At 34.5% G+C, this 57,671-nt stretch carries 52 protein-coding genes and 2 tRNA genes (1 of these 54 running past the window's edge); 25 read left to right on the forward strand and 29 right to left on the reverse strand.

The window, feature by feature from the left end:
- Positions 1-362 precede the first annotated feature (362 nt).
- Positions 363-1,247 (forward strand): succinate--CoA ligase subunit alpha, encoded by an 885-nt coding sequence (sucD, locus tag A8B35_RS11460; RefSeq protein WP_075602910.1) that lies wholly within the window; start codon positions 363-365, stop codon positions 1,245-1,247.
- Between the two features lie 88 nt (positions 1,248-1,335).
- Here the strand turns inward: sucD and A8B35_RS11465 are convergent, their stop codons facing one another.
- The 4 genes from A8B35_RS11465 to A8B35_RS11480 all read right to left on the reverse strand — a co-directional run bounded on the left by A8B35_RS11465 (position 1,336) and on the right by A8B35_RS11480 (position 4,683).
- Positions 1,336-2,277: a TRM11 family SAM-dependent methyltransferase gene (locus tag A8B35_RS11465; protein WP_075602911.1), complete on the reverse strand. Its 942-nt coding sequence runs from the start codon at positions 2,275-2,277 to the stop codon at positions 1,336-1,338.
- A 63-nt stretch (positions 2,278-2,340) separates the two neighbouring features.
- The gene (locus A8B35_RS11470) at positions 2,341-2,796 is read right to left on the reverse strand and encodes an FKBP-type peptidyl-prolyl cis-trans isomerase (RefSeq protein WP_075602912.1); all 456 of its coding nucleotides are present in this window, start codon (positions 2,794-2,796) and stop codon (positions 2,341-2,343) included.
- Between the two features lie 115 nt (positions 2,797-2,911).
- Complete coding sequence (locus tag A8B35_RS11475; RefSeq protein WP_075602913.1) at positions 2,912-3,436, reverse strand: GNAT family N-acetyltransferase; 525 nt, start codon at positions 3,434-3,436, stop codon at positions 2,912-2,914.
- A 53-nt stretch (positions 3,437-3,489) separates the two neighbouring features.
- Entirely contained in the window at positions 3,490-4,683 is a 1,194-nt protein-coding gene (locus A8B35_RS11480) for an MFS transporter (protein WP_075602914.1), read from the reverse strand.
- 192 nt (positions 4,684-4,875) lie between these two features.
- On the opposite strand from A8B35_RS11480, the gene A8B35_RS11485 reads away from it, so the two are divergent.
- Positions 4,876-5,727: an AraC family transcriptional regulator gene (locus A8B35_RS11485; protein WP_075602915.1), complete on the forward strand. Its 852-nt coding sequence runs from the start codon at positions 4,876-4,878 to the stop codon at positions 5,725-5,727.
- A gap of 152 nt (positions 5,728-5,879) precedes the next feature.
- Here A8B35_RS11485 and A8B35_RS11490 read toward each other — a convergent pair whose 3' ends face one another.
- Entirely contained in the window at positions 5,880-7,220 is a 1,341-nt protein-coding gene (locus A8B35_RS11490; RefSeq protein ID WP_139314873.1) for a hypothetical protein, read from the reverse strand.
- A 455-nt stretch (positions 7,221-7,675) separates the two neighbouring features.
- Here A8B35_RS11490 and A8B35_RS11495 point away from each other — a divergent pair, with 455 nt between their 5' ends.
- The 10 genes from A8B35_RS11495 (at position 7,676) to A8B35_RS11540 (ending at position 16,173) form a co-directional block, all read left to right on the forward strand.
- Positions 7,676-8,242, forward strand: a complete 567-nt coding sequence (locus A8B35_RS11495) for a YdeI/OmpD-associated family protein (protein ID WP_075602917.1) — start codon at positions 7,676-7,678, stop codon at positions 8,240-8,242.
- 82 nt (positions 8,243-8,324) lie between these two features.
- On the forward strand, positions 8,325-8,786 hold the full coding sequence (locus tag A8B35_RS11500) for a cupin domain-containing protein (protein ID WP_075602918.1): 462 nt from the start codon (positions 8,325-8,327) through the stop codon (positions 8,784-8,786).
- 243 nt (positions 8,787-9,029) lie between these two features.
- Positions 9,030-9,482 (forward strand): hypothetical protein, encoded by a 453-nt coding sequence (locus A8B35_RS11505; RefSeq protein ID WP_075602919.1) that lies wholly within the window; start codon positions 9,030-9,032, stop codon positions 9,480-9,482.
- A 229-nt stretch (positions 9,483-9,711) separates the two neighbouring features.
- Positions 9,712-10,302, forward strand: coding sequence for a hypothetical protein (locus tag A8B35_RS11510; RefSeq protein WP_075602920.1), 591 nt, complete (start codon positions 9,712-9,714; stop codon positions 10,300-10,302).
- Positions 10,303-10,826: 524 nt separating this feature from the next.
- A complete protein-coding gene (locus tag A8B35_RS11515) occupies positions 10,827-12,389 on the forward strand; it encodes a pyridoxal phosphate-dependent decarboxylase family protein (RefSeq protein ID WP_083634422.1) in 1,563 nt (520 codons plus the stop codon).
- A gap of 22 nt (positions 12,390-12,411) precedes the next feature.
- The gene (locus A8B35_RS11520) at positions 12,412-13,953 is read left to right on the forward strand and encodes a phenylacetate--CoA ligase family protein (protein WP_075602921.1); all 1,542 of its coding nucleotides are present in this window, start codon (positions 12,412-12,414) and stop codon (positions 13,951-13,953) included.
- 17 nt (positions 13,954-13,970) lie between these two features.
- Complete coding sequence (locus tag A8B35_RS11525) at positions 13,971-14,384, forward strand: hypothetical protein (RefSeq protein WP_075602922.1); 414 nt, start codon at positions 13,971-13,973, stop codon at positions 14,382-14,384.
- Between the two features lie 20 nt (positions 14,385-14,404).
- A complete protein-coding gene (locus tag A8B35_RS11530; RefSeq protein ID WP_075602923.1) occupies positions 14,405-15,190 on the forward strand; it encodes a hypothetical protein in 786 nt (261 codons plus the stop codon).
- 17 nt (positions 15,191-15,207) lie between these two features.
- Positions 15,208-15,612, forward strand: a complete 405-nt coding sequence (locus tag A8B35_RS11535) for a hypothetical protein (RefSeq protein ID WP_075602924.1) — start codon at positions 15,208-15,210, stop codon at positions 15,610-15,612.
- A 30-nt stretch (positions 15,613-15,642) separates the two neighbouring features.
- On the forward strand, positions 15,643-16,173 hold the full coding sequence (locus tag A8B35_RS11540; protein ID WP_075602925.1) for a hypothetical protein: 531 nt from the start codon (positions 15,643-15,645) through the stop codon (positions 16,171-16,173).
- 206 nt (positions 16,174-16,379) lie between these two features.
- Here the strand turns inward: A8B35_RS11540 and hcp are convergent, their stop codons facing one another.
- Positions 16,380-18,026, reverse strand: coding sequence for a hydroxylamine reductase (hcp, locus tag A8B35_RS11545; RefSeq protein ID WP_075602926.1), 1,647 nt, complete (start codon positions 18,024-18,026; stop codon positions 16,380-16,382).
- 323 nt (positions 18,027-18,349) lie between these two features.
- Entirely contained in the window at positions 18,350-19,228 is an 879-nt protein-coding gene (locus A8B35_RS11550; RefSeq protein WP_075602927.1) for an ATP-binding protein, read from the reverse strand.
- 119 nt (positions 19,229-19,347) lie between these two features.
- Here A8B35_RS11550 and A8B35_RS11555 point away from each other — a divergent pair, with 119 nt between their 5' ends.
- The 4 genes from A8B35_RS11555 (at position 19,348) to A8B35_RS11570 (ending at position 21,254) form a co-directional block, all read left to right on the forward strand.
- Positions 19,348-20,025, forward strand: coding sequence for a Crp/Fnr family transcriptional regulator (locus tag A8B35_RS11555; protein WP_083634423.1), 678 nt, complete (start codon positions 19,348-19,350; stop codon positions 20,023-20,025).
- Between the two features lie 75 nt (positions 20,026-20,100).
- Positions 20,101-20,865 (forward strand): NigD1/NigD2 family lipoprotein, encoded by a 765-nt coding sequence (locus A8B35_RS11560; protein WP_075602928.1) that lies wholly within the window; start codon positions 20,101-20,103, stop codon positions 20,863-20,865.
- A 200-nt stretch (positions 20,866-21,065) separates the two neighbouring features.
- Positions 21,066-21,139 (forward strand) — tRNA-Arg (locus A8B35_RS11565).
- Between the two features lie 41 nt (positions 21,140-21,180).
- Positions 21,181-21,254 (forward strand) — tRNA-Arg (locus A8B35_RS11570).
- 352 nt (positions 21,255-21,606) lie between these two features.
- Here A8B35_RS11570 and A8B35_RS11575 read toward each other — a convergent pair.
- Both A8B35_RS11575 and A8B35_RS11580 read right to left on the reverse strand, forming a co-directional pair.
- Positions 21,607-22,620: a LacI family DNA-binding transcriptional regulator gene (locus A8B35_RS11575; RefSeq protein WP_075602929.1), complete on the reverse strand. Its 1,014-nt coding sequence runs from the start codon at positions 22,618-22,620 to the stop codon at positions 21,607-21,609.
- Between the two features lie 51 nt (positions 22,621-22,671).
- Positions 22,672-23,361 carry a 2-keto-4-pentenoate hydratase gene (locus A8B35_RS11580; RefSeq protein WP_075602930.1) on the reverse strand — a complete coding sequence of 230 codons (690 nt, stop codon included), beginning with the start codon at positions 23,359-23,361 and terminating at the stop codon, positions 22,672-22,674.
- A gap of 278 nt (positions 23,362-23,639) precedes the next feature.
- Here A8B35_RS11580 and A8B35_RS11585 point away from each other — a divergent pair, with 278 nt between their 5' ends.
- The 6 genes from A8B35_RS11585 to A8B35_RS11610 all read left to right on the forward strand — a co-directional run bounded on the left by A8B35_RS11585 (position 23,640) and on the right by A8B35_RS11610 (position 31,457).
- Complete coding sequence (locus A8B35_RS11585; RefSeq protein ID WP_075602931.1) at positions 23,640-23,849, forward strand: hypothetical protein; 210 nt, start codon at positions 23,640-23,642, stop codon at positions 23,847-23,849.
- A gap of 80 nt (positions 23,850-23,929) precedes the next feature.
- Positions 23,930-24,691, forward strand: coding sequence for an MBL fold metallo-hydrolase (locus A8B35_RS11590; RefSeq protein WP_075602932.1), 762 nt, complete (start codon positions 23,930-23,932; stop codon positions 24,689-24,691).
- Between the two features lie 104 nt (positions 24,692-24,795).
- Complete coding sequence (locus tag A8B35_RS11595) at positions 24,796-26,574, forward strand: SLC13 family permease (protein ID WP_075602933.1); 1,779 nt, start codon at positions 24,796-24,798, stop codon at positions 26,572-26,574.
- A 129-nt stretch (positions 26,575-26,703) separates the two neighbouring features.
- The gene (gene uvrA / locus A8B35_RS11600; RefSeq protein ID WP_075602934.1) at positions 26,704-29,496 is read left to right on the forward strand and encodes an excinuclease ABC subunit UvrA; all 2,793 of its coding nucleotides are present in this window, start codon (positions 26,704-26,706) and stop codon (positions 29,494-29,496) included.
- Positions 29,497-29,721: 225 nt separating this feature from the next.
- Positions 29,722-30,027: a hypothetical protein gene (locus A8B35_RS11605; RefSeq protein WP_075602935.1), complete on the forward strand. Its 306-nt coding sequence runs from the start codon at positions 29,722-29,724 to the stop codon at positions 30,025-30,027.
- Between the two features lie 137 nt (positions 30,028-30,164).
- Positions 30,165-31,457, forward strand: coding sequence for a hypothetical protein (locus A8B35_RS11610; RefSeq protein ID WP_075602936.1), 1,293 nt, complete (start codon positions 30,165-30,167; stop codon positions 31,455-31,457).
- A gap of 459 nt (positions 31,458-31,916) precedes the next feature.
- On the opposite strand, the gene A8B35_RS11615 is transcribed toward A8B35_RS11610, so the two are convergent.
- The 17 genes from A8B35_RS11615 to gcvT all read right to left on the reverse strand — a co-directional run bounded on the left by A8B35_RS11615 (position 31,917) and on the right by gcvT (position 51,610).
- On the reverse strand, positions 31,917-32,603 hold the full coding sequence (locus tag A8B35_RS11615; protein WP_075602937.1) for a DUF4377 domain-containing protein: 687 nt from the start codon (positions 32,601-32,603) through the stop codon (positions 31,917-31,919).
- A 52-nt stretch (positions 32,604-32,655) separates the two neighbouring features.
- Positions 32,656-33,972 (reverse strand): BatD family protein, encoded by a 1,317-nt coding sequence (locus A8B35_RS11620; RefSeq protein WP_075602938.1) that lies wholly within the window; start codon positions 33,970-33,972, stop codon positions 32,656-32,658.
- On the reverse strand, positions 33,966-35,717 hold the full coding sequence (locus tag A8B35_RS11625; RefSeq protein WP_075602939.1) for a VWA domain-containing protein: 1,752 nt from the start codon (positions 35,715-35,717) through the stop codon (positions 33,966-33,968). The genes A8B35_RS11620 and A8B35_RS11625 overlap by 7 nt, the downstream gene beginning before the upstream one ends.
- Positions 35,714-36,691: a VWA domain-containing protein gene (locus tag A8B35_RS11630; RefSeq protein ID WP_075602940.1), complete on the reverse strand. Its 978-nt coding sequence runs from the start codon at positions 36,689-36,691 to the stop codon at positions 35,714-35,716. The genes A8B35_RS11625 and A8B35_RS11630 overlap by 4 nt, the downstream gene beginning before the upstream one ends.
- Before the next feature lies 1 nt (position 36,692).
- Positions 36,693-37,169, reverse strand: a complete 477-nt coding sequence (locus A8B35_RS11635) for a DUF4381 domain-containing protein (RefSeq protein ID WP_075602941.1) — start codon at positions 37,167-37,169, stop codon at positions 36,693-36,695.
- Complete coding sequence (locus A8B35_RS11640) at positions 37,166-38,110, reverse strand: DUF58 domain-containing protein (RefSeq protein ID WP_171973196.1); 945 nt, start codon at positions 38,108-38,110, stop codon at positions 37,166-37,168. The genes A8B35_RS11635 and A8B35_RS11640 overlap by 4 nt, the downstream gene beginning before the upstream one ends.
- 93 nt (positions 38,111-38,203) lie before the next feature.
- Positions 38,204-39,169, reverse strand: a complete 966-nt coding sequence (locus tag A8B35_RS11645) for an AAA family ATPase (protein ID WP_075602943.1) — start codon at positions 39,167-39,169, stop codon at positions 38,204-38,206.
- Between the two features lie 12 nt (positions 39,170-39,181).
- Entirely contained in the window at positions 39,182-40,159 is a 978-nt protein-coding gene (locus tag A8B35_RS11650; RefSeq protein WP_075602944.1) for an HAD family hydrolase, read from the reverse strand.
- Between the two features lie 78 nt (positions 40,160-40,237).
- Complete coding sequence (locus tag A8B35_RS11655; protein WP_083634425.1) at positions 40,238-41,779, reverse strand: arylsulfatase; 1,542 nt, start codon at positions 41,777-41,779, stop codon at positions 40,238-40,240.
- Between the two features lie 18 nt (positions 41,780-41,797).
- Positions 41,798-43,375, reverse strand: coding sequence for an arylsulfatase (locus A8B35_RS11660; RefSeq protein ID WP_075602945.1), 1,578 nt, complete (start codon positions 43,373-43,375; stop codon positions 41,798-41,800).
- Between the two features lie 289 nt (positions 43,376-43,664).
- Positions 43,665-44,594, reverse strand: a complete 930-nt coding sequence (locus tag A8B35_RS11665) for a hypothetical protein (RefSeq protein WP_075602946.1) — start codon at positions 44,592-44,594, stop codon at positions 43,665-43,667.
- A gap of 117 nt (positions 44,595-44,711) precedes the next feature.
- Complete coding sequence (locus tag A8B35_RS11670; protein WP_075602947.1) at positions 44,712-45,698, reverse strand: dihydroorotate dehydrogenase-like protein; 987 nt, start codon at positions 45,696-45,698, stop codon at positions 44,712-44,714.
- Between the two features lie 179 nt (positions 45,699-45,877).
- On the reverse strand, positions 45,878-46,579 hold the full coding sequence (locus A8B35_RS11675; RefSeq protein ID WP_075602948.1) for a YggS family pyridoxal phosphate-dependent enzyme: 702 nt from the start codon (positions 46,577-46,579) through the stop codon (positions 45,878-45,880).
- A 56-nt stretch (positions 46,580-46,635) separates the two neighbouring features.
- Positions 46,636-47,886 (reverse strand): DUF1015 domain-containing protein, encoded by a 1,251-nt coding sequence (locus A8B35_RS11680; RefSeq protein WP_075602949.1) that lies wholly within the window; start codon positions 47,884-47,886, stop codon positions 46,636-46,638.
- A 163-nt stretch (positions 47,887-48,049) separates the two neighbouring features.
- Positions 48,050-48,970, reverse strand: coding sequence for an NAD(P)-dependent oxidoreductase (locus tag A8B35_RS11685; RefSeq protein ID WP_075602950.1), 921 nt, complete (start codon positions 48,968-48,970; stop codon positions 48,050-48,052).
- Positions 48,971-49,037: 67 nt separating this feature from the next.
- A complete protein-coding gene (gene serC / locus A8B35_RS11690; protein ID WP_075602951.1) occupies positions 49,038-50,108 on the reverse strand; it encodes a 3-phosphoserine/phosphohydroxythreonine transaminase in 1,071 nt (356 codons plus the stop codon).
- 419 nt (positions 50,109-50,527) lie between these two features.
- The gene (gene gcvT / locus A8B35_RS11695; protein WP_075602952.1) at positions 50,528-51,610 is read right to left on the reverse strand and encodes a glycine cleavage system aminomethyltransferase GcvT; all 1,083 of its coding nucleotides are present in this window, start codon (positions 51,608-51,610) and stop codon (positions 50,528-50,530) included.
- A gap of 241 nt (positions 51,611-51,851) precedes the next feature.
- On the opposite strand from gcvT, the gene A8B35_RS11700 reads away from it, so the two are divergent.
- Positions 51,852-52,325 (forward strand): Hpt domain-containing protein, encoded by a 474-nt coding sequence (locus A8B35_RS11700; RefSeq protein WP_075602953.1) that lies wholly within the window; start codon positions 51,852-51,854, stop codon positions 52,323-52,325.
- Between the two features lie 7 nt (positions 52,326-52,332).
- Positions 52,333-52,641, forward strand: coding sequence for an STAS domain-containing protein (locus A8B35_RS11705; RefSeq protein WP_075602954.1), 309 nt, complete (start codon positions 52,333-52,335; stop codon positions 52,639-52,641).
- 63 nt (positions 52,642-52,704) lie between these two features.
- Here the strand turns inward: A8B35_RS11705 and larE are convergent, their stop codons facing one another.
- The 3 genes from larE to A8B35_RS11720 all read right to left on the reverse strand — a co-directional run bounded on the left by larE (position 52,705) and on the right by A8B35_RS11720 (position 56,719).
- Positions 52,705-53,520: an ATP-dependent sacrificial sulfur transferase LarE gene (larE, locus tag A8B35_RS11710; protein ID WP_075602955.1), complete on the reverse strand. Its 816-nt coding sequence runs from the start codon at positions 53,518-53,520 to the stop codon at positions 52,705-52,707.
- 313 nt (positions 53,521-53,833) lie between these two features.
- Entirely contained in the window at positions 53,834-56,095 is a 2,262-nt protein-coding gene (locus A8B35_RS11715; RefSeq protein WP_075602956.1) for an aconitate hydratase, read from the reverse strand.
- A gap of 243 nt (positions 56,096-56,338) precedes the next feature.
- The gene (locus A8B35_RS11720; RefSeq protein WP_075602957.1) at positions 56,339-56,719 is read right to left on the reverse strand and encodes a hypothetical protein; all 381 of its coding nucleotides are present in this window, start codon (positions 56,717-56,719) and stop codon (positions 56,339-56,341) included.
- Between the two features lie 597 nt (positions 56,720-57,316).
- Between A8B35_RS11720 and A8B35_RS11725 the strand changes: the two genes are divergently transcribed.
- On the forward strand, positions 57,317-57,671 hold the beginning of the coding sequence (locus tag A8B35_RS11725; RefSeq protein WP_075602958.1) for a T9SS type B sorting domain-containing protein. Its footprint extends 4,187 nt past the window's final position; 355 of the gene's 4,542 nt are visible here — the first part of the coding sequence; its start codon is at positions 57,317-57,319; its stop codon lies beyond the right edge, outside the window.

Consider the following 57,671-nt stretch of genomic DNA (forward strand, 5'->3'; position numbering starts at 1 on the left):
GATAATACATCAATAATGGTAAAGCCTTGCAGATACTCTGTGAGGCTTTTTTTTGTGCCTTAAAATTGACTTTTAAATCTTTATTATATCACTGCTTGAATAGTTCTTGTGTGAGGGATTGAAGTGACATCCTTTGTGAGCCCATTATGGCGAAGCAAAGATATAACGCAAAGCCCGACCCGCAGGGGCACACCCAAAATAGAATTTTATTAGTTAGGAATGGTTACATTTTAGGTGATTACGTTATGCCAATATTGAAAATTGTAATTAGTGATTAAACAATTTGGTAGTTTCTGCCTTTATATATTTGATTGTTTTTTTATATCTTAAAACAGCAAAATAATCTTATAAAATCTATATGTATGAGTGTATTGGTATCAAATAAATCAAAAGTAATAGTACAGGGATTTACAGGCAGTGAAGGTTCTTTTCATGCTTCTCAGATGATAGAATATGGAACTAATGTTGTTGGTGGTGTAACGCCTGGAAAAGGCGGATCAACCCACCTAGATAGACCTGTTTATAATACAGTAAAGGAAGCTGTAGGTGCTCAGGGGGCTGATGTTTCAGTCATTTTTGTTCCACCTGCATTTGCAGCGGATGCTATTATGGAGGCTGCTGATGCTGGTATAAAAGTAGCTATTGCAATTACCGAAGGTATACCTACCAACGATATGGTAAAAGCTAAAGATTACATTAAGGATAAGGATATTACTTTGATTGGACCTAACTGTCCTGGGGTAATTACAGCAGATGAATGTAAGGTGGGTATTATGCCTGGTTTTATATTTAAGAAAGGGAGAATAGGAATTGTATCAAAATCTGGTACGTTAACATATGAGGCAGCCGATCAGGTTGTTAAAGTTGGTTTAGGAATTTCTACAGCTATTGGTATAGGTGGTGATCCGGTAATTGGAACCAATACAAGGGAGGCCGTTGAATTGTTCATGAATGATGATGAGACAGATGCTATTGTCATGATTGGTGAGATTGGTGGCACGATGGAAGCTGATGCAGCACGCTGGATTAAAGAAAATGGTACCAAACCTGTTGTTGGCTTTATCGCTGGTCAAACGGCTCCAAAAGGGCGTAGAATGGGACATGCTGGTGCTATTGTTGGCGGAGCAGAAGATACTGCTGCAGCTAAAATGGAAGTAATGCGTGAGTGTGGTATCCATGTGGTTGACTCACCTGCTGATTTAGGTGAAACAATGAAAAGAGCATTAGAAACCGTATCAAGTTTATAATATTTATTTAGTAATTGGGTTAAAAAGGTGTTTCATACTAGATGGAACACCTTTTTTATGTTTTAAAAGCTTACCACGCAAATGGTGATTATTTTTCACATACCCATACTTTTCTAGCAAAACTTCCTTTTCCGGGTTTACCAACGTTACATTGATCGATTATCTTAAATTTGGTTTCGGCTATAAAGTCAGTGATGTCAGAAGTGGATACAATAACGAGTCGATCTGATATTTCAGCTGATGATTTAATTATATGTAAAACCTCTTCATCAGTAGCCTTGCTGTATAAATTGTAAGGTAAATCGAGAATAGCAGCATCGTATCTTTTTTCAAGATCTTTTATGTCTGACCGGAATACTTCGGTTGTATAATTGAAGTGCGCCAGGTTTATGCGAGCATCTCTGGTGGCTTTCCAATTAATATCGCAGCCTTCAATATGGTATCCCGAGAAGCAGGCTTCAAGCATAATTGTGCCAACACCACAGCATGCGTCAATTAAGCTTGTATTTTTATTGTTTTCGGCAGCAATACTTACCAATGCTTTTGCTATGCTTACATTTATTGAGTTACTGAATGAGCGTGGTTTTTTGTTGTGTTTATGCCACGCAAAATCATCTTTGTTAATAATGCCAAAATACCAAATCCCTTTGTACGTGCATAAACCATAGGTTATCTTCGGTTTATAGTAATCAGGATCACCTTCGATACTGAATCCAATATCCTTTAGCTTTTTTAATCTATCAGAATATTCTGTTGTATCTCCATCCAGAACAATATATTCTACTTTAAAGTCATCAACATGTATGTTCTGTTTTTTGACAAGAGTAACGAGCGTTGAATAATCATCTGATGATGTTATTATATCAAAACGCTTTTTTATATAGGCACTTTCTGATGGCTCTGCTTTAATATCAGAGAAAAGTTGTCGGTTTTCCTCTTCTTTTTTAAAGATGTATTTTGATTCGAGCTTGCATAATTCAGCTTCAGTGTTATCGTAACTAAAGGTGTATATATATTGCTTTATTGACATATTGTATTTTGTTTATTTATAAGATTTTGATGCTTATCTAGTTAACTATAATTGTGTTATTAGTTACAATATATCTTTCAAAGTCATATCAAATATTAGCGTAGTATAGGGTTTGATATCTTTACCAGAACCATTTTTACCATAGGCAGCAGCAGAGGGAATAAAAATAGTAGCTTCTTCGCCCTGTTGTAGGGCTTGGGCTCCGATACTAAAACCTGCTATCATATCTTTTTGCCCAATACTAAATACCATATTTCCTGAGTCGATTTTTCGGCCATTTGGTAAATAGCCTTGGTAGCTTACCTTCACAGTTTGTCCGTTAGGAAGTTTTGTTCCATAATTATTAGACTCTTTATAAATACGAACGCCCATTTCTAACTCTTCACTTTCTTCAAATGCTTCGAGTTTATCTTGAGCAAAATGTTTGAGGGCTTTCATCTTAGCTTTTAAAGCAGTTTGCATGGCAACCATGGTTTGTTCGGCTTCCTCGTTGGTAGATATTTTTCGTGTTTTTGACATGCGTAATAAGTTGTAAGCATTAAGTTAATTGCATCTCGTTTATCGTATCTTATAAACGTGTCACTTTAATGTTTTTGATGACTTTTTTATCATTTAAAGCCTAAAATTCAGGATGCTATTTAGTAATGGTTTTCTTTTCTTCAATTATGGTTTTGTAATGCTTAAAACCCATTTTTTTATAGGTTGGTAATGCATTTGGATGATCGAGGTCGCAAGTGTTTAATTCTACATAATTGGGCGTTAAATCCCAAGCCAAATCAATGGCCTTTTGCAGAAAGTAATTGCCATAGCCTTTGCCTACAAAAGCAGGGCTCAATCCAAAATATAATATTTCAACGGCTTTGTTGCTTCTAACTAATTCGCAATAACCAGCTAGAGTCTCCTTTATGTAAAAGCCATGAATAAAGGTATCTTCACTATTAATTTTAGCAGCAAGTTCTGCATCATCCATTAAAACTCTATCTAACCAATTTAAACTACCGCCCACACTATTGTATAGTTTTAAATAATTACTGGTAGAAATGGGCTTTTTTAATTGTTGAATGTTGGTATCCTCTTTTGATAAAGCATTTTCCCATACAGGGCGCTGCTCCATTTTAAGGTAATAGATATTTGACTTTACTGTGCTATATTGCTGCATTCTGTATTGTTTTATTCAATGGCAAAAGTAGCAATTATCTTATGAAATAGAGGTTAAATAGGTTTTGTATTAATGTCAGATATTGAGCTTTTAGTTTGTTTATTATTGGCTCTTTCATTTATTAGTGTGCTTATCAAGCCAAAGCTTGAAAGGCCAAGAACTACAAAGAAACTATAATATAAGCCAACCATTTCTGCAATTACTCCTAACAAAACAGGACCTACTAAGTATCCGACATAACCAGCTCCGGCAATAAAAGCGATGTTTTCGCTTCTGCGATTCTCATCGTAATTTGAAACAATACGATATACCTCTGGTACCACAACTGAAAATCCTATACCGGTAAAAGCAAAGCCTAGAATACTAAGAACGGTATTGGCACTTAGCACTAATAAAAAACCTACTATGCTAATTGAGAAAGCCATTATTAGAACTTTGAATGAACCGTACTTTACCGATAGATTATCACCTATTAAGCGAACTAATGTCATTGATAATGAAAATGCTGCATAGCCAAGTCCAACTATGTTTTCGTTTGAATGAGTTACATCCCTCAAAAAAAGTCCGCTCCAATCTGCAATAGCACCTTCACTCACCATAGATGCTACTCCTATTAAAGAAAGTAATAAAATAGGTTTTTCGATGGCGATGTGTCTCTTCTTTTTAGTGGGATTATTTGCGTCTTTCTTTTTATCACGCAAGTGCGAAAAATCTTTTCTAAACCACATTTGTATTCCTATTACCAAAGCGGCCATCATACTAATATGAACAAGGGGTTGACCTATATTTGCCATAAGTATAGTTCCGCCACCAGCAGAAATTAAGCCTCCTACGCTCCAAAAGCCGTGGCATGTTGACATTATTGAAACGTTATTCTGGCGTTCAACAACTCCAATTAACGAATTGGATGCTACTTGTAATGATCCAGATACGGCGCCATATATTATAAAAGCTGCTCCTAAAAGATAAAGGTTGGGAGCAATAAAAAATAAGATACTGGATAGCGCTACAAATAGGATGCTGTAAAATGATATTTCACCCTCGCCATATTTACGTATTAAGGGTTTACCTAAGTTTACACCTATTAGAGACCCAACGGCTCCTAAGGCCAATACCGCACCTAATTGTCCTTCTGACATATTTAATTTGCTGGTTATATAGGGAATGTATATAATCCATGTGCCAAAAATTAGGGATATAGACAGTAATAACTGTGCTGAGGGCAGTAGTAATTTAAAATTCTTCACGGTATGCAATATTCTTATAAATGTAATTTTCAGTATTCTATGTGATCCTAAAACCTTGCAAATTTAGAATTGTGTAAATAGTTATTATTGTCTTATAATATCAAATACTTGGTCTATATTTGCATTAATCTAATGATTTAGTCTCCATTGAATGTATTTTTCATAGAGTACTCAACACATCATTCTACAAAAATGAAGCCTATTTACGAGCAAATTAGTCCTAATATTGATAGTAGTTTTAAGTTGCAAGCTGGTGATCCTTGTTGTGAGCCGTTATGGCATATTCATCCGGAATACGAATTGGTTTATGTGCGCAATGGCGAAGCTGAAATACAAGTAGGCGCATCTATATATAAATATACCGATGGTTTACTTTTGTTGGTGGGTTCTAATGTGCCGCATTCTAATATGGGGAATAACTTACATACCAATAATCATGAGGTTGTGGTGCAAATAAAGCCTGAAACTATTGATTATACATTAAGCCAATTGCCTGAGTTTGCTTCTATTATTAAAATGATGAAGCGTTCGGTGCATGGTATGGTATTTACTCAGTTGTTGGATAAGGATATTCCTGATTTAATTGAAGGATTAGAAAAGGAGGATACACTCAATAGGTTGTTACAACTATTCTCAATATTAGGTCGATTAGCCTCGGAGAAAAACTATAAGCTGTTAAACACTAGTACTACTGTTGGCGAAACCAAGAGTAATGATTACTTGCGTATGTCGGCAGTATATAACTTTATTAATGAGCAATACCACCGCAATATTTCAATTACAGAATTGGCCAAATTAACGCAACTTACTGAAACTAGCTTTTGCCGTTTCTTTAAAAAGGTAAGCGGCCAATCATTTACTAAGTTTTTGAATGAGTATAGAGTAAATAGGGCTTGTAATTACTTAGCAAATCATAAATCAACCATAAGCGAGGCTATGGAAATATCGGGCTTTAATGATCCGGCACATTTTACACGTACCTTTAAATCAGTATCGGGTTACACACCTAGGGCATATCAAAAGAAAATGCAGAAATGGGAGTGAGTAATGATTTTAATGAGGTTGTTTATTGTTATAGCAGAATGTGAATTGTTGCAATCCTATTTTAAACCACTGTAGTACGTATGCTTTAATTACTAAAACAAAAATGCCTCGCTAAAATTAGTAAGGCATTTTTGTTTGTCCATTCTTTATGACTAATAATTGTCTCTAATGTGAATGCGCTCGTATTCAATGATCTGTTCAGGATTGATTTTATTACCTTCGGTAAATAAAAAAGGTGCTAAAACAAGTTTATCTTTCGTGATAGATCTTATTTGTATTTTATCAATCATATTAAAATTCTCCTTTTCGTTATCGAGGGTCTCCTTATCATAGGCCAGTAACAAAATTTTATTACCATTAACCATAGAATAATTTTTCCAAAACATTTCAGCATCATAAGATTGATGGTCCCACCATCCTTTTTGACTTAAAAGTTTACCATCTGGTTTTATATGTACTATACGGCTTTCATCTGATTTCCCATTAACCTTTACTTGTTTCCACGATCCATATAAAAGGGCATTTATTTCGGCATATGTATTTGGATGCTCTACCAACTTAAAACTTGGGCTTGGAGAGAAACCATTAGGAAATTCAAAATCGCTTACGGATAGTTCTTTGGTTGTATTTTTTACCATTTCATTCTCTTCAAGAATCTTAATTCTTTGTTGTGCTCTTTGTGCAGGCATAGCACTAAAACCCTGAAAGTGTGTTAAGAACTCATCGCATAAAGCACCTACCTTTTTGTAGTTACCCATTAGCATAGCTGCATAAAAGTTGTTAATTAGAACTGGTTGAGCCACCTTTTTATTAATTCTACTCTTTTTATCTTCGTAATTGGCTTCTTCCAATATCTTATCATTCATCTCAATTGCTTTACTAAAAAACGAATTGGCTGTTACGTAGTCTTTAATCTGATGCGCTTTAATACCTTTTTCAAGTGTTTGGTAGGCAGCTTTTACATCGTCAATATTATCGCCTTTTTTTACCTCAAATACTACTAAGCGTAGCACCCTGTTGGTTGAATGGAAGAGGTGACTGAAGTGTTCACTAATTTCTTTGTTTACATCGCCCGACATAGAGCTTAGGTATTGCGGAGAATACTTTTCAGGCTCTAAGTAAAAGAAATGATTAAACACACGGTAATACACTAAAGTGTCTTGCTTTTTATCTCTAACCTCAAATTCAACAACTGATGAAACCGCAATTTTATTGATGTTTTCAGCTGTGGCTACGTGGTTTACCCATTTAGTGTTGTGTTTATAGGTTTTATTTGGGCTTACTTTTAAGTAATAATCATAATTGCTTTCGTGACTTTTACCATATAAACGTATATCCATGTGGCTGTTCGAATACCATGAGGCAGTACTATCTATCATATGAACATAAGGAAATTGCTCATAAGTAGTTTTGAATCGTACTTTTTTAAACGATTGTGCGCTTAGGTTGATGCCAGTACAAAGTATCAGACAAAAGTAGAATGTTTTTTTCATAAAGTTTAATTATAGTTTAGATGCCTTAGGGAGGATGTTATATACATATCCCGTTATTTCATTATAGCCTGTATACTAATCACTTAGCAATGAGGTTACGTTTTGTCTTTTTTATGATAAGTTTACTTCGTATCTAAATTGAATTTGCTTCGAAATAAAAAGCGCAACATTTTCATTTAGGATAGTGCTTATAATGAATGGTTTTATAAAATAGAAGTATTTTATTTTATGTTAATAATCATTAGATTTGATAGGATATTTGAATGTTGAATAATTGTATCCGAATATTGTATGGGTGCTGATTGCTACTGTCAATTATGAAAATAATAAGATTAAATAAAGTACCATTTGAAGAATAAATATCTTATGGCATGCGTATTAATGGTCAGCTAGTTGGGTTTATAATTCATGCTATTGATATAAGGTTTGGCCTAAAATTAAATTTTAAGAAGTAAATGAACGAACCAACAACTATATATTTCAACAACAGAAAAGAGTGGAGGCAATGGCTTGAGCTAAACTTTGAAACAAAAGATGAGATTTGGTTAGAGTATCCTTTAAAGAAATCGAATAAGAAACGAATACTGTATAATGATGCCGTTGAAGAAGCGCTTTGTTTTGGTTGGATTGATAGTACGCTTAAGTCCTTAAACGAAAATACATCTATACAAAGGTTTTGTAAGCGAAGAAAGAATTCTACTTTTTCACAACCCAATATTGAACGATTAAAATGGCTTTTCAATAATGATTTAGTTCATCATTCAATTAAGGGCGAAGTTCTAATAATAGTTCAGCAAAAATTCACTTTTCCCGATGATATAATAGAAAAGTTGAAAAAGGATAAAGTTGTTTGGGATAATTATCAAAACTTCACAGAGCCTTATAAACGAATTAGAGTTGCGTATATTCAAAGTGCCCGAAAAAGAGAAGGTGAGTTTGAAAAGCGTTTAAGTAATTTTATTAGCAAAACAAAAGAGAACAAAATAATTAAAGGTTTTGGTGGTATTGATAAATACTACTAGATACCATAATCGAAAAGAAACAGTGCCTTTTATATAACAAAGGCACTGTTATCACCCATAATTTAATCTAAAATTAACAGAAATGAAGGAACTTAAAATTAACTCAGAAGGAATTAATCATTCAGCAATTAACCTTGGTAGTCTTGATGAATTAAAGGACTATTCTTATATGCACCCAAAGCGAAAGCAAGAAGTAAAAGGAAAAGTTTTTATTGGAGAAATATTAAAATCAAGCAGTGCCGAAATTTCATTTACCGTATTTCCGCCCCACACAGAAATGCCTTTTTTTCATCAACATAAAAACAATGAAGAAATTTATGTTGTTATAAAAGGATCGGGACAATTTCAAATAGACGATTCTTTGTTTGATATCTCTGAAGGCTCGGTAATAAGAGTATCTCCTGAAGGAAAAAGAACATACCGTAATAACTCAGATAGTCCCTTAACATTTTTGTGTATTCAGAATAAAATGGGTTCGCTAGATCAATTTAATGTAGAGGATGGTTGCTTAGCAGAATGTGAAAATCTTTGGGAGAAAGAATAATAACTTTACAACAAAACAGCAGTCAATGTTAATGACATTTTGGCTAAGAGTAATATTTTAGAATCAAACGGCTTATACTTATATGACAGGTATAGGTGGTTTAAAGAAACAACTTTCAGAAAAAATGCGAACGAGAATAACTACTATAGTTGTTCTCGTTTTTATTTATAATAAGCTTATTGTGCAATGTTTTAACTAACTTGAAACAACTTCTAAATATTAACCAGCAATAATATTAAAACTATGAAAGTGAACAAGTCACGTAAATGGCATTTTATTAACCAAGGGTTTATAATTATAATGGTAGCATATTTATTAATATGCTGTGAGAATAAACCCACCGCTAAATCTATTGAGGGCGTATGGGAGTTAACTAACTTTTATCGGATTAAAGAAGCAGATACTATTCTAAACATTAGTGATAAGGTTCAACATAAAATATATCTCGATGGACATGTAATTTGGAATGTGAGCTCAGGACCCGATTCTACAGAATGGCATGGCTACGGAACTTATACCTTTGAAAATGATACCTTAACTGAAATATTGACTTCAACATCAATACCTATGCGTAGTGATAATAACATGTATTTGCTTCGGGTAGAGCTCAATGGTAACAATTTTAAACAGATAGTTGAATTTGAGTATTACGATACCCTATATCAGCATATAGAGTTATATAAAAAATTGAATTAATTTAAGCCCCAATAGTCCAAACTATATGGCAATTAATCTTGGTAGTAGTACCATTCTAACTCAATAGTAATAATAAAAAGCTCCTATAGATTGGTTGAATCATTTGAATAAAAGGAGATGTAATTCATATTTCCGACCCAGTTTTGGTGTGCTTATAGTATATTTGCACCTAATTTTACAATAACTATCAACTGTTATCTGGTTAAATACAATCTAACTTACCAATACTATGAAGTACATAAACCTCCTATCTATACTAGTAATTACCATTTCGTGTACAGCAAATAAAGGAAATAATAAAGCTATAGATGCCCTTAATTCTGTAACTAGTAATACCGATGAAGTAATATCAAAACAAAAAAATACCACCGAGTTAAATGGTATTTATGAATATGTTTATCCTTACAATTCCGATGATTTAATTGAAAATCATTACATCGCCTTTAAAACCTTAGGAAAAGAAATAGAGGGTTGGTATTACGGTACTTCTGATGAATTTGATGAGGCCAGGGAAGGGTATCTACCTGGGTATTTTGTTTCAAGTATCAAACAATTAGAAACAACAACAGATTCTATATTCTTCACAATAGAAACGGGCTATAACAAGTGCTATGATCAGTCAATACCAATCGGTTTTGTTGATGCCAAGCAAATAAGTGCACACAATCAAGCTTGGGATGGATCTGATGATATAGAGGTAGTTGAGTACGCAGGGAAACTTACAGAACAAGCTATTACAATTACTATAAACGGAGACACAAGAGTGTATACAAAAAGGAAAAATGATTTTAAATTGGGTATAGATAATCTAACAGACTAGTTAAGGCATGATATAATGTTTAATTAGTAAGCGGCGTACTACAATTTATGATTTTGTGTCTACCGCTTCTTGTTTTTTGCTCCGTAAGTTTCTGTTGATTAGCTAAAGACTCTTTTGTCCAATCTATAAATACATCGCTATTTTCAAATACACCGGTAGGAATATTTTAAGCTGTAGGTAATTTATAAGAGTACAATCTCCACCTTAAGTATTTTGTTATCAGGTTTTATTGCCAATATTTAATGTAGGCAGTCATGCTCATTATACCCTATTAAGTGGTGGTTTAATGGGCTATCCTATTTTTATAAGTCTTGCTTATAATTCTACGAGATGCTAATGCATTATAATGAGATTGATATTTGATCGATTTTTTGACAAAATTAGCATGCCATAATATTTTTACTTACTCAAGCTATCTGTCCATTTGTACAATAAATCATTCCTTTCACGCATAACTATTTTTAAGAACCTAGTATAAATCTACCTTGTGGTATATTCTAATTAAGAACCTTATACCATATGAAATGCTAACAAAAAATTTAACTCCTACAGGTCAAATTTATGACGATTACACATTAATACAAGAAAAAAATACAGACAATCTTCAGCCTAACAAACAAGATCCTTTTAATCCGTATATTTTTAAAGAAACTACAAATCTAATAAGTGATCTTTTAGAGAAACATTTATTACAAACTGACACGCGCGGTTTAAAGCTTACTGACCCATCTGTTCTCACTGAAAGGGCCAAAGAAATGATGGTTGCTGAATCAAATTATCCGGCGTCTTTAGATGAAAATAGACTATTATCTATTCTTAAGCTTTATTTAGAAACTGGCATTCCAGTGCAATCGAAAGGATATATGGGTCGCCAATTCTCGAGTCCTATACCATTATCCGGAATAACTGATTTTGTAAGTTCTATAATTAATCAACCTTCATCTTTTTATGAGGCAGCTCAGCTTCCCAATGTTGTTGAAAAAATAATAGCCAATAAGTTTTTTAAACTCTTTGGATGGAATAATAATTCTCCAGAAATGATAACCACGTCAGGCGGATCATTAGCTAATATGACGGCTATTTTAGCTGCGCGAAATAATGCCTATCCTGATGTGTGGAAAGAAGGATATAATAAGAAATCAGAACTACTAAAGCCAGCAATTGCCGTTAGCGAAACTGCACATTATAGCATAACGCGTGCAGCTGGAATTTTAGGAATAGGTGAAAATCAGATTATAAAACTTGAGACAAATGATAAATATCAAATTGATATAACTAAGGCTATAATTACTCTAAACCAAGCTAAAGCTAAGGGCTTAAATGTTTTTTGTTTGGTAGCCTCAGCCGGAAGTACCTCTGTTGGTGCAATAGATAACCTAGATGAGTTAGGTGCGATTGCAAAAAAAAGAGACATATGGTTTCATATTGATGGCGCACATGGAGGAGCTATAATTTTATCTGATAAGCTTAAAGATAAACTTAAAGGAATTGACCAGGCTGATTCAATTGTTATTGATGCACACAAAACCTTATTTGTACCGGGCACTTGTACCTTACTTTTCTATAAGAATAAGTTAAAAGCCAAGCAAGCCTTTCAGCAACAAGCCAGTTATGTGTTTGAAAAAGACGAAGACATTTATACCGCCTATGATAGCGCTGACAAAAATTTTGAATGTACCAAGCGACCTATGATTATGAATTTATGGGTGCCATGGGCAGTGTACGGTAAATCTGTTTTTTCTAGAAAACTAGAATACCTATTTAAACTTACTCAGTTAGCATACAATACTATAAATATCTCAAATGATTTTGTTGCCCACCATCAACCCGAAACAAATATATTTTGCTTTAGCTACAAGCCTAAAAATATAATTGACATAGATACTTACGATTTTCAGTTAGCCATAAGAGATGTGATTAAGCAAGATGGTAGGTTCTTTATATCAAAAGTGATGTTAGAGAATAAAACAGTTTTAAGAGTTGTTTTTATGAATCATAACCTAAAAATAAGCGACTTCGAAAAACTACTTGATGCGATTAGGCTAATAGGTCAAAAATTACTTGAAAGTAAAAAACACTACAATTAATCTATAATATACAACTGCAGAAATGACACAAAAAAAATGGACAGCCAGCGCTATTGAAGGTTTGGTTACTAAACTAATACCTGATAATGAATTCGAACCCAAATCGATAACTGATGTAGTGAATCTTCCAACATTCAGAAGTAAGATGATGGCATGTGAAACACATTGTAATTTACCATACAATAAAATTCCTATAGAAATTCAGGATGCGCTGGTATTACGCCGACTACAGCAAGTAACAAATATAATAAAACTAAATGCTGTGTGGTTGCAAAAGCTAAAGGAGGCTGGGGTAAAAGAAACACCTAAATCTTTTAATGAATGGCAAAATATGCCTTTATCAGATAAAGAAACTCAGAAGACTTTGTTCATGGGGGATAGACCTGGTTTAGTGGTTCCTTTAGAGTATGGAGGATTTGAGATTGTAGCAAGTGGAGGAACAAGTTCAGGAACTCCTGTAGAAACAGTGTATTCATTGCAAGAACTTGATGATACTTATAAAATTGCAGGAGATTTTATAGGAAAACACATGCTCAATAATTACCTCGATAACGATGAACCAAAGTGGGTTGCCACCACCTTAGCAGATTATCAGATGTGGAGCAGTGGTACAATGGTTGGTGGTGTATTACAGAAAATACCAAATGTTAACTACATAGCTGCAGGTCCTCTTAGTTCAACAGTTTATCAGCATATGATGTCGTATAAAGGCTCAAAAGCCATTATGGCAATTTCACAAGGCATTGCAATGTTAAGTAAGTTAGGTGATAATATGTGTGAGGAATCACGTAAAAGCCTAAAAGTAGCCATGTATGGTAGTGGTGTTTTAACCAATTGCCAACAACAAGAATTAAAAGAAATGTATCCCAACGTTTCTATATTAAGCTATTTTGCGGCAACGCAAGCCGAAACCATAGGTCTTCAACTCGATGCTAATTCACCTACACTGTCATCGGTCCCAGGCTTACATTTTATTGAAATAGTAGATGAGGATGGTAAGTGGGTGAAAGAAGGAGAAGAGGGAGAGCTAGTTATTACACGTTTGCATGCTAACGAAGCACCATTGCTGCGTTTTAAGCTTGGTGATAGGATGATTCGAAAACCTATTTTGAAAAGTAAAAACTTGGTAACTACACAATTTGAATTTGCGGGCAGAAGTGGTGATGTTATCCATTTAAACGACACGCAGTATTCAGCAAAATTGGCCTTTGAGGAGATTGCCAAAAATATGAAAGAGAATTTTAATCTAGATTTAAAAGATATTGCTAAAGAAGTGCAGTTTCTGAACTACAGAAAAGACTGTAAACTATCACTATTGGTTATTAGCGAAGATTCTGATAAGTATAATAAGGCTTTAGCCAAGGCATTAGGAGATAACACACTAAAAGATACGTTCATTAACTCCTTAATTAATTCTCTACCCATATTTAATAAAACAGAGGCTAATCCGGCAAGTATTGAAAAAACTAAATACGATTTCGAAATCTTATTTGTTTCTGAAGATTCCGAATTAAAGTTTACCACATCAGTTGGCAAAGTGCCTCTTATACGAGATATTTTTTAAATATAAAACTCTGAATTATGAATACAACAAATATAAATATAGCTATTGATGTAATTGCAGCTCTATCAGATAAAACCCTAAGGGGAAACATATTTGTTATGGATGATGGTTTATTAAATAGCCGAAATAAAGGAACGGATCATTTAGTAACCGTTTGTTCTGCTGGGCAACTTATTAAATGGAGTATTTATGCAATCGATTTGCAAACACCTGTTTCTATAAAAAGTATATCATTTTCTCAAACAGAGAAAGATAATAATGAGGATATCCCCAATAACCACTATACAAATTTAGATTTAAACGAGTGGTCGGGGTATGTACCTAATTATCTATTGCCTAATAAACAATATAAATACAAGCTTGAGTTACAGATGGGTGAAGGCCAGTATAGTATACTATCGATAGATTCTCTTTGTCTTGAACTAATATAAATCAACTTAATTCTGAAATAATGCAAGAAATAACAGTAATAGTAATGATTGATACTCAAGCTGCGTTAGAAAATAACTTGCTTGAAGATCATATTTATCTAATAGATAATTTAAGAACTGAAGGTTCTATCGGTGAAGGAACAAAAGATTTAACGTCTAAAGTGAATGGTGCCTATTGGTCTGACGGTTCTCAGGCTGGCGAATATTTATTTAATTGGCTGCCTTATCCCATAGCTTCTATATCGCCAATTCTACCAAAAACATATAAAAAAGATAGAGCTAAAGCGCATGACGTAACTAATCTTGAACGTCTGCAAAATATCGCTCAGTCCACAAAAGAAAATGCGACAAAAGATTTTTCTGAATTGACATCAAAAATAGGTAGAAACCTTAAAATAAAAAATGAATTGGGTGAGATTAGTACCGCTAGTACAAAACTAATGGGCCTTAACGGGGATATATTGCCAAATAATTATAGCGACCCTGCTAATATGATTACACATCTAACCCCTCAAATTACAAACATAACTGGCGAAGCTGTTGATAAAGGAATAATATACCCAGCACAGTATGGTACTCCTGTTCCAATAAAAGATGGGTGGTATTGGAGTGCATCAACTGCCTCAAAATTTGTAGGTACATATAAATACACAATGCACATTACGTTATTTAAACCATCGGTATCAAAAGGTGAAATAATTTGGACACCAAAGTATTTTACTCACGATGCACAAATAGAAATTGTAAATGCACCCATGGTAAATGGATTTACAAAAGCAGGTGTTACTTTTCTACCGATTATATAAACCTAATATTTAAAGACATGAAAACAATAACAATAGTATCTGTTGTAGATGTGGTTGGTGCTTTAACAACCGATTCATTAGAAAATAATATTTATTTACTCGATAATAATAAAAATGGAGGATCCAGTGAACTGGCTACCGAAACTCTAAAAACTAAAGTAAATAAGGGAGACACTTTATTATGGACCATTATGCCAATGGAGCCTGAATCGTATTCTGCCATTGCTAATATTGAAATAGATAAAGCAGTCTGTGAACCAAAGCAATTAACTTACGAAGGATCTGATGTAACTTATTGGTCTGCTACTATTAAAAAAGATTTTATTGAGGCACCCTATTCCATACATTTTAAATTGGGCAATAAAGAACATGTTGTAAAACCTAATAAAAATAGTAGACCTGCTTTAATTGGTAATAAATAGCCAAATAGATACAATTATAAAATACCTATAATGGAAAAAGATAAAAATAACTCAGTTAAATTTAACTCGGTACAGCTAAATATAGTCACTTTTGTAGATGTACCTAAGGCAGATGTATACAATAGTTTAAGTGATGCTGTTTATATGTGCGACAATAATATAGAAAGTGAAAATCAAGGTACCAATGGCTTGCAAACATTGTGTAAAACTGGCCAAACGCTAAACTGGATTATTTACGCCATGGATAGCAAAAAAAAGCCAGACGGAACGTGGCCTCCATCAGCACGAATAACAAATATTGTTTTTACTAATGCTGATGGAACAGACGTAGCTGATTTTAAAGTGTGTAACGAGCTAAAACTCATAGGTCCACCAGACGAAATGCGATCGCCCTATACTCCTGTATACTATTATTGGGCAGCAACTGTGGCACCTATGCTCCCAGAAGGGATATATAAATACCGCTTAATTGTAGAGGTAGATACTCAAGACAAAACGTTTGCTTCAGGAAAGAAGAATTTAAATTTAAATACACCTTCATTAAAGGTATTGGCAGTTTAATTCAAGAAGTAATAACTCAAGTGTTCTTGTAATAGACTATTTTATTCTTAATAGTTCGATATTATCATTGTATTGACATCAATACATTTTAGGCTTAATTAGGGGATTTTTTTATAGCAAAATAAAAATCCCCTACTGCAATAAGCGGTAGGGGACGAACAAAAACTTCAATATAATATTAGTCTCCTAAAAGACAACGCAAATACTTAAGATAAAATCATACTCTTAATATCTTCCTCAACAGTAGTAATACCGCCAATACCGAAATTCTCGATAAGAATATTAGCCACATTAGGAGATAAGAAAGCAGGTAATGTAGGACCTAAGTTGATGTTCTTAACACCTAAACTTAATAAAGCTAATAATACAATAACCGCTTTTTGCTCGTACCAAGCAATGTTATAAACAATAGGTAAATCATTAATATCATCTAAACCAAATACCTCTTGTAACTTAAGAGCAGTCACAGCAAGTGAGTATGAGTCATTACATTGTCCGGCATCCAATACTCTTGGTATCCCACCAATATCGCCCAAAGGCAATTTGTTGTAACGGTATTTAGCACAACCCGCAGTTAAAATAACTGTATCATCAGGTAATTCGTTAGCAAAATCAGTGTAGTAGTTACGGTTGTTCATACGACCATCGCAACCTGCCATAACCACAAACTTTTTAATAGCACCACCTTTAACGGCGTCCACAACTTTGTCGGCCAATTGTAAAACTTGGTTGTGTGCAAAACCACCAATTATTTCACCAGTTTCAATTTCAATAGGAGCAGCACATTTTTTAGCATGCTCAATTATCGCACTAAAGTCTTTTTGCTTACCCTCTGTTCTGTCGGCAATATGCGTACAGCCATCAAAACCACTCGCACCTGTAGTATAAACTCTGTTTTTGTAACTATCTGCCGGAGGAACAATACAGTTTGTAGTAAATAAAATAGGACCATTAAAAGTCTCAAATTCTTCTTTTTGTTTCCACCATGCATTACCATAGTTACCCACAAAATGCTCGTACTTTTTAAACGCAGGATAGTAGTTAGCAGGTAACATTTCGCTGTGTGTATAAACATCAACACCAGTTCCATCAGTTTGCTTTAACAGCTCCTCCATATCTTTCAAGTCGTGACCCGAAATTAATATAGCCGGATTATTACGCACACCAATATTTACCGAAGTAATCTCTGGGTTACCATAGCTTTCAGTATTCGCTTTATCTAATAAAGCCATTACATCAACACCATTTTTACCACACTCTAAAACCAAACCAACCAACTCGTCGGCAGTAATTTCTTTATTTGTAGTTGCTACCAATGCTTTTTGCATAAATTCAGCAACATCGTTATTCTCGTAACCCAAGTTAAAAGCATGCTCAGCATAAGCAGCCATACCTTTAACACCATAAGTTAATAATTCCTTTAACGAACGGATATCTTCGTTCTCAATACTTAAAATACCAATTGCCGGAGCCACTTTTAAGAAATCCTCCATCGAATCTCCCTTATAGCTAATGCTATGATCTGTGTTTGTTACTTCAATACCTTTATCAGCAAGTTCAGCCTTAAGAGCATCGCGCAAAGCAATACCATCTTTAATTTTTGCTACAATTTTATTGGCATCAAAGTTGGCATTTGTAATAGTTATAAATAAAGCATCTACCATAAATTTGTAGGCAGCTTTACTGGCCATATCATTCTCAGCAGCCAACTGATTTACGTTAGCAATACCTTTCGAAACAAAAAGTAAAACATCCTGCAATGCGGCAACTTCATCCGTTTTTCCGCAAACTCCTTTAATTGTACAGCCTTCACCTTTCGCTGCTTCCTGGCATTGATAACAAAACATACTCATGACTAGATATTTAAATTGTTTATAATGGTTCTGATAATAAAAAATCTTCTATAATTATTTTGGGCTTCCCCTGCGGGTCGGGCTATGCGCTATATCTTTGCTTCGCCAAAATGGGCTCACAAAGGATGCCGCTTCTATCCCTAAGCCAAGCGTCATTTAAGTTTATAATTAGTAGCAAGTGGCTTCCCAACAACACTATGCGCTCTCCATGAGCCACTTTAGCTACTAATTAAAACCTAACCTAACCCTAAACTATTTTTTAAATTGTAAATGATAAGAAGCAATCTGTAATTGCGTTTATAACTTATCATTTATATTGCTACTTAAACCCAATCTTCACTCAATACTTCACCCTGAATAGACACAACTGCTCTCTTCAAAGGCACTTTTCTGCTCGCTAGCTGTACAGCTTGTTGTGCAATAGCCATTAAACCACCGCAACACGGAACTTCCATAATAACTACTGTTAACGAGTTGATCTTAGAATCGTTAATCAGAGTAATTAATTTATTTAAATAGGTCTCTTGTCCGTTATCTAACTTAGGACAAGCAATACCCAATACCTTATTTTTAAGGAAAGTAGAATGAAAATTACCCATGGCAAATGGTGCACAATCAGCTGCTAAAACCATATCAGCTCCCTGAAAGAAACTAGCTCCTGGGTTAATTAAATGCATTTGTACAGGCCACTGTTGTAATTCAGAACCACCTTGTTGTGGGGCAACTGACGTTGGCATAGTAAAAGCAGGACGTTTAATCTCTTGCGATTGTGATCCTGGGCATCCGCCACCGCATCCACCTTCTTGAGGTTTATCTTCGGCGTGTATTGCATTTTTTAATTCACTCATTGTAAAATCTAATTCAGCTTCATGACTACTTAAGTAAGCCATCGCTTCTTTTATAAAATCGTATTCGTTATGATCTTTTAAATGGCGCAGGTGAGCAACAACTGTATTAAAGCCTTTCTCAAGCATCAATTTAATTACCGTTGTTTCGTTATACGGATCTGCTTCTCTTCGCTCAATTTCCATAGCACCCATTGGGCAATGTCCAAGACAGGCACCTAAGCCATCACACATTAAATCAGAAATTAAACGTGCTTTACCATCAATAATTTGTAATGCACCTTCGTGGCAACCCGGAACGCATTCTCCACATCCATTACATAACTCTTCGTCTATTTTGATAATATCTCTTTCCATTGCTAATGCTTTTTGTTTTTGTTCAATGCAAATATGCGGCTTAAACTTTCCCTAGCTTGTAACGAATGTTACAAAACCAGTATTTATCATTAAATTTAAGCAATTAAATACTTAGATTCATGATAAATAACTACCCTATAGTAATGCAGAGTCCTCTTTTTAAGGGGGTTGGAATGGATGATCTTAATAACGTTTTTTCTTCAATACATTATAGAATAAAAAAATACGATGCAGATCAGATAATCGCTTTTGAAGGGGATGAGGTGAAATGCTTATATATATTATTGAAAGGAAGTGTTAAAGGCGAGATGATGGACCCAAGTGGGAAAACCATTAAAATTGAAGATATTCTGCCTCCAAAACCTTTGGCTATTGCCTTTGTATTTGGTAGTGCTAATAAATTTCCCGTAAATATTGTAAGCAACGAACCATCAGAGCTTTTAGTTATTGAAAAGGCCGACGCACTTAAATTATTTAGTAATAATGAGCAAATCCTTCAGAACTTCTTAAATGTGATATCCAGTCGTTCGCAGTTTTTAACTCAGAAAATAAAAATGCTGTCCTTTCAGACCATCAAAGGGAAGCTTGCCAATTTCTTTTTACAAGAGACGAAAGGTGAGGCTATTGATTTTGTGCTTAATAAATCACAAAATGCCTTGGCTGAGTTATTCGGAGTTGCTCGTCCTTCAATTGGTAGGGCATTTAAAGAGATGAATGATGATGGTTTTATACATATTAAAGGAAAATCAGTTCGTATTATTGATATTAAAGGATTGCGTTCTTATTTAAGTACCTAGTTTTATGTGATTCAAAAATTTGGCATAGTTTTTTCATATAGCCCAATAGTTAATTTAAAAATTGGAGGACTAAATATGAAGAAGTTATTATTTGCATTACCACTATTGTTGGGCTTACTGTCGTTAAATTCATGTAAAGATGATGATGATGGATATTCTTTAGGTGATTATTGGTTAACAACGGGTACGTTTATGGATTCGGGAAGTTATTACTATATAATAACAGATGGTGGAGATACATTATGGCCATCCGCATCTAATATTCCACCAAATAAGCACGAAGAAGGTGATAGAGTATTTGTTAACTACACTATTTTAGCTGATGGTTCAGAAGATAGTGGCTATGATTATATGGTTAAAATTAATGGCACCTCAGAAATTTTAACTAAGCCAGTTTTCAATTTTACAGAAGAAACTACAGAAGAAACAAAAGATTCTATTGGTCACGACCCTATCACAATAGTTGATACGTGGTTTACTGATAAATATTTAAATGTAGAGTTTCAGTATGGTGGAGGATTTGGTATTCATTATATCAACCTTGTTAAAGACACTGAGAATCTAGAAACATCTGAAGGTCAAATTATATTGGAGTTAACTCATAACAAAAATGGTGACCCGAATAACTACTTACAATGGAGTGTAGCTTCTTTTGATTTAACAGAGCTTCAGGAGCCAGGTCAGGAATCGGTAGATATATTTGTTCGCAGTATGGGTAAAGAAGGTGAGTATACCTATAATAAGGTATTAACTTATGAATATTCTCCGAGCATAGAACACCTGCCAAGTGTAAAAACTTTCGACGAATCGAACCAAATTGAGCAAGATTTGCTTCAGTAATAAGACATATTTCATTTAAGTCCGATTTTTTTTAATCGGACTTAAAGTTTATAACAATTTGATTAGGATGTAGATATCCGCAGAAAGGTTGTGGTTGCTGAAAAAAGTAAGATATTTTTATGTTTGAGGCTTGGATTTTTAAAACAAAATTATCTATATTTGCACCGCATTTGAGAGGAACGCCACTCAAATAAACAAAAGGTTTTGTAGCATAATTGGATAGTGCACCTCGTTACGGCCGAGGAGGTTGGGGGTTCGAATCCCTCCAAAATCACATAAACATCTAGTGAGATGTTATTATAAAATTGAAATAATGGTTTTGTAGCATAATTGGATAGTGCACCTCGTTACGGCCGAGGAGGTTGGGGGTTCGAATCCCTCCAAAATCACGAAATATATTTCATTTGTAAAGCCAGTAGATCCTTTGATCTATTGGCTTTTTTGGTTTCTTAATTACAATAATTCACAAAAATTTACATTTATTTACATTTGTATTAGAATTTTTATATTTTTGTCACGGGATAATTCTGTAACAATTAAAAATTTGTACTATGTCTTTATTAATTGGGGAAGTGATTTTGATAATTGGAGTGTATTTGGTTCGTAGAGAAAGAATTAAATTAGAGGAGAGATTAAGTTCTGCTCATGGTACAGAAGAAAGCTAGTTTAAAAGGAAGCTTTTGTTGACTTTTAAAGGGGGTTGATTAATATATAGTATTAATCAACCCCTTTTAAGTTTTATTAAATTGATTTATTCGAAGATTGACGAGGTATAAATTCAACATCTACAGTTTGATTGGTCTCTACTGGTTTATTGTCAATCGAATTTAGGAGTGCTATAGCAGCTGTACGTCCTAGTTTAAATGAGTTCTGCTCTACAGAACTTAACTTAGGGCTTATAAGTTTGGTAAATGGTTCGTTAGCAAATCCTATAATTCCAAACTCAGAGGGGATATCAACCTTCATCTTATTTAGTGCTTCAAGTGCCCCTAATGCCGCAAAATCACTCGAACAGAATAATGCATCAATCTCGTTATCGTTAAAAAATCGAATTAGTTCTGATGAACCTGTTTCTTGTGTAATGGTATCAAACTTAATTAACTTGTCGTTAATGTTCATATTGTAGGTATTCATTGCCTTTATATATCCGTTATACCTCTCAGAATACGCCATTATTTTAGGATTCCCACCAAAGTGGCCAATGTTTTTATAACCTTGTTTTATGAGGTATTCAGTAGCTAGATAAGCACCTTCAAAATTATTATTGATTACAATTGGAGACTCTATATTTAGATTAACCCTATCAAATTGCACAAGAGGTGTACCTGATGCAATAATACTATTGAGGTGCTCGTAATTGTTAGTTTCAACGGATAATGAAATTAATATGCCCCCAACCTGATTTTGTAGTAAAGTTTGAACCGCTTTTTGCTCTTTGTACTCATTTTCGTTAGACTGGCAAATTACAAGGTTGTATCCCGCAGGGTTTAAAATATCTTCAACACCACTAATTACATTACTAAAAAAGTATCGGTTAATCCGAGGAACTATCATGCCTATTGTATCAACCTTTCCTTTGCGTAAAGCTGATGCAATTGCATTGGGGCGGTAGCCCATTTCAACAGCTGTTTTTTTAACTAAATTACGGGTTTTTAAACTTACCCTAGTGTTGCCAGCTAAAGCCCTGCTAACTGTAGATGGAGTACAATCTAGTTTTTTTGCAATATCCTTTATGGTAATTCTATTAGTGCTCATTGTAGATTTTTTGTTCTTATAGATATGCTTAGTATATGAGGGTTTTGGGTTTTATTTTACTTTTATATCAATAGTTCCGAGTTCATCGTAAACAGCTTTGTATGTACCTATCTCTAGGGGAAGAATATTTCCTAGTGCACCTGTAATAATTATATCTCCTTTCTTAATAGAATATCCATTATCTATTGAAGTGTTAATTGTGGTTGCCAAGGTTAGCCATTGATCATCCATGGCATCTGTTGCTTTTCCTGTGTTAATCAATGTTTCATTATGGTATAGTTTTACCTCGCAATTATTAATGTCAATATTTTTAGGAGGTATTGCATCTCCAATTACATAATGAGAACTGAAACCATTGTTTGCAATAGTCTCTAGAATATTAGCATCTGCCTTTGTTATGTTAGGAATCTCTAAAACTGGTAATATTGCTTTTACAAATTTGGATACCTCAACTACCTCAATTTTATTTTGGATATCTTTATTGATAATATAACCAATCTCCGTTTCAATTTTTGAAGCATTAAAATTTTCAAGTAAAAGTGTATCGTTATTATTCACCAGTCCTTCAGCATATAATACACCAGTAATAGGCTTTAATAAACCTAATTTCTTCTGAGTACTGTAACTTGATACAGCTGCTTTGTATCCTGATATACTTTTGTGTTTTAGTTCTTTCGTCAAAAAAAGTTTTTGTTGATTGTAGGCTTCAGTTAATGATTTACTCGATATTTGTTTATCCATAAAATTAGATGTTTTTATTTAAACAAAAGTAGTATCTTAATTCTTATATAATACTAATATGTAAAACTTTAAGATATATTTTATGAAATAAAATATACTAATAATTTTTACATTCGCCTTTATCGCATTTTCGTGTACGAAAAATGTGATTGAACAGATTGATTCTGGTGTAAATGAATTAAGAGGAACTACAGAAGGCTGTCAGTCTTCTTATGAATGTCATTTTTTTCAGATTGCAGAATCAGCCACAGAGGATGATTTAGAAAACCTGATAATAGATGAAGGTGTCGATTTCGTTAATATTTTACGCTAAAGGCGGCGATAGAATTGATATTAATAATGTTGAGCCTATTAGTGTAGCAGAGTTATTTGAAAATGAAGGTATCTCTGTTTCCGAGTTGAATTTCGATTATGTAGAATGGGTTGAAATTGATGGAAAACTGAAAAATGTAGCTTTTCAGGTAAAGACCAATACAATCGTAGATTAATAGCAGAATACATTCTTTTGAATTATTAAATTGGCATAGTACCTTTGTGATAACAATGGTTTTAAGATAGAATTATAAAAGTGAAAATAACTTTTTTAGGAACAGGAACTTCTCAGGGGGTTCCTGTTATTGCATGTAATTGTAATACTTGTTTATCAAACGATTCAAAAGATAAGCGATTAAGGGCATCAGTGCTCATCTCGATAGGAAATAAGAATATACTTATAGATTCGGGGCCTGATTTCAGGTACCAAATGTTGCGCGCAAAAGTACAATCTTTAGATGCGATTTTATTTACTCACGAACATAAAGATCATACAGGAGGATTAGATGATGTAAGGGCATATAATTGGGTTACCAAGCAATCAATGGATGTATATGCAGAGTCTAGAGTTTTAGAAGCTTTAAAAGTGGAGTATGCGTATTGTTTCGCACCTAATCCATATCCGGGAATTCCTAAAATCAATTTAAATACTATTACAGAAAATCCTTTTAATCTTTTAGATATTGAAGTTATACCAATCAGAGGCATGCACCTAAAGCTCCCTGTATTGGGTTATAGAATTGGTGATTTTGCTTATTTAACCGATTTTAATTTTATATCGGAAGAGGAGAAAAAGAAGCTTACAGATCTGCAAGTATTGGTTGTAAACGGAGTTCGTAAAGAAAAACACATATCACATTATTCTTTACCAGAAGCTATAGCGCTTATTGAGGAAATAAAACCACATAAAGGATACATTACGCATATATCTCATTATTTAGGATTACATGCTATTGAGAATAGGGAATTGCCTCATAACATTAGTCTTACATATGATATGCAAGAATTGGAAATATAAATCTGTTTTTGTGTTTTGAATTGTTAATTTAGCGGCCCCTAATTTATACGATTCTAACTTTTTTTTTACATTTGTTATCCAGCATTTTTAGCAGACATTCTTATATGCACCATTTTGATGTAATTCTTGTATTTGTTGTAATTGTATTTATCCTAATATCGCTTTACAAAGAGTTGATGGGAGCTGCATTTACCTTTTTTATTGCAGTTGTAGTTCTTGGTATTTTTGGTGTTTTAACGCCAAGTGAGATTTTAGCAGGTTTTGCAAATGAGCAAATTGCAGTGATATTAATGTTACTTTTACTAGGTGATGCGATTCGGCAAATCTCGGTTATTGAGATATTTTTCAATAAAATTTTTCCCCGATCAAGTGGTCAGAAGGCATTTTTAGCTAGGATAATGCTATGGATTGGCGGTTTCTCAGCCTTTTTGAATAATACCCCATTGGTTGCAGTAATGATGCCATATGTGCATACATGGAGTAAGCGTAATAATGTATCTCCATCTAAAATACTAATGCCTCTTTCGTATGCAGCAATATTAGGGGGCTGTGTAACCTTAATTGGTACATCAACAAACCTTATTGTAAATGGTATGGTGGTAGATCAAACCATTTTTCCGGATATGGAACCATTACATATGTTTGATTTCTTTTGGGTTGGTTTTCCAATGTTGATTATTGGTTTCTTGTATTTATTCTTCTTTTCAGATAAACTATTGCCTAATCGTGTGCCCATTATTGATGATGTAACAGTCTCAGATCGTAAATATCTAGTGGAAGCTTTGATTAGAAGTAAATCTAAATTAGTAGGAAAAACAATCACTGAATCTGGTTTAGGTAGTGAAAAAGGACTTTTTCTGGCCGAAGTGGTTCGTGATAATTATACATTTCAGGTAATTGATAAGGATTTCATTCTAAAGTCTGGCGATATTCTTCGTTTTGCTGGGGAATCAGAGGATATTGTTAATTTACTTTCTGATGGAAGTGGTTTAACATTGCCTAATGTAGGTATGATGACCAAATTAAAGCGGGCTGATGTTATTGAAGTTGTAATTTCGCATAACTCTACTTTGATTAGTAAAACAGTGCAAGAGGTTAATTTTAGAGGACGATTAGATTCTTCATTGTTGGCCATTCACCGAAATGGAGAACGTATTAGTGGTAAGTTAGAAGATATTAAACTAAAGGCAGGTGATGTGCTTTTATTATTGGCTGGCGATAACTTTACTGAGGTATCTAAGGGTAATATGGACTTTTATTTGATATCGAAAGTTAAGGAGGTTAGAAAGCCTGAACTTTATAAAATATGGACGCTTTTTGGTGGTACGCTCTTGGCTATCTTTTTATCCGCACTAAATATTATCCCATTATTTATGGGCTTAATTGTAGTTCTAATATTAATCAATTTGCTTAATGTTGTTAATGCCAAGGATCTACCTAAAAGTTTAGATTACAACTTGGCTGTAATTATAGCGCTCTCGTTGGCGTTAGGGACAGCCATGATTAAAACAGGCGTAGCAGATATGATTGCTGATTTCTTGATAAGTATATTCTTCCCTCATGGAAACTTGGCGGTGCTTTTCGGTATTTATGCCGTTACAAGTGTGTTGGCGGCTTATATTACCAACAAGGCAGCGGTCGCAATTGTATTTCCAATATCTTTAACCGCGGCTTATAATTTAGGATTAAATCCATTGCCTTTTGCTTTAGTAGTATCCTTTGCGGCAGCGGCGAATTTCATTACGCCAATTGGCTATCAAACCAACCTGATGGTATACGGACCAGGCGGTTACTCGTTTAAAGACTTCTTCCGTTTAGGTTGGCCATTAACTATCATTTACATGATTGTTACTGTGCTGATTTTAAACTATATGTATTTATAGGATTTATTCAATTCATACTAATCGTATTAAATTATCAATCGATTTAATTTTCCCGTTTATCTAAATGCTATCTTTGTGCAACATATAGATTTTAATGTTGTTATTCTTGTTCACAGGTAGTATAAACACATGGTTGTAGCATCGAAGGAAATTCAAATAAAGGGAGCTAAGGTTCATAATTTAAAGGGAGTTGATATAAACATACCACGAAATAAATTTGTAGTAATTACAGGTGTTTCGGGTAGTGGAAAGTCTTCTCTTGCATTTGATACTCTATATGCTGAGGGGCAGCGTAGGTATGTAGAAAGTTTAAGTTCTTATGCCCGCCAGTTTTTAGGGCGAATAGACAAGCCTGAAGTGGATTTTATTAAAGGAATTCCACCAGCTATTGCCATTGAGCAAAAAGTAAACACTCGCAATCCTCGTTCAACAGTCGGTACTTCAACCGAGATATATGACTATATAAAATTGCTGTTTGCCAGGATAGGTAAAACCATTTCTCCCGTTTCAGGCAAAGAAGTAAAACGTCATTACGTTAGTGATGTGGTGAATAAAATTACTGAGTTTGAAGAAAAGACCCGTCTTTTAATTGTTGCACAAATTCTTAACCCTGAAGGGAGATCGTGTACAGAACATCTAGAGGTGCTTATGAAACAAGGCTTTGTAAGGATAGAAAAAGAGGGTGAATTTCATAAAATTGAAGATGTATTAAAGGATAAAGCATCGGAAATATCCTGTTCCGATTATAATTTGGTGATTGATAGAGCCACTGCATCCAAAGATGAGGATAATTTATCGCGACTAGCAGATTCTATTCAAACTGCTTTTTTTGAGGGTAAAGGCGAATGTATTTTAAAAGTATTTACAGAGAGTGGTATCGAAGAATTTGTATTTTCTAATAAATTTGAGTTAGATGGTATTGAGTTTGAAGAACCTTCGGAGCACATGTTCACTTTTAATAATCCTGTGGGCGCTTGTCCAAAATGTGAAGGATTTGGTAATGTTATAGGTATAGATGATGATTTGGTAATCCCCAATAAAACCTTATCTGTATTTGAAGATGCCGTGGCATGTTGGAAGGGTGAAAAGATGGGAGAGTATAAGCGCATGTTAATTGAAAGTGCTTATAAATTCGATTTTCCGGTGCACAAACCCTATTATGAATTAAGCGAGAAGGAACAACGCTTATTATGGAAGGGAAACCAACACTTTCATGGTATTGATACCTTCTTTAAGCATGTTGAAGAACAACAATATAAAATACAATACCGTGTAATGTTATCCCGCTATCGCGGAAAAACAAAATGTCCGGAGTGTAACGGAACTCGCCTTAAAAAAGAGTCTTCGTGGGTTAAAGTTGCTGGTAAAAGTGTTTCAGAATTGGTGCAGATGCCCATAAATGAACTTGCTGAATTGTTCAAAACACTAAAATTAGATACGCATCAACAAAAAGTTGGACATCGTTTATTACATGAAATAAATACGCGACTAACCTTTTTGTTTGAAGTAGGTTTGGGGTATCTAACCCTAAATAGGTTATCATCAAGTTTATCTGGAGGAGAAAGCCAGCGTATTAATTTAGCAACTTCCTTAGGAAGCACTTTGGTGGGCTCGTTATATATATTAGATGAGCCTAGTATTGGCTTGCACTCGAAGGATACAACGCTGTTGATTTCGGTTTTGCAAAAATTAAAACGAATGGGTAATACCGTAATTGTGGTTGAACACGATGAGGATATTATGCGTGCTGCTGACGAAATAATTGATATTGGTCCTGGTGCCGGTCGTTTAGGCGGAGAATTAATTTATCAAGGCAAGCTAGATGAAAGTACCGATGCCAACTCAAGTTTAACTTGCGAGTATTTATCAGGCACCAGAAAAATTCCTGTGCCTACATCGCGCCGCCAATGGAACAACTACCTCGAAGTAATAGGGGCGAGAGAAAATAATTTAAAGAATATTTCGTGCAAAATACCGCTTAATGTAATGAATGTGATTACGGGGGTCAGCGGTTCTGGTAAATCTACATTGATTAAGTCGATATTGTATCCTGCCATTAAAAAACGGATCGGTGGTTATGCTGATAAAACAGGAAGCTTTGATTTATTAAAAGGTAATGTGGATCAAATAACAGAGGTGGAGTTTGTAGATCAAAACCCCATTGGCAAGTCTTCTCGCTCGAACCCGGCCACCTATTTAAAAGCCTACGATGAGATACGCAAGTTGATGTCGGATCAGCAAGCATCAAAAATAAATAATTTTAAGGCCTCTCACTTTTCGTTTAATATTGATGGCGGACGATGTGAGGAATGCCTTGGAGAAGGAACCATTAAAGTAGAGATGCAGTTTATGGCTGATATCATACTTACTTGCGAGAGTTGTAATGGTCATCGATTTAAGAGTACTGTTTTAGAGGTTAAATATCGCGAGAAGAATATTCACGATATATTGGAGATGACAATTGACCAAGCCATTGAATTTTTTGAAGAAGACAAGACACCTACACCCAAACGTATTGTAAGTAAATTAAAACCTCTATCAGATGTGGGCTTGGGTTACATTAAAATGGGACAATCGTCGAGTACGCTTTCCGGAGGGGAGAGTCAGCGGGTAAAATTAGCTTCCTTTTTAGCAAAAGAAAAGAGTGATCCTACCTTATTTATTTTTGATGAGCCTACAACAGGACTTCATTTTCATGATATCAATAAATTATTGGATGCCTTTAATGCACTCATCGCTAAAGGGCATTCGCTTGTAATAATTGAGCATAATATGGAGGTGATTAAGTCGGCTGACTGGATTATTGATCTTGGCCCTGAAGGTGGAGATAAAGGAGGGCATATAATTTACGAGGGTATTCCTGAAGATCTTATCAAAGTAAAAGAATCTTATACTGGGCAGTATTTGAGCCCTTTGTTATAATGAATTGTTATACTTAATTTATCTACATACCTCATGATTTTTCATGGGGTATTTTTTTTAGTGCTTGATACTTACACTAGTGATTTTTATTTGCAAAAAAATAGAGTTATCTATTTGTATTTAAAGCAGAATAAATACAATTTTGTACGCTGTTAGAAGATGAGACGGGATAATAAGAGATATCACAATTTTGTAATTTATGTATTACTTGTATTAATCATTAATATGAGTGTTAATATACATGATAGTATGTTGGGTACTTCATCATCTTCTGATTCTTCAAATGAAATAGAAACTTTAGTTGAGTTATTAATGGTTAGTTATGATTCAACATGGGTTTTGCCCGATACCCCTGATGGGGCCGATGAAGATCATATTACTACAAGTAGTTTAAAAACGGCATTGTTTAGTTGTAAATTGTCATCATTGATGGGTTACTTTCCACGGTATGAATTTTTATACTTCCCCGAAGTGAATACCAATTACAATAGGTATTTAGAAAGTCCTATTCCTCCTCCACCAATAGTTTAATTGTAATTTACTAAGAAAACTGCTCCATATTAAATATGGGGTATTTGTATTGTTGTGTTCGTATTTTATTTACAGAAGTATGAAGCACCTTTGTATCAATATTTCTAATTATTTACAATTTATATACTATCATTAAAATGATAAAACACTTTTATATACTACTAAGCATATCCTTATTGCTACTTATAAATACAGGATTAAAGGCACAAGAACAAGCTGATACTATTCAATCAGAAAAAAAAGGAGCCATATCAGAATTAAAATATATTAAACAAGCTGGGTTTGCGAATGCTTCTTCTAAAATATTTACTGCCGACAGACGTTTTACGGTGAGTGGGTTTGGAGAACTGAACTACGTAAACTATGAAAGCGATATCCCTAATAAAGGGAATAAGGAAATGGAACAATTCTATACCAACTTAATGCGTTTCGGAACCTATTTTGGTTATCGAATTACCGATAAGATTGTTTTCATGAGTGAAATTCAGGTTGAATATTTGCAAGATGGTTTTTTTCAACGCGAAGGCCATTTTGAATATAACTTAGAAGCTTCGTTTGATTTCTTACTTCATCCTATGTTTAACGTTAGGGTAGGTAATTACCCTCTAAGTTTGGGTTGGGTAAACGTAAATGAAGAGCCTATTGGTTTTTATTCGGTTAACAGACCCGAAGTGGAGCGTACTATTATTCCAACACAATGGCTTGAGCAGGGTTTTTTAATTTATGGTTCGCCATTTGCTGATGCCGAGTTTCAATTTGGAGTTACCAAAGGTTTAGATGCGCAAAACTTTACCTCAGGTACTTGGATTAGAGATGGCCGATATACTTCATGGACTGAAATTCCTCCTACGGTAGCTTACAATGGTAAATTAGGATATGGGCACGAAGATAGAAGCCTATTATCTATTGCGGGTTATTATGGCGATGCATCGAGAGGTTATGCTTTTGATAATGGCGATAAGCTAAATACCAATTTAGGTTTAATGACTATTGTTGGAGCTCACAACATTGGTAATTTTACCCTGTTTGGTTTATATGCACATGGCTGGCTTTCAGGTACCGATCAGTTATTTGATATTAATAATGAAGTTTTGGGTTCTCAAACTCAAGGATATTATATTGAAGGTAGATATGATATTATGCCACACATTGTAAAAGGAAAAGAGTGGAAGTTACCTCTTTTTGTACGTTACGAACGTATGAATACCCATTATAAAATTGATGATGCTGTGCAAGATAAATGGGATACTTATGGTTCACATACTGCTAATGCCGATTTAAAAGATCTTGAAATTATTACAGTAGGATTAAATTTTAGACCAAAGAAAAATTGGACGTACAAAGCCAATTATCAATTTAGAGCCAATAAATATGCAGGTTCTCCCAACGAACCTAATCAATTTGAATTAGGGTTAGGTTTTATCTTCTAACAAAATAAGCCGTCAGAATATTTTATTTTGACGGCTTATTTTATTTTAAATACCCTTATAAAGAATAATATTGCTGTAGCTAAATATATTCTTCCCCTTATAAACTATAATAAACCATGTGCTAAGTATATTTTTACTCTTCTTAATAAGTATGAACAACTTGCTAAGAGTATTTATACTTATGTAATTCAGGTTTACTCACTTATTAAATGTATTTTACCACTTGCCTAGTAGTTTTACCCACCTACACATAAAAGTTTTGTGTGTTTTAACAAGATTAGTATATCAGCTAAGAGTGTTTTTATTTCGACTAACTACTATTATATAATACCTAAGTAGTTTATTGCTTTTGCGAAAGGGCATAACAATCCCGTAAAGGGATATTTTTAGCCTTTAGAAGAGGATATTTGTTGATGTAATAGAAATTTGGTATTCAGAATATATAGATGCGCTTATGAACTAGTCTATCTTTTTAAAAGTAAGTAATTCATTGCTTTCTGCATCAAAAAGAGTGAGTTCCATACCATCTAGTTTATAGGCTTTAACTATGCTCATGGCTTGGTTAAAAGAATCAGCTATCTCAATATCACCGCACATCTTTTTAGTACCCATCATGGCACCAAATTCAATTTCAGTTTGGTTTAATTTAATTAGTTGTCCACCATATTGGTTGCAACCATCAGTTCCTAGTATTCGATGTTTTGCAATATGAATTTCTAAAATAGGTACGCTATTAGGTCTTTTAAGCTCTTGAGGATTAATTGGTGCTCCTTTAATTGAAGTAAGTAACCATATATCGTTTAATCGTAATGTTTGGTCCTGCTTTTTTTCTTCCATTTTTAACAATGTGTACTTAATTGATGAGGCATCGGCTGGTACGTTTGAAGGATCTAGTTGTTCTTCTTTTACCTTTAGTTTATAAATATAACCAGGCTGATATTCAAAGCCTTCTATTTTACTATAAAAGTTTTGCCATGAATCTTCTTGAATTCTATCACCCTTTTGTATTAACATGCAATGCATGGGTGCAACGCCTGTACATTCCGTTTTATAACTATTAACCCAGTACGTAACTGCGTTTTTATTTTTTAAACTACCACAAGAAGAAAGTATGAATACGAGTGCGATGATTAATATATTTTTCATAATAATTTGCTTAAATGTTATTCAGTAAAGGTAGTAAGATAAAGTAAGTTTATTAAGGATTGAGTCTTGAACTTGATAGTTTATTGCTCGCAGGTTTCAATATGGATTGGCGAATTTGAGAGCATAGATTTTTAGCTGTTTTTACCTCCTCATGATTTAAACTATCTGCTTTACTCATGATTAATTGAAGAAGAACAACATTCTGTTTTTTATTTAAGATGGTATTTATAGCCGGACTCATTACTCCGTTATTGGCAACATCGTACCAACGGTATAAGGCATTTATAAATTCGGCTCTATTTTTTTTACTTAATGTGCGTTGCAATTCTTTGTAGTAAAAAGGTTCGCTTACCAAATACTCGCTCTTAATTTCCTTTTGTATCTTGTATAGTTTCGTGCCGTATTTAATGCCATACCATAATATTAGTAGGCTTAATACCGAAATAATAAGTATTCTTTTCCAGTCAGTAACATTGTCTTCAGTTGTGGCTTCAATATTGGTATTCGGAGACATTGCCATTAAAGAATCCTTGAGGCTTTCCATCATTGCCAAATCTGGATTTGCCTTTATATTTACAACCCTTTCTGGTATCGAACGTTTGTAAGTTCTTTTATTGATGGGATTAATCCAGGTAATTTCTGTTTCGGGTATGCTTACTTCACCTTCTTTTTCAAAAAGGTAGGAGAATTCTTCTATTCTAATTCCATTTACATCAGCATTAGTTCTTTTATCTTGGAGTTTAGCTTCGGCAGGATATATACTGGTGTTATTGGGTTCATCAATGGCTAAAGGGGCAATGAGTGAGGGTAGGGTACCAAATGCTTTCGTGGTAATGGTTCGTTTCACCACATCGCCAACTTTAAGATTATCGAGCGGTTTATTCCAGTTGTCCTGTATGGTGATGTTTTTAGCCACCATCCACGTTCCATCTTCAGTATTGTTAACCTTAATATTCTGTACTTTTGTTTTAATAGTAACTGGTATTCCTTTGTAATCGCCTTCGGGAGGAATTGAAGCCACAATGTTTAATGAGGGTATTTCTAATGGGCCACTTTTATAAGGGAAAACTAAGTAATAGAACGATAAGGTTGCGTATTTTTTATTATTGATGTAGTCAATACCACTTTGCGTTCGTGTAAAGGGAATGATAAAAGCGTTTTCAATTCTAAGGTTCTGAAATTCTAATGGCTTAGCAAACCAAGTAGAAGAATGTACATGTATGGTAACCTTGTAGGCTTGTCTGACTAACCCTTCACGGGGAGTTACTTGTATTCGCGCAAAGGCATCGGTTTTTTGCCCTACACATACAATTGTATTGATGGTTAGAAAGACAAGGAGTACTGATATGTATTGAAATAACTTTACCATTGTTCTTCTAGTTCGTTTTGGTTGTTGTAATATTTCTTTTGCTGATACTTAAATCGACGGCGTAAAAATTCAGAAGGATCTTCAGAGATCTTTCGGAGCAATACATTTTGTGGGGTATTTTCATTTCCTGCTTCAAAATCTTCAGGCACTTCTTCTAGTTCTTCTGCTTTTCGTTCGCCAGTTTCAACTTGATCAGTAACTCTATCGCCATCTTCAGGAAGTTCCTCTACTTCAGTATCCGAGGTGAGTTCTTCATCTTCAGATGCTGCTTTTCGTTCATTGAGTTCACCTTTTTGATCTTCATCCTTTTCAGGTAACTGAATGGGAATACCGTTCGTTCTTAATGAATCTACCAAAATGATTAACTCCTTGGTTTGTGCAAGTGTTTCCTTAAACTGTTCATTATTAGGTTCAAGTTTTGTAGCTAAAACAATGGCTTCTTTAGCCTTATCATATTCGCCCATTTGAGAATAAGCTAAACTTAAATTATATAAGCTATTGGCACTTGAATCTGCTTCAAAAGCTTGAGCTGCGGCATCGAAATTTCCAGCTTTATAATAGGCTACTCCCTTGTGTAGGTTAGATTCAAAAGTATTGGCTGCATCGGTATATAAAGTGTCGTTGTATAATTTCTGACCTTGATAGTCATCCGTATACCATAAATTTTTCCATTGTGGTGTGTTACACGAACTCAATAATATAATGAAGGGAAGCCAACAAAATTGTAACATCCATCCTTTACGAAACCAAAAAGGAAACAGTAAACTTAAAACTATCACAAGAGCGTATCCCATATCTTGCCATTGTTCTTCGCTTTCTTCATTATCCTGCTGAAAAGTTAAAGTTTGCCGTATGTTTTTGGCTATAATTTCCATGTCAGAATTATCCAAGGTTAGTGTGTTAATGTTGATTTTTGCATGTTTTTGTAATTCAAAAACAACCTTGGTATCTAACTTAGATATTACAACTTCGCCATTCTTATTTTTAATAGGCTGCTTCCACTTGTTTTTGGGTATTTCGGCTCCTTGAGTGGTAGCCATTGCCAATATTTCAATTCGGTGGATGCTATTATCTACAAAGTCCTTTAGTTTATCAATATCTTCCGTTTTTATATTGTCGGTTACCAGTAATAATGTACTTGGGGCTTCTATTTTATTAAGTGTAGAGTCGGCCAAATGCAACATTTGGCTTAGGTTAGATCCCCTAACTGGCATTATTCCTGGAGATAGCGATTGTAAGTGATGGGTGATTAAGTTATAATCGTTACAAAATGGAACAACAGTATGCGCAGTTCCTGCGTAAACATATAGGCCCGTTTTAGCAATAGGATTGGCATCCAGAAGATCTTGGATTTTAAATTTAGCTCTTTCTAATCGATTGGGCTGTATATCTTCTGCCATCATGGATAGTGAAGCATCAAAAGCAATTAATAAAACAGCTTCACTTTTAGCTCCGGCAACCTCTATTTTTTTCCAAGTAGGTCCGGCCATAGCTAATATACACAAGCTCATTATTGTGATGAAAGCAACAAGTGGAAATACCACTCCTGATCGTTTTTCTTTGGTAAACATGAATGGGCGTAAAGCAGGAGCAATAACTTTTTTCCATTTATTATCTTCACGAGCATTCCATATAATTAATGCTGCAATAATTACCATTGGTATAAATGCCCAAAGCCACTCTTCTCTTAGAAAGTGAAACTGATCTATGTTAAAGGAGTTGATATCTTTTATATACTCTATCATATTTGTTTGGTCAGTAAATTTACAATTCCCCTAATGAAAGCAAGTAAAAACGATAATAGTATGCAGATAGCCAGAGGGTACTGAAATAGCAGTGTTATTGGAGCATTTTCTTCTTCCTCATATTCCACAGGTTCTAATTCGTTTAGCGTTTTGTAGGCATCTTGCATTTGAGCTTCATCTTCAGCTAAAAAGTATTTTCCGCCAGCAATATTTGCTATTTCTTTTAAGGTCTGTTCATCTAATCCGGCATTGTTCCCGCTAGCCTCACCAATACCAATAGTATATATTTTGATGCTATCTTGTTTGGCCATATTAGCGGCATCTGTTGGAAATAAACCACGTCCGTCATCTTGACCATCGGTAAGTAGCAATAACACCTTTTGATCTAAACTATCTCCTTCGAATATTTTCATCGAATAGCCAATGGCCTTTCCTATAGCCGTCATTTGGCCTGCCATACCAACATCAGTTTCTTCTAACATGAATTTAACTACCTCGTGGTCGGTGGTTAGTGGGGCTTGCAGATAGGCATTCGAACCAAAAAAAACTAGGGCTAATCGGTCACTTTCTCGTTGTTCTATAAACTCACTTAACACCTGTTTTACACCTTCCCATCTGGTAACTCTTTCTCCATCAATAAACCAATCTTTATTAGCCATACTGAAGGAAATATCGGCAGCTATAACAAAGTTTCGTGCTGTTTTTACCTTTTGTTTTGGTTCGCCAATAATTTGCGGACTAGCTAAAGCCGTTAGCAAGGAGATCCAGATCAAACTGAGCATGACCCATTGTAGAATATTTCGCTTCGAAATCCACGCTTTTGTGCTAGCCTTATTCCCACTAATTTCATTGGCGCTATGAAATTTTGAGTAACGTAAAGCTTCTTTTCTCATTTTAAGAGGAGGTACTAACCAATAAACCAATAGTGGTAGTGGCAGTAAAAAGAAAACCCATATGTATCCAAATTCGAACATCTTATGCTTTGTGTTTTTTTACCCAGTTAGTAGAAAAGGCTATAAAGGCCTTTGTTAGTTCGCTATTAGCATTGTGGTTTGAGCTATAAATCGCTTCTGCGAATTGTTGATATTGTTTCTCATTACTCATACTATTGTTTGTTTTAGTATTCAGGAATGAGAACCACTCTATGCCATATAAGCTGGCTACTTCGGTTCTTTCATATAGACTTAAACATAATGATTTTAATAGGGTGTTGATTGCTTGCAAAGTGTTAATGTTATCTTCTTGCACAGTTTTATTTATGCTTTTAATCGCTTCTCTGCGATAGGCATTCTTTCGGTACCTAAAAAAATATTTCAATGCTATTGAGATGCTAATAACTACTAGGGTTATAGCCACAATTTGCCAACCTAAAGTATTAAAACTATACGAGATAGTTTCAGGTTCAATGATTTTGCCAATGGATGAATTATATGTAGAAATATCTTTTATCATCTGTTCTTTTGCAATTTATTTTTAAATAGGTTTTTAAGTTGAAGATTGATTGGTTCAACAGTGTTGAGCTGCATAAAAGGAATTCCATAACGAGAAATTTCTTTTTGAAAATTCTGATTGTATTCGTTTTGTTGCCTTTTAAAATTTGCAGTTTGTTTTTGGTTGTTCTCTTTCCAAAGAAATTGCAAGTTTCCATCCGATAATACCAATTTATCACTTCCTAAATCTGATTCCATCGGATCACTTATTGGGCATAATATTACATCGTTATGTTGTGATATATGAATGATTTGTTTTTTTGTTTTTGCTGATGTATTGATAAAATCACTTATTATTATCACCAAAAAGTCGTGAGTAGCAATGCTTATTGTTTTGTTTAATACCTTTTCAAATACTTCAGTTTTATCTTCTATGTTATTATTTTCGTTTAGCAATTCTTTATTAAACGAAACCATTGTATTGAAATATTGGAGTATGTTTTTGCGATTCCTTTTGGGTGCATGCGTAACAGTCTGCTTATGGTTAAAGGTAATTCCACCAACTCTATCGCTATTTTTTAATACCTTAAAAGCAGATATTGCAGCTAATTGACTCGCGATATACGATTTTGTATAGACCTTTGAACCAAAAAACATGCTAGGAGTGAGGTCTGTAATTATAAGTACTGGCTTTTCCTTTTCTTCGGTAAAAACTTTTGTATACGTAGTTCGTGTGCGCGCCGTAACACGCCAATCAATATTTCTAATATCATCTCCTGCTACATATTTTCGAGCCTCCTCAAAATCTAATCCTCTACCTCTAAGTTTAGAGGCATGTTTACCAGCCAGCACACTATGTACCGGTTGCTTGGGAAGCAAAGAAAAACCTGTTGAGGCAACCAAATATTCTAGTTGTAACAAATCATTCAGTGTTGGGATGATATTATTGGTATTTGATTTCAAATCGATATGTAATTAAAGGATGAATATTTTTATTTACTCAGTTTATACCTTAATCGTACAAGGCTTTTGCCAGTATAATTTCAGGATATGCTGCTAGGCAACTGCTACTACTTTTAATATTTCATCAATTACTTTGTCGGTTGATATACCTTCTGCTCCTGCTTCATAGCTCAATATTAATCTATGTCGCAATACATCATGGAGTATGGCTCTTACATCATCTGGTGTTACATAGTTTCTATCGTTCATCCAGGCCATAACTCTTGCACATGTATCAATAGCAATAGTACCTCTAGGACTTGCACCAAAGTCAATCCAATTCTTCAATTCTTCATTGTATTTTTCAGGGTATCTTGTAGCTGCTATTAAATCAACAATATATCTTTCAATATTCTCTGAAACTTCTATGTTTTGGATTTCGGCTCTTGCATCAAATATAATTTGAGGATTCAAAGTGGCCTTTTGATGTGTTGTATTATCGTTTTTAATTTCGTTGCGCACCAATTGTAGTATTTTCGTTTCGGAGTCGGTACTTGGGTAATCAATTAGTACCTTCATTACAAAACGATCCATTTGTGCCTCTGGGAGTGGGTACGTACCCTCTTGCTCAACTGGATTTTGGGTGGCTAAAACCATAAAAAGAGGATCCATTTTATGGGTTTTACCAGCAACTGAAACCTGTCTTTCTTCCATGGCTTCTAAAAGTGCAGCTTGTACTTTAGCGGGAGCTCTATTGATCTCATCAGCCAGTACTAGGTTGCTAAATATCGGCCCTTTCTGAAATATAAATTTTTCTTCCAATTCAGGTTGATATACTTCCGATCCTGTAATATCAGAGGGTAGTAAATCGGGTGTAAATTGAATTCTACTTAAATCAGCCTCCAGTTCCTTGGCTAATGATTTTACAGCTCGTGTTTTCGCCAAGCCTGGTAATCCCTCCAGTAATACATTCCCATTAGCAAGTAATGCAATTAATATTCTATCAACCAAAACTTCCTGACCAATGATAGATTGGTTCATTCGGTTTCTTAATTCTTGGATATCTGATAATACACTCATCTTTTACAGTATCTATTTAGAAAAAATTTCTTTAAAATCATTTTTCATACTAACTATACGCCAACCTTTTTCTTTAGCATCAGCTATGGCTTTTTCAGTGCCATGCATGTATGCATATTCTCTATCTGCATCATCATGATTTACTAAAATTGCCATTGAAGGACCTTGACCTGATAAGGTGTATTCCATCATTTCGTAGTCACCGTCGCTATTACCCGCGGCAAAGATAGGTTTGCGGCCTATGTGTAATTCTATGTTGGTGGGTTTAATATGTTTATCGTTTGCCGATTTTATTTCGTTAGTGCGTATGATATAGGGATCAGAAGTATTATTGACATATTCCATTCCCACATTACTTCCAATTACATTCTCCATAGGAATATTGTAGATTTCTTCGGATACGGTACGTGCAAAGGTAATTTCTCCACCTGTTACAATAAATACTTTAAATTCATTCTCTTGAAGGTATTTTACCAATTCTACCATAGGAGAATAGATCATTTCTTTAAAAGGTCGGTTAAATTTTGGATGATTTTTGTTGCTTAAAAAGTCGTAAGCATTCTGTTTGTACTCGGTTTCAATTTGACCTTGATGGGCACCGAATAACTTTTGGATAAGATCAATAGAGGAGTATTCTTTAAATGGTGATAGATCGTTATTGGCAAGTTTTGAAAAGAATTCATCATTTTCCCATTCGGGTTTCTCACTATAATGTGTTTTGATATAATCTAATTCAAATTCAAGTGGGATGTATAATGGTTTTTCATTCCACAGAGTTCCATCATTATCAAAAACAGCTATGCGTTCTTTGGGAGGTACGTAGTTGGTATTATTAACATTGGTAACCTTGTTAACAAATTCAACAATCTCTTTTTTTATTGGTGTGTCATTCCATTTAGACAGGCTGTTTTGAAGTGTTTTAGGTGTGGATGTATTGCATGAAAAAACGATTGAGCTTATTATTGTGATGATAACCAGATTTTTGTGCATTGTTTTTATTTTTAGCATGTGTTAAGTGGGTAAAAGTGACTGCAAAAATGCAGCCACTTTTTGTTTTGTTAAAAAGAATTATTGAGCTCCAGGGTGTGATGTAAGTGATTTGACAACCTGATCAACTCCTAATGAAGAACCTCTTACCGGTGGATATTCTTTAAATGTAGCTAAGAAGTTGCCAACTACATCCTGTGCAGGTACGAAAAGCCACATATTATCTGCAAACCATCTAATGTACATCGCTGATTCAAAAGATTGTTCGTATGGATCTGCTCGTAAATTAATAGCAATAGGCCACGATGGAGTTTTGCGGTATGCTTCGTTAATGGCACCTTCCATTATTGTAAAGTGTAGTTTCCAATCATTATATCTGACTGCATTTAAGTTTCCTCCTGCATCAAAATAAAAGATCTCTTTACGCGGATTTTCTTCAACTTCACCACTCCAGAGTGGTTTTAAGTTATAACCATCTAAATGAACATTAAAGTTTTTGTCGTCAGCCTTATAACCTTTTAATAGTTTTGATTTAATATCCGGAACTCCTGCTGCTGCAAGAATTGTAGGTAACATATCTTCATGTGAATGTATGTCGTTTGAAATTGTACCAGGTTCTATTACACCATTCCATTTAATACAACAAGGTACTCTAAAGCCCCCTTCCCATGTGGTTCCTTTTTCGCCAGCAAAGGGAGTTGTTCCTCCATCAGGCCATGTGAATTTTTCAGCACCATTATCAGTAGAATACATAATCATGGTGTTGTCATAGATACCTAATTCCTCAAGCTTAGCTAAAACACGACCAATTTGTTTGTCATGCTCAACCATTCCATCAGGATATAAACCAATACCAGTTACCCCTATACTTTCTTCTTTTAGATGTGTCCAAACATGCATACGGGTGGCGCTAAGCCATACAAAGAAAGGCTGACCTTGTTTATGTGCTTTTTCAATAAATGCGATAGCCGCATCCGTAAATTCATCATCGGCAGTTTCCATTCTTTTACGGGTCATAGGGCCAGTATCTTCTACCTTGCCATCAGAATAAGAATGCAACACACCACGTGGGCCATATTTTTTATGGAATTCAGGATCTTTTGGATAATAATATGTTTCAGGTTCTTCCTCTGCATTTAAGTGATAAAGGTTACCGTAAAACTCATCGAATCCATGATTTGTTGGTAAATGCTCATCTCTATCTCCAAGATGGTTTTTACCAAACTGACCAGAAGTATAACCTTGGGGTTTAAGTAACTCAGCTATTGTAGCTTGGTTTTCTTGAATACCTTGCTTTGAGCCTGGCATACCAATAGTTAATAAACCTGTACGGAATGGGTGTTGCCCTAGGATAAACGCAGCACGACCAGCTGTACAGGATTGTTGTGCATACCAATCGGTAAACATAGCACCTTCGTTAGCAATTCTATCAATGTTTGGCGTTTTATACCCCATTATGCCATGATTGTATTTGCTAATGTTAGCCCAACCAATATCATCACCCCAAATAACTAGTATGTTGGGCTTTTTCTTATTCTTTTGTGCTTCTACCGAACCGGTAAACAGAAATGTAACTGCGAGTATTGTCGCAGTTACTAAAGTTATTTTTGAGTTAATCTTCATAATTAAAAAAGTTAGATTTTATTTAGAGCCACTATTTTCTTGTAGTTTATCCATTACTTTATCAAGGCTAAAGCTGGCAGCTTCCATTCTAGGAGGATAAGCTTCGAATGTGCCTAAGAATTGACCTACAACTTTTTGTGCAGGAACAAGTAAAAATACATGATCCAGTAACCAATCGTAATAGGTGTTAGAGGTAATGGTAGCCTCTTCAAAAGGATCACGTCTTAAATTAAAAATTAATGGTACACGTAAAGGTGTAAACGGATTAGCCCAGACAGCTAATGTTCCCTCAGTGCGTTGTTCCATAAAAATAAATTTCCAATCATCGTAGCGAAGTGCTGTTAAATCACCATCATCTGAGAAATAGAAAATTTCTCTGCGGGGTCCCTCTTTTACTTCTCCTGTTAAATGTGGTAAGAAATTATATCCATCAAGGTGTACTTTAAAATTTTTGTTGCCTGCACTTTTACCTTTTAATAATTCATCTTTTATATTATCATTTCCTGCAACTGCAAGTAGGGTAGGGAACCAGTCCATGGTGCTCATTATTTCGTTAGAAATGCTACCTGCTTTAATATGGCCTGGCCAACGAACCATTGACGGGGTTCTCCAGCCGCCTTCCCAGTTGGTGTTTTTTTCACCTCTGAAAGGACTAACAGCAGCATCGGGCCATGAGTTTTTATGCGGGCCATTATCAGTTCCATATTGAACAATGGTGTTATCGGCTATGCCAAGTTCGTCGAGTAAATCAAGTAACTCACCTACGTGCATATCATGCTCTACCATGCCATCACCATATTCATTCTGACCTGATATACCTCTGTGTTCTTCTTTTACATGAGTTCTAAAGTGCATTCTAGTGCCATTCCACCAAACAAAAAATGGCTCGCCACTTTTTACAGTTTTTTTGATAAATTCCTTAGCTGCCGCAACAGTTTCATCGTCGATGGTTTCCATTCTTTTTTTTGTAAGAGGGCCTGTATCTTCAATTTTACCATCGGCAGTTGAATGTATTACTCCTCGAGGTCCAAAGTTTTTTCTGAAATCAGGATATTTCTTTGGGTCAGGATAATCGGGTAACTCAGGTTCTTCTTCTGCATTTAAGTGATATAAATTTCCTAAAAACTCATCGAAACCATGATTTGTAGGTAAATGCTCATCTTTGTCGCCTAAGTGGTTTTTACCAAATTGACCGGTGCTATAACCTTCCTCTTTAAGCATTTCTGCAATTGTAGGATCCTTTTCGTTGATTCCTTCTTTAGCTCCTGGTAGGCCAACTTTACTCAAACCTGTACGGAAAACACTCTGACCTAAAATAAATGAAGAACGACCTGCAGTACAACTCTGTTCTGAATAGTAATCTGTGAAAATCATACCTTCGTTAGCAATTCTATCAATATTAGGTGTTTGGTAACCTACCATACCTTTTGTGTATGCCGAGATGTTAGCGATACCAATGTCATCACCCCAAATAATAAGAATATTTGGTTTCTTGTTTTTCTTCTGTGCTTCGGTATGCGATGGCAGAAATATTACCGATACAGCCAAAAGAAACGCGGATGCAATCCATCTTTGAGCGAAATTCCTTGTTTTCATTTTGATTATAGTTTAAGTGAGAGAATTATGAGCATTAATAACAATCTGGAATTTCAGATTATTTGCTTATCAATTTATAAATAAAAAGTATAAGATGATAGTGTAAATTACTTATTACTAATTAATACCTCAATTCGTAAACATAATAAATGAAGTATTGTTCAGGATTTATGATTAATTGTGTTTTAAATTAATGTGACCTTCTACAATTTTTTGTGGAAAATAAACGCATAAAAAAACCAGTGAAGTAATACTCCACTGGTTTAATTTATCATGTGTTGTTATCTTTTTATGAGATAAACTCAGTTCTAATTTCAGACACTTTATTAATTAATTGTTTAAAGGTCTCTTCTGAAATATAGGTTTCAGAATCAGCCTTTATGGTTGTTGTTCTTCTACTGGCATCTGTTTCTGCAATTACATTAGAGGTATTTACAATTTTTATTTGCTCAAAAATACCCTGTAATTCAAGCATTTTATTTTTCAGATATGTTAAATCCTCGTTCTCTTCATGCGACTCAATTAAGTTTATCACTGTTATTAAAGAAAGCTTTTGATATACAATTCTATCCAATAAACGTTTGTTGTTTTGCATAGAGCCATTGGTTAATGAAGTTGCTAAGTATAAGCCTTCAATCCATCCACCGACTAAAATTTCGGTAGAAATTATTGGTCTATCATTCTCTTTTAAGTATGAGTGAGAGTTCATGAATGATTCGGATACAATATCAATAATTGCATCTCTATTATTCATGTTCTCTTCAATGTTTTTTAGCGTATTTTCATCAATGATATCTAAAATATTTAAACCATCTGCCAGCTTTTTAGTTGCAGCCATATACTGAATAGAGCTTTGTGTTTGATCAAATAAACTTGTATAGCTCAAATCTGCACCATAAATACCTAGGTTTACAGCCATCTTTAAATTAGTGCTGTATTTGCTAGCATTTTTTGTTGGATTTAGAATATCTGCATCAAAACGAGCACCTGATTTCTTTATAAGCATTGCTGTTTCAAGAGGAGAAGGTAGGGAGTAAAAAATAAGTTTTGATTTATTAAAATTATCCATTAATTGGGCATCTATCTTTGATGCTGATTCAATTAATTTTTCTTCTGCTCCTTTTGTTTTTGTTCCACTCGATTGACATGAACTCATCAAGCCTGCTACAACAACAAAACCAAGAGATACAATAAATAGGTGCTTTATTCGCATTTTCATATTAGATAGTTTAAGCATCTTTATAAGATCGTATGTGATATCCATAGTATAACAAATGAAGTATACGCACCGATTCTATTTTGGATTCATTTAGTTGTATTTTTATTTAGAATTATTTTATTCCATTGATGAAAAATACTTTATGAACTGTGCACGTTCATAAACTGCAGGGTTAGGTATGTTTTTATAACTAAGTAGCCCCTTAAATTCATCAACTGTTTTGTAGCCTTTTTCATCCATCCAAAATGATAATTCATTAAGCATTTCAGAAATAACTTTGGCGCCGTTATTATAAATGGCCGAACATACTTGCACGGTTTGGGCACCAGCTAAAATTTGTTTGATGACAGACTCACCATTATGGTTTCCTGTAGAAGCTGATATGTCAATTTGGTCAACCTTATCTGATACAATAGCTACCCAACGCAATGATTTTCTTATGTCAGCGGGTGAGCTAAATACAGAAGCTGAAGTTATTGATAATTTATTGATGTCAATATCTGGTTGGTAAAAGCGATTGAATAAAACTACTCCATTGATACCAATTATACTTAATTTATTGATGACGCTTACCAAGTTGATGAAGTTATCGCCAAGTTTAAATACGATAGGAATAGATACCGCTTTTCGGATATTTTCAGCAATGGTATAATATAGTCCTTCAATAATTGAGGCTTCAACGTTTTTATCAGTGTTAACCACGTGCACATTAAGTTCTATTGCATCAGCACCAGCGGTTTCTACCTTTTTAGCGAAGTCAATCCATTCGTCAGATGAGAAGCAATTGATACTTGCAATAATTGGAATATCAAATTTTGCTTTAGCATCGCTAATTAACTTAAGATAATCACCAACTGAATTTTCTTTTGTATAACCCGCAATTAAATCGTGAGCTTCTGGGTAATCAACATCACCAGAGTTAGAGATTTGTTTATTGATATCGTGGTTAATTTGCTCTTCAAATAAAGATTTTAAAACAACTGCTCCTGCTCCTGCATTCACAACTTTTTCAATCTGATCAATGCCTTTGGTTAAACCAGAACTGCTTACAATAATAGGGTTTTTAAGCTTTAAGCCGAGGTATGTTGTATTTAAATTTGACATGGAATATTTTTGAGATGTTAACTAATTGAACAAATATAATTGTTTTTCAAAACTAATAACCTGACTTGCAGATAAAATATTAAAGAGGTAAAATTCTTTTTATAACTAGAAGTATTTTTTATGTAAAACACTCGATTATGTTGAGGATGTATTATAATTGTGCCCTTCTAATTTGCTAATTATCTGGCTCCGAATATTGAACTGCCTACTCTTATCATTGTGCTACCGCATTCAATTGCAAGTTGGTAATCGCCAGACATGCCCATTGATATTTCTTTAAAATGCTCGTTATTACTAAAATACGTCTGCTTAAAGTTATTGAAAGTATCTCTTAAAGAGCAGAATTCCTTTCTTACTTGTAGTTCGTCTTTTGTATTGGTTGCCATTCCCATCAAGCCACATATCTTTATATTGCTTAGTTCATTGATGTTGCCGCTTTCTAATAATTCAGTGATCTCATTCACTGAGAAACCGAACTTTGTATCTTCTTCGGCAATATGTACTTGAAGCAAGCAGTTAATGGTTCTATTGTTTTTTAAAGCTTCCTTATTGATAGCTTTAAGTAATTTATAAGAATCGACTCCATGAATTAAAGATACAAAGGGAGCAAGGTATTTTATTTTATTGGATTGTAGGTGCCCAATAAAATGCCATTCTATTTCTTTTGGCAACACTTCGTATTTGGCAACTAAATCCTGTACTTTATTTTCTCCAAATATGATTTGACCAGCGTTAAAGGCTTCAATAATATCACTATTGGGTTTTGTTTTACTCACGGCAACAAGTGTGGTGGCAGAGGGGAGGGTATTTTGTATTTTTTCTATATTATTTGCTATCGACATTTTATGAATCTTTGTTTCTACAAAATTACAATATTCCATAAAAAAAGAGAGAACAACAGTCCTCTCTTTTTTATTAAATGCATTTTCTACTTTAATTAGTCCAATTTATGAATTACTAAGCCCGAACGTAATTTAGGTTCAAACCAGGTTGTTTTCGGAGGCATAATATTACCAGTATCTGCAATGTCAATTAATTGTTGCATGGATACAGGATACATGGCAAAGGCCACTTCCATTTCTCCAGAATCAACTCTTTTTGCTAATTCACCAAGACCTCTAATTCCTCCAACAAAATCTATTCGTTTATCCGTTCTTAGATCTTTAATGCCTAAAAGCTCATCTAAAACAAGGTTTGAAAGTATGGTAACATCTAGTACGCCTATTGGATCACTGTTGTTAAAAGTACCTTCTTTTGCAGATAACTTGTACCATTCTCCTTTAATATACATAGAGAATTCATGTAGTTTCGATGGTTTTACTATCTCTGAAGTGGCCTCACTAAGCTCAAATTTATCAGCAAGTTTATTTATGAATTCTTCTTTTGAGAGTCCGTTTAAATCTTTTACAACTCTATTGTAATCGATTATTTTTAACTGCGTATCTGGGAAATGCACGGCTAAAAAGAAATTATACTCCTCATCACCTTTATGGTTTGGGTTCTGTTTCTTTTTTTCATTTCCAACAAGTGCTGCAGCAGCTGTTCTATGGTGTCCGTCTGCAACGTAGGTAGCAGGTACCTTTGTAGCAAATAGGGTTTCTATTTTATTGTTAGTTGCCTGATCGTTTATCACCCAAAAGTGATGACCAAAGCCATCTTCAGCCACGAAATCGTATTCTGGTTTTTGTGAGTTTACAATCTCAGCTACTAGCTCATCAATTTCGGCTACAGCCGGATATGTGAAAAATACCGGTTCAATATTGGCATCGTTAATTCTTACATGAATCATGCGATCTTCCTCTTTCTCTTTACGAGTAAGTTCGTGCTTTTTAATGATGCCATTCATATAATCATAAACAGCAGCGGCACCAACAATACCATATTGCGTTCTGCCATTCATGGTTTGCGCATAGATGTAGAATTTGGCTTCTGTATCTTGAACCAACCATCCTTTTTGTTGGAAGGCTTTGAAATTAGCAATAGATTTATCGTAAACTGCTTTAGAGTGGATATCTGTTTCGTCAGAGCAATCAATCTCGCTTCGCGTAATATGTAATAAGGAAACCTCTTTTTCTTCGGCCATTTTTTTAGCCTCATTACGGTTCATTACATCGTATGGTAAACAAGCCAAATCTTGTGCTATATTTTGTGGTGGACGTAATCCTTTAAATGGTTTAACTATTGCCATAATAAATAGATTTTAGTTTTTTAGTTGATTACCACAATATATTAAGAGTTGAGTTATGTTGTTGCTGATAATTATCAGATGAAATTGTGAAAAAACGATGACTTTAAGCATAAAAAAAGGCTGTTGATAATTCAACAGCCTTAAATATTATAAAGTAATTTTATTACTTGTTTACTTTAAAAGTTGTGTCTCCATTATTGATGAAATTCACAATTTGGTTAGCAGCAGCTACACCTGCATTGATGTTTGCCTCTGAAGTTTGAGCACCCATTTTCTTTGGAGTAAAGAAGAATCTTCCGCCAAATGGAGCGTAATCATTTTTGTTATCAGGAGCAATATCAGAGATGTAAGAGAAGTCTTCTCTTTCCATCATTAATTTAATCATATCAGCTTCGTGAATTACTTCTTTACGAGCAGTGTTAACTAAAACAGCATTGGCTGGCATCGTTTTTAATAAATCGTAGTTGATAGATTCTTTTGTTTTTTCAGTTGCAGGAATATGTAATGATACATATTGACAAGTAGAATAAAGCTCTTCCATTGAAGCAAGAGGAGTAACCCCATCAGCCTTAATTACAGCATCGTCAACAAACGGATCGAAAGCAAAAACTTCCATTCCCATTCCTTGAGCAATTTTTGCCACGTAAAGACCTACATTTCCATAGGCGTGGATACCAATTTTCTTTCCTCTTAACTCAGTTCCTGCAGTACCATTGTATGCGTTACGAGCCATAGCAATCATCATTCCGAAAGCAAGTTCAGCAACAGCATTTGAGTTTTGTCCTGGTGTATTCATGGCAACCACGTTTTTAGCAGTACAAGCCGCTAAATCAAGGTTATCATATCCAGCACCTGCGCGTACTACAATTTTAAGGTTTGAAGCAGCATCAACCACTTCTTGCGTAACTTTGTCAGAACGAACAATTAAAGCATCTGCATCTTTAACAGCTTCTAATAATTCTGCTTTGTCAGTATATTTCTCTAGTAAAGCAAATTCAAAACCTGCTTTGTCAACTATCTCTTTAATTCCTTCTACAGCAACCTTTGCAAATGGTTTTTCTGTAGCTACTAATACTTTAGCCATTTTCTTTTTGATTTAATCAGGTAAGAAATGAAGATGGCTGTTATAAACCATCTTCAATTAATAAATTCTAGTGCTTAGATGCAAATTCTTTCATTGCGGCAACTAATACTTCAACACTTTCTTTAGGTAAAGCATTGTAAGTAGATGCACGGAAGCCACCAACAGAACGGTGACCTTTAATACCAACACATCCTTTAGCTGTTGCCAACTCCATAAAGTCTTTTTCAAGCTCTACGTACTCATCGTTCATCACAAAACAGATATTCATTAAAGAGCGATCTTCTTCAGCTTCAACAGTAGCTTTAAAGAATTTGCTGCTATCTATCTCATCGTATAATAATGCTGCTTTTTCAACATTTTTCTTGTTCATAGCTGCAATACCACCTTGGTCTTTTAACCACTGTAGTGTTTGTTGCGCTGCAAATACAGGAAGAACAGGAGGTGTGTTGAACATAGACTCTTTACCAATGTGAGTTCTATAATCTAACATTGTTGGAATTTGACGATCAACTTTACCTAAAGCATCTTCTTTTACAATGGCAAAAGCAACACCAGAAGGAGCTAAGTTCTTTTGAGCACCACCATAAATAATGTCGTATTTTGAAATATCAATCTGACGAGAGAAAATATCAGAAGACATATCCGCAACTATTGGCACATTTACATCTAAGTCAGTTTTAATTTCTGTACCATAGATAGTATTGTTAGTTGTAATGTGTAAATAATCAGCATCAGAAGGAACTTCAAATCCCTTAGGGATATAATTGTAGTTTTTATCTTTTGAAGATGCAACCTCAACAACTTCACCAAACAACTTCGCTTCTTTTTGAGCTTTTGCTGCCCATGCTCCAGTGTTTAAGTAAGCCGCTTTTTTATTCATTAGGTTATAAGGAACCATGCAGAATTGAGTACTTGCTCCACCACCAACAAAAACCACTTGGTAACCAGCCGGAACATCAAGCAATTCTTTTACAAGCGCAATTGCGTTATCCATTACAGCTACAAATTCTTTAGAACGGTGGGATACTTCCATTACAGATAATCCTGTTCCTGCAAAATTTAAAACTGCATCCGCAGTATTTTTAATAGTGTATTCCGGTAAAATAGAAGGACCGGCGTAAAAATTGTGCTTTTTCATGTTTCTAATTTTTATTTGTTGGTCACAGGCCTAAGCTTTCATTTGCAAAGGCGGGGAACTGTTACATTATATTTAAATGAGCAGTAAAGAACAGTGCATATTATCAAAGTATCCTTAAAGCATATTTAATTTTACATTAAATTTTACACCTATTTAATAGGTGCTTTTAATTTTAAGTGTGCAAAAGTAAAAAATTAATGAACTAAAATCTAGTAAACAAAGCGAAAACATTATTGCACTCTGTTAGTTAATTAGGCTTTTTAGTATCAGTTTATTAATAATTACATTCAATTACTTGCTACTAAAAAATTGCAAGTCAGAACTATGTGATAAAAGTCATAATTATTCAAGGACATAATTAATTAAAGAAAAAAAACTTTAATTTTTTTAACCAGACCATCATTTCCTTGTTTTGAACTCTAAATAAAAGGTAGTTTACAGATTTCGGCTTTCAGTTTTCTCTTTCTAACAGCAATATAAATCTCAGAATGCTCTTTGGTATATTCAGTAGAAATATAACCTAATCCAATGCCTTGTTGTAGTACTGGTGATTGTGTTCCTGAAGTAACAATTCCTATTTTATTACCATCTGCATCCACAATCTCATAGTCTTTTCGTGGTATTCCTCTATCGATCATTTTAAAAGCCTTTAATCGCTTGGTAATACCGCTTTGTTTCTGATTGCTTAAAAACTCTTTATCAATAAAGTCCTTCTCATCAGTAAACTTAGTAATCCATCCTAATCCAGCTTCAAGTGGTGATGTAGTATCGTCGATATCATTACCGTAAAGGCAGTATCCCATTTCTAAACGGAGGGTATCTCTTGCCCCTAATCCAATTGGTTGTATTCCGAATTCTTCGCCTACCTCAAATAAAGCCTCCCAAATTTTAGATGCATCCTTATTATACATGTATAATTCAAAACCGCCTGCACCTGTATAGCCTGTGTTAGAAATTATTACTTCATCAACACCCGCAAATGTGCCAACTTCAAAATTGTAAAACGGAATATTAGATAAATCGGTATCCGTAAGTTTTTGTAATAATTCAGTAGCATTTGGTCCTTGTATGGCTAGTTGAGAAATATCATCGGAAGCATTTTGTAATTCGGCATTCATTGTATTTTGAAGCACGCACCAATTCCAATCTTTCTCAATATTAGAGGCGTTAACTACCAATAGGTACTTTTCATCGCTGTATTTATATACTATTAAATCATCAACAATTCCGCCTTTTCCGTTGGGGAAACACGAGTATTGTGCTTTGCCAATGGTAAGTGTAGCAGCATTATTAGAGGTAACTTTTTGAATAAATGCAAGTGCATTAGGTCCTTTAACCCAAAATTCGCCCATGTGAGATACATCAAATACTCCAACAGAATTACGAACTTGCATGTGTTCGGTATTAATTCCAGAATATTCAATTGGCATATCATATCCTGCAAAAGGAACCATTTTAGCCTTTAGTGCAGTGTGGTATTTGTGAAAAGCCGTTGTTTTCATTAGTTTTTTGTTTTTTTGGATTAAATAATGTGTTCTTAACATACAAATTTAGAGATTGTTTTTTCTAACAAATATGACTTAAGTTGGTATGAATGTTAAGTATCCAATTCTATAGTGGTTTTGTAAAGAATGTTAATTAGTTGTAAATTTTGTTTTTTGGGTGCAAAATACCTATTTTGAGCGAATCGTTTTTGAATAAAACGGTTAATTTTACGCACTTATATATTAAGCCTATTAAGAGATGGAATATAATCTGATAAATCTTTCTTACTTAGAAGAGGTTGCAGATGGCGACACAGAATTGATTAAAGAATTGATAAATATATTTATAGACCAACTACCAGAATTTATCAATGGTTTTGATGAGGCAGTGCAAGAAAACGATTGGTTAAAAATTGCTGCAATTGCTCATAAAGCCAAGTCTTCTGTTGTTTCAATGGGCTTAAATGAGTTAGGAAATGTTGATTTAAAAAATTTAGAATTACTGGCGAAGCAAAGTAGGGTTAACCAACTGAATGAGGTTGGGATAAATACAAATTCTGAAAAGACCGAGTTTGAAGCTTTAAGCAAAGGTTTAAGTGAATATCCAGAGAAACGGATGGAGTGGATTAAAGAGAATTCGAATATAGGAACCATTAAGGAACTTGTGAATAAGTTTGGGAAAGTAATAGAAGAGGTTACTGTTGAACTGAATCAGGTTTTATGTAAAAGCTAATAATAAAATGATGATAGAAACTAGCGAAAAAGAAGGGGTTATTGTTGCCCAAGTGAAGGATTCTGACAGGATTAATGCAGTTGTTGCTGACCAAATTAAAGCTGAGTTAACTGAAAAGGTTTCAGTTGAAGGTTCTGCAATTGTTTTAAATTTGTCCAACATTAGGTTCATTGATAGTACAGGTATTGGTGTACTAATTTCAGCGTTGAAAACAGCTCGACAAAATAATAGTACTTTTAGTTTATCTGAGATTCAAGAAGATGTATTGAACTTGTTAAAGCTAATGAAGCTAGATAAAGTTTTTGATATAATATAAGGTGGCAATTCACCTTATAAAAGCACAAGGGTTCAGTTATATGTTATAGCTGCACCCTTTTTATTATTTGCCAATAGCTCTATTTAATTTGCCAGATACTAATCCTTCGGTATCAATTTTTGCGTTGGTAAACCCGTAAGTTTTAAGTTGAGCATTAACGGCAGTTTCATTTTCGATAAGCTTACTAACCTCTTTGTTAGGTACTTCAATGCTCGCAGTTCCTTTATTGTAACGTACTCGCACATCTTTAAAACCAAGCGAGTTAATATAGTCTTCGGCTTGCTCAATCATATTAAGTTTAGGAATGGTAATGGCTTCACCATACGGAAAGCGGCTGCTTAAACAAGGGCTTGCCGGCTTATCCCATACAAATAAATTAAAATGTTTACTCAGTAGCCTGATGTCTTCTTTTGTAATTTCACAATCAGCGAAGGGACTTAATATTTGGTTTTCGTTGGCAGCATTAATGCCCGGGCGATAATCGCCTAAATCGGTAAAATTATTACCATTGGCAATTTCAAAGCCTATATAACTTTCCTTTACCAGGTGATGGATGGCTTCGTATAAATTGGTTTTACAGAAGTAACACCTGTCAACCGGATTTGCGGCGTAATTAGGATCGTTAATTTCGCCGGCATTAATTTCTTCTAATTTTATATCATAACTGTCCGCAAATTTTCGGGCATCTATTAAGTCTTTTTGCTTTAAGCTCTCCGAATTGCTAATTACTGCAATGGCATTTTCAGCACCCAAATAATACTGCCCTAAATAGGCCGCTAAACACGAATCTACACCTCCAGAAAGGGCAATTAGTAGTTTAGGGTGTGCTTTATACCAAGTTTCAAGTTTAGTGAGTAATTTATTTATTTGTGTATTCATTGTAGTTGCATTATCAAATGAAATGCCAAAATACGGAATAATTTGGATGGTAACATTTTTTATTCGACTTCGATTATTTATTTTGTTTCTTTGGAAGTACATTTTGCTCTTGCGAAAGTAAATATCGTCCTGATGAATAAGGTTATTCCCTTCTGTAAGTGTGTTTCGTTCTTAAATAAAAAAAAGCCCGAAGGAGAATTTCCCTCGGGCTTAATAATATAATGTTTTGAATAGAATGTGTAATTATTAAAGAGAAGTATGTAGCGGTATTTGCTACTAACTAAGTATTAACAACTACTAGCTTTTACAGCTATTAAGCATTCTGCTTTTTAATTAAATTAAGTGCGCTACCATTTTTAAACCACTCAATTTGCTGAGCATTGTAAGTGTGGTTGGCAACAATTACATCTTTGCTTCCATCAGCATGAACTACCTCAAGGTTTAATGGCTTACCAGGTGCAAAGTCTGCTAAATCAGTAAAGTTGAAAGTATCATCCTCTTGAATTAAATCGTAATCGGCTTCTGTAGCAAATGTAAGACCTAACATACCTTGTTTTTTAAGGTTTGTTTCGTGAATACGTGCAAAGCTTTTTACCAATACAGCTCTAACCCCTAAATGACGAGGCTCCATGGCAGCATGCTCACGAGAAGAACCTTCACCGTAGTTATGGTCGCCCACAACAATGGTTGGGATACCCGCTTCTTTATACTGGCGCTGTGTAGCAGGTACTTCGTTATACTCGCCTGTAATTTGCGATTTTACTTTGTTGGTTTCGCCATTAAACTTGTTAACTGCACCAATAAGCATGTTGTTTGAAATATTATCAAGGTGACCACGGTATTTTAACCAAGGACCAGCCATTGAAATATGATCAGTAGTACATTTACCTTCAGCTTTAATTAAAAGCTTGGCACCTGTAATATTTGATCCATCCCACTCGGTAAAAGGAGATAATAATTGTAAACGATCGCTCTGGTCAGATACAATTACTTTAACACCTGAGCCATCGGCCGAAGGAGCTTGGTAACCTGCATCTTCAACAGCAAAACCATTTACTGGTAATTCGTTTCCTGTAGGAACATCTAATTTAACTTGCTCACCTTTATCATTGGTTAATGTATCGGTAATTGGGTTAAAACCTAAATCTCCGGCAATAGCCAAAGCAGTTACTAACTCAGGAGAACCCACAAAAGCAAATGTATTTGGATTACCATCGGCACGTTTAGCGAAGTTACGGTTAAACGAGTGTACAATGGTATTTTTTTCTTGTTTCTCAGCACCCATACGCGCCCACATACCAATACATGGTCCGCATGCGTTAGCAAATACCACACCGTCAATTTTCTTGAAAGTATCCACTAAACCATCACGATCGATAGTATAACGTACCAACTCAGAACCTGGCGTAATAGAGAATTCAGCAGCAGCTTTTAAGCCTTTGTCAACAGCATCAGAAGCAACAGATGCCGCTTTAGAGATATCTTCGTACGATGAGTTGGTACAAGAACCAATTAAACCTACCTCAACTTTTAAAGGCCATCCGTTTTTCTCAGCTTCAGCTTTCATTTGGCTAATAGGCGTAGCTTTATCCGGAGTAAATGGTCCGTTTAAGTGTGGTTCAAGCTCATCAAGGTTAATTTCAATTACCTGATCAAAATATTTTTCAGGAGAAGCATAAACTTCAGCATCAGCTTTAAGTACGTCGGCAGCATTGTTGGCAGCATCAGCTACATCATCACGATTAGTGGCACGTAAATAACGTTCCATTGAGCTATCGTAGGCAAACGTAGAGGTAGTTGCACCAATTTCAGCACCCATATTACAAATAGTACCTTTACCAGTACATGAAAGAGACTCGGCACCGTCGCCAAAATACTCAACAATACATCCAGTACCACCTTTAACCGTTAGGATACCTGCTACCTTAAGAATAATATCTTTAGGGGCAGCCCATCCGCTTAATTTACCAGTAAGTTTAACCCCAATTAGTTTTGGGAATTTAAGCTCCCAAGGCATACCTGCCATTACATCAACCGCATCGGCACCACCAACACCAATGGCAACCATACCCAAACCCCCTGCATTAACAGTGTGTGAATCGGTTCCAATCATCATTCCACCCGGGAATGCATAATTTTCTAATACCACTTGATGAATAATACCAGCACCTGGTTTCCAAAAGCCAATACCATAACGGTCGGTTACCGAACTTAAAAAGTCGTAAACCTCTTTGTTGGTATCCTTGGCATTTTTTAAATCAACAGTAGCTTCTGTTTTGGCTTGGATAAGGTGATCGGCATGAACAGTTGAAGGAACCGCAACTTTGTCTTTACCAGCTTGCATAAACTGTAATAGAGCCATTTGTGCTGTTGCATCTTGCATAGCAACACGATCAGGATTAAAGTTTACATATGATTCGCCTCTTTTGTAGGCCTCTGTAGTATCTTCAGCAAGGTGAGCGTAAAGAATTTTTTCGGTAAGTGTTAGGGGTTTACCAAGAAGGGTGCGGGCTTTATTCACCTTTTCTCCCATTTCTTTGTAAACCTTCTCAATCATTTCAATGTCAAATGCCATATCAATTTCTTATTAAGTATTATGTACTTTGTTTAAAGCTGTGCTTATTTATACGCACTATAATGTTACACTCGAGCAAAATTAAGAAAAAATAGAAAATAAGTGCGATATGTCATATTTATATATTACACTTAATAACTAATTATTTTTGCACACCGTTATAACCACTTTGTAAACAAAATGTTTAAAGCTTTAATAAGGTAATTGATTATTTGTGGCGAAGTTGTTTTGAAGCGGGAATAATTAGCTTTTTGCTTTTTTCCAAACTATAATAAACGGCTCATTTGATTGAACACTAAGCTTAATTAATTCTTTGTGGTCTACAGAATTCTTTGATTGTTTTAAATGATTGCCCACATATTCTAAATCAGCATGGCCTGAGATGATCTTTGTAGTTAAATCAGGGATTAATCCGTAACCGGTAATAATTTTACCACCCTCAACATATAAAACACCCAATATATCACCATTATCTACGTATTCCATCCTATAGAAAAAAGCATCATCACCTTTTTCAAGTTTGATAGACTCAATAATGTTTTGATTACGTTCCTGCAGACGATCTAGTTCCTGAGCAGAGATGCTCTCTGCAGACGGGGTTTCTAATTTAATAACTGCATTCATATTGATAATGTTTTATGTTCTTAATTCAATCTTCTATTCTGCATATTGGCCAACTAATCTTGTAACATATTCATATTTATTACCTAGTTGCGTGTCGTTTAAATGTAGTTAAGTTCACAAAGTGTTATAAACTAATAATCAAGTAACGTGCCAATATTTCAATTTTATCCGATTTCATTATAAGTGTGTTACGATGAACTGAAATTAATGTTACGATTTGAATTATACAGTTATGATGTTTTATCGTATGTTCGTGTAAATAGATGGGTAATTAATGTAAGCTAGAGTAGGTATTTTTTTACCATTGAATTAAAAATAATATTAAATATTTAAATACTTGTTAATGTCCACTTATATAGAGTATTATGTGTCTGTTGTTGTGTTTTAATGATAGAATTTATTAAAAGGAGTGTAACCTAAAGTAAAGTTTTTATGTACAAAAGGGAAATGGCGTTCGTGTAATAAAAACAACACTTTGTCAAATCTAAAACTTCTTTTATCAAACCTCACACAAGGGTGTGAGTGAAGTAATGCAGGGTTTGTTTGTATTATGTAAGTTAAAATCACAGCTAATTTATAACCTAAATATACCGTACAATGAAGTGTTCATATTTTTTTGCGCTTTTAATATTATTAAGTTTTAATATCAGTATTTATTCTCAAAATGATAAGGAATTTTGGTTTGTAGCACCTGATATTACGGATCAGCATGGAGATGAGCCTTTATATATAAGAGTTACGGCTTTCGATGAAGACGCAGAAGTGACAATTTCAATGCCTGCTAATAATGGATTTAAAGCTGAGACTTTCACAGTGAAAAAGAATTCGCAATATAGGCACAAGCTTGATGAGGATGAGGTTGAGAATTTCCCTGTAAATAGTATAAATAATAAAGGTATATTTATTGAATCTACAGAAAATGTATCGGTTTATTACGAAGTTGCAAATCAAG

It is taken from the genome of Saccharicrinis aurantiacus (genome assembly GCF_001660705.2).
GTDB classification, from domain to species: domain Bacteria; phylum Bacteroidota; class Bacteroidia; order Bacteroidales; family Marinilabiliaceae; genus Saccharicrinis; species Saccharicrinis aurantiacus.

Excerpts from the sequence above, each read along its gene's own strand:
- A8B35_RS11465 (WP_075602911.1), bottom strand. The coding sequence starts at position 2,277 with ATGTCAATAAAGCAATATATATACACCTTTAGTTACGATAACACTGAA.
- A8B35_RS11535 (WP_075602924.1), top strand. The coding sequence starts at position 15,208 with ATGAAAACAATAACAATAGTATCTGTTGTAGATGTGGTTGGTGCTTTA.
- A8B35_RS11650 (WP_075602944.1), bottom strand. The coding sequence starts at position 40,159 with ATGCACAAAAATCTGGTTATCATCACAATAATAAGCTCAATCGTTTTT.
- A8B35_RS11555 (WP_083634423.1), top strand. The coding sequence starts at position 19,348 with ATGATAAATAACTACCCTATAGTAATGCAGAGTCCTCTTTTTAAGGGG.
- A8B35_RS11510 (WP_075602920.1), top strand. The coding sequence starts at position 9,712 with ATGAAGTACATAAACCTCCTATCTATACTAGTAATTACCATTTCGTGT.
- sucD (WP_075602910.1), top strand. The coding sequence starts at position 363 with ATGAGTGTATTGGTATCAAATAAATCAAAAGTAATAGTACAGGGATTT.
- A8B35_RS11490 (WP_139314873.1), bottom strand. The coding sequence starts at position 7,220 with ATGAAAAAAACATTCTACTTTTGTCTGATACTTTGTACTGGCATCAAC.
- A8B35_RS11525 (WP_075602922.1), top strand. The coding sequence starts at position 13,971 with ATGAATACAACAAATATAAATATAGCTATTGATGTAATTGCAGCTCTA.
- A8B35_RS11665 (WP_075602946.1), bottom strand. The coding sequence starts at position 44,594 with ATGAAAATGCGAATAAAGCACCTATTTATTGTATCTCTTGGTTTTGTT.
- gcvT (WP_075602952.1), bottom strand. The coding sequence starts at position 51,610 with ATGAAAACAACGGCTTTTCACAAATACCACACTGCACTAAAGGCTAAA.
- hcp (WP_075602926.1), bottom strand. The coding sequence starts at position 18,026 with ATGAGTATGTTTTGTTATCAATGCCAGGAAGCAGCGAAAGGTGAAGGC.
- A8B35_RS11580 (WP_075602930.1), bottom strand. The coding sequence starts at position 23,361 with ATGGATAAACAAATATCGAGTAAATCATTAACTGAAGCCTACAATCAA.
- A8B35_RS11630 (WP_075602940.1), bottom strand. The coding sequence starts at position 36,691 with ATGTTCGAATTTGGATACATATGGGTTTTCTTTTTACTGCCACTACCA.
- A8B35_RS11720 (WP_075602957.1), bottom strand. The coding sequence starts at position 56,719 with ATGAATGCAGTTATTAAATTAGAAACCCCGTCTGCAGAGAGCATCTCT.
- A8B35_RS11685 (WP_075602950.1), bottom strand. The coding sequence starts at position 48,970 with ATGGCTAAAGTATTAGTAGCTACAGAAAAACCATTTGCAAAGGTTGCT.
- A8B35_RS11610 (WP_075602936.1), top strand. The coding sequence starts at position 30,165 with ATGATAAAACACTTTTATATACTACTAAGCATATCCTTATTGCTACTT.
- A8B35_RS11530 (WP_075602923.1), top strand. The coding sequence starts at position 14,405 with ATGCAAGAAATAACAGTAATAGTAATGATTGATACTCAAGCTGCGTTA.
- serC (WP_075602951.1), bottom strand. The coding sequence starts at position 50,108 with ATGAAAAAGCACAATTTTTACGCCGGTCCTTCTATTTTACCGGAATAC.
- A8B35_RS11505 (WP_075602919.1), top strand. The coding sequence starts at position 9,030 with ATGAAAGTGAACAAGTCACGTAAATGGCATTTTATTAACCAAGGGTTT.
- A8B35_RS11660 (WP_075602945.1), bottom strand. The coding sequence starts at position 43,375 with ATGAAAACAAGGAATTTCGCTCAAAGATGGATTGCATCCGCGTTTCTT.
- A8B35_RS11715 (WP_075602956.1), bottom strand. The coding sequence starts at position 56,095 with ATGGCATTTGACATTGAAATGATTGAGAAGGTTTACAAAGAAATGGGA.
- A8B35_RS11635 (WP_075602941.1), bottom strand. The coding sequence starts at position 37,169 with ATGATAAAAGATATTTCTACATATAATTCATCCATTGGCAAAATCATT.
- A8B35_RS11625 (WP_075602939.1), bottom strand. The coding sequence starts at position 35,717 with ATGATAGAGTATATAAAAGATATCAACTCCTTTAACATAGATCAGTTT.
- A8B35_RS11705 (WP_075602954.1), top strand. The coding sequence starts at position 52,333 with ATGATGATAGAAACTAGCGAAAAAGAAGGGGTTATTGTTGCCCAAGTG.
- A8B35_RS11550 (WP_075602927.1), bottom strand. The coding sequence starts at position 19,228 with ATGGAAAGAGATATTATCAAAATAGACGAAGAGTTATGTAATGGATGT.
- A8B35_RS11645 (WP_075602943.1), bottom strand. The coding sequence starts at position 39,169 with ATGAGTGTATTATCAGATATCCAAGAATTAAGAAACCGAATGAACCAA.
- A8B35_RS11605 (WP_075602935.1), top strand. The coding sequence starts at position 29,722 with ATGAGTGTTAATATACATGATAGTATGTTGGGTACTTCATCATCTTCT.
- A8B35_RS11615 (WP_075602937.1), bottom strand. The coding sequence starts at position 32,603 with ATGAAAAATATATTAATCATCGCACTCGTATTCATACTTTCTTCTTGT.
- A8B35_RS11675 (WP_075602948.1), bottom strand. The coding sequence starts at position 46,579 with ATGGAATATTGTAATTTTGTAGAAACAAAGATTCATAAAATGTCGATA.
- A8B35_RS11515 (WP_083634422.1), top strand. The coding sequence starts at position 10,827 with ATGCTAACAAAAAATTTAACTCCTACAGGTCAAATTTATGACGATTAC.
- A8B35_RS11560 (WP_075602928.1), top strand. The coding sequence starts at position 20,101 with ATGAAGAAGTTATTATTTGCATTACCACTATTGTTGGGCTTACTGTCG.
- A8B35_RS11680 (WP_075602949.1), bottom strand. The coding sequence starts at position 47,886 with ATGGCAATAGTTAAACCATTTAAAGGATTACGTCCACCACAAAATATA.
- A8B35_RS11540 (WP_075602925.1), top strand. The coding sequence starts at position 15,643 with ATGGAAAAAGATAAAAATAACTCAGTTAAATTTAACTCGGTACAGCTA.
- A8B35_RS11595 (WP_075602933.1), top strand. The coding sequence starts at position 24,796 with ATGCACCATTTTGATGTAATTCTTGTATTTGTTGTAATTGTATTTATC.
- A8B35_RS11470 (WP_075602912.1), bottom strand. The coding sequence starts at position 2,796 with ATGTCAAAAACACGAAAAATATCTACCAACGAGGAAGCCGAACAAACC.
- A8B35_RS11700 (WP_075602953.1), top strand. The coding sequence starts at position 51,852 with ATGGAATATAATCTGATAAATCTTTCTTACTTAGAAGAGGTTGCAGAT.
- A8B35_RS11475 (WP_075602913.1), bottom strand. The coding sequence starts at position 3,436 with ATGCAGCAATATAGCACAGTAAAGTCAAATATCTATTACCTTAAAATG.
- A8B35_RS11575 (WP_075602929.1), bottom strand. The coding sequence starts at position 22,620 with ATGAGCACTAATAGAATTACCATAAAGGATATTGCAAAAAAACTAGAT.
- A8B35_RS11485 (WP_075602915.1), top strand. The coding sequence starts at position 4,876 with ATGAAGCCTATTTACGAGCAAATTAGTCCTAATATTGATAGTAGTTTT.
- A8B35_RS11620 (WP_075602938.1), bottom strand. The coding sequence starts at position 33,972 with ATGGTAAAGTTATTTCAATACATATCAGTACTCCTTGTCTTTCTAACC.
- A8B35_RS11585 (WP_075602931.1), top strand. The coding sequence starts at position 23,640 with ATGAAGGTGTCGATTTCGTTAATATTTTACGCTAAAGGCGGCGATAGA.
- larE (WP_075602955.1), bottom strand. The coding sequence starts at position 53,520 with ATGAATACACAAATAAATAAATTACTCACTAAACTTGAAACTTGGTAT.
- A8B35_RS11500 (WP_075602918.1), top strand. The coding sequence starts at position 8,325 with ATGAAGGAACTTAAAATTAACTCAGAAGGAATTAATCATTCAGCAATT.
- A8B35_RS11670 (WP_075602947.1), bottom strand. The coding sequence starts at position 45,698 with ATGTCAAATTTAAATACAACATACCTCGGCTTAAAGCTTAAAAACCCT.
- A8B35_RS11495 (WP_075602917.1), top strand. The coding sequence starts at position 7,676 with ATGAACGAACCAACAACTATATATTTCAACAACAGAAAAGAGTGGAGG.
- uvrA (WP_075602934.1), top strand. The coding sequence starts at position 26,704 with ATGGTTGTAGCATCGAAGGAAATTCAAATAAAGGGAGCTAAGGTTCAT.
- A8B35_RS11520 (WP_075602921.1), top strand. The coding sequence starts at position 12,412 with ATGACACAAAAAAAATGGACAGCCAGCGCTATTGAAGGTTTGGTTACT.
- A8B35_RS11655 (WP_083634425.1), bottom strand. The coding sequence starts at position 41,779 with ATGAAGATTAACTCAAAAATAACTTTAGTAACTGCGACAATACTCGCA.